Source organism: Citrobacter sp. LUTT5, assembly GCF_009905315.1.
Classification (GTDB): Bacteria; Pseudomonadota; Gammaproteobacteria; order Enterobacterales; family Enterobacteriaceae; genus Citrobacter; species Citrobacter freundii.
This window is the reverse complement of sequence record NZ_CP047606.1, coordinates 4,534,182-4,591,852: the sequence shown is the minus strand read 5'-3', so window position 1 is coordinate 4,591,852 and position 57,671 is coordinate 4,534,182. Positions and strand designations below refer to the sequence as shown.

Annotated in this window: 47 protein-coding genes, 1 tRNA gene and 3 rRNA genes (1 of these 51 only partly in view); 18 read left to right on the top strand and 33 right to left on the bottom strand. The window is 51.3% G+C overall.

Annotated features, from left to right (window positions below):
- The 9 genes from GUC46_RS21895 to GUC46_RS21855 form a co-directional block, all read right to left on the bottom strand.
- Positions 1-171 carry the 5' end (the start) of a carbon-phosphorus lyase complex subunit PhnI gene (locus GUC46_RS21895; protein ID WP_130715347.1) on the bottom strand. The gene continues 897 nt to the left of window position 1, outside the view, so 171 of the gene's 1,068 nt are visible here — the first part of the coding sequence; the start codon lies at positions 169-171; its stop codon lies off the left edge, out of view.
- Complete coding sequence (phnH, locus tag GUC46_RS21890; RefSeq protein WP_032938144.1) at positions 171-755, bottom strand: phosphonate C-P lyase system protein PhnH; 585 nt, start codon at positions 753-755, stop codon at positions 171-173. The genes GUC46_RS21895 and phnH overlap by 1 nt, the downstream gene beginning before the upstream one ends.
- Entirely contained in the window at positions 752-1,204 is a 453-nt protein-coding gene (phnG, locus tag GUC46_RS21885) for a phosphonate C-P lyase system protein PhnG (RefSeq protein WP_048241771.1), read from the bottom strand. Before phnG ends, phnH begins: the two co-directional genes overlap by 4 nt.
- A complete protein-coding gene (gene phnF, locus GUC46_RS21880) occupies positions 1,205-1,930 on the bottom strand; it encodes a phosphonate metabolism transcriptional regulator PhnF (RefSeq protein WP_003031826.1) in 726 nt (241 codons plus the stop codon).
- A gap of 20 nt (positions 1,931-1,950) precedes the next feature.
- Positions 1,951-2,730, bottom strand: coding sequence for a phosphonate ABC transporter, permease protein PhnE (phnE, locus tag GUC46_RS21875; protein ID WP_003841119.1), 780 nt, complete (start codon positions 2,728-2,730; stop codon positions 1,951-1,953).
- Between the two features lie 104 nt (positions 2,731-2,834).
- The gene (phnD, locus tag GUC46_RS21870; protein WP_130715345.1) at positions 2,835-3,851 is read right to left on the bottom strand and encodes a phosphonate ABC transporter substrate-binding protein; all 1,017 of its coding nucleotides are present in this window, start codon (positions 3,849-3,851) and stop codon (positions 2,835-2,837) included.
- Between the two features lie 155 nt (positions 3,852-4,006).
- Positions 4,007-4,795 (bottom strand): phosphonate ABC transporter ATP-binding protein, encoded by a 789-nt coding sequence (gene phnC, locus GUC46_RS21865; RefSeq protein WP_130715344.1) that lies wholly within the window; start codon positions 4,793-4,795, stop codon positions 4,007-4,009.
- A gap of 132 nt (positions 4,796-4,927) precedes the next feature.
- Complete coding sequence (gene yjdN / locus GUC46_RS21860; protein WP_130715343.1) at positions 4,928-5,377, bottom strand: VOC family metalloprotein YjdN; 450 nt, start codon at positions 5,375-5,377, stop codon at positions 4,928-4,930.
- A gap of 139 nt (positions 5,378-5,516) precedes the next feature.
- Positions 5,517-5,852: a zinc ribbon domain-containing protein YjdM gene (locus GUC46_RS21855; protein ID WP_003031835.1), complete on the bottom strand. Its 336-nt coding sequence runs from the start codon at positions 5,850-5,852 to the stop codon at positions 5,517-5,519.
- A 539-nt stretch (positions 5,853-6,391) separates the two neighbouring features.
- Between GUC46_RS21855 and crfC the strand changes: the two genes are divergently transcribed.
- Together crfC and GUC46_RS21845 are read left to right on the top strand one after the other, a co-directional pair.
- Entirely contained in the window at positions 6,392-8,749 is a 2,358-nt protein-coding gene (gene crfC, locus GUC46_RS21850; protein ID WP_130715342.1) for a clamp-binding protein CrfC, read from the top strand.
- Positions 8,746-9,639, top strand: a complete 894-nt coding sequence (locus GUC46_RS21845) for a diguanylate cyclase regulator RdcB family protein (protein WP_016149425.1) — start codon at positions 8,746-8,748, stop codon at positions 9,637-9,639. The genes crfC and GUC46_RS21845 overlap by 4 nt, the downstream gene beginning before the upstream one ends.
- A 30-nt stretch (positions 9,640-9,669) precedes the next feature.
- Here the strand turns inward: GUC46_RS21845 and kdgT are convergent, their stop codons facing one another.
- Complete coding sequence (kdgT, locus tag GUC46_RS21840; protein ID WP_003841132.1) at positions 9,670-10,668, bottom strand: 2-keto-3-deoxygluconate transporter; 999 nt, start codon at positions 10,666-10,668, stop codon at positions 9,670-9,672.
- Positions 10,669-11,367: 699 nt separating this feature from the next.
- On the opposite strand from kdgT, the gene proP reads away from it, so the two are divergent.
- Both proP and pmrR read left to right on the top strand, forming a co-directional pair.
- Complete coding sequence (gene proP / locus GUC46_RS21835) at positions 11,368-12,870, top strand: glycine betaine/L-proline transporter ProP (protein ID WP_003841133.1); 1,503 nt, start codon at positions 11,368-11,370, stop codon at positions 12,868-12,870.
- Positions 12,871-13,027: 157 nt separating this feature from the next.
- Positions 13,028-13,117, top strand: coding sequence for an LpxT activity modulator PmrR (gene pmrR, locus GUC46_RS21830; protein ID WP_008321468.1), 90 nt, complete (start codon positions 13,028-13,030; stop codon positions 13,115-13,117).
- Here the strand turns inward: pmrR and pmrB are convergent.
- The 7 genes from pmrB to melR form a co-directional block, all read right to left on the bottom strand.
- Positions 13,111-14,142 (bottom strand): two-component system sensor histidine kinase PmrB, encoded by a 1,032-nt coding sequence (gene pmrB / locus GUC46_RS21825; RefSeq protein ID WP_247752780.1) that lies wholly within the window; start codon positions 14,140-14,142, stop codon positions 13,111-13,113. The genes pmrR and pmrB overlap by 7 nt on opposite strands.
- Before the next feature lie 51 nt (positions 14,143-14,193).
- Positions 14,194-14,862: a two-component system response regulator PmrA gene (gene pmrA, locus GUC46_RS21820; RefSeq protein WP_003031849.1), complete on the bottom strand. Its 669-nt coding sequence runs from the start codon at positions 14,860-14,862 to the stop codon at positions 14,194-14,196.
- Positions 14,863-14,866: 4 nt separating this feature from the next.
- Positions 14,867-16,504 (bottom strand): phosphoethanolamine transferase EptA, encoded by a 1,638-nt coding sequence (gene eptA, locus GUC46_RS21815; protein ID WP_044702150.1) that lies wholly within the window; start codon positions 16,502-16,504, stop codon positions 14,867-14,869.
- Between the two features lie 146 nt (positions 16,505-16,650).
- Positions 16,651-17,988 carry an arginine/agmatine antiporter gene (gene adiC / locus GUC46_RS21810; protein WP_003031853.1) on the bottom strand — a complete coding sequence of 446 codons (1,338 nt, stop codon included), beginning with the start codon at positions 17,986-17,988 and terminating at the stop codon, positions 16,651-16,653.
- Positions 17,989-18,115: 127 nt separating this feature from the next.
- The gene (locus GUC46_RS21805) at positions 18,116-18,877 is read right to left on the bottom strand and encodes an AraC family transcriptional regulator (RefSeq protein ID WP_044702149.1); all 762 of its coding nucleotides are present in this window, start codon (positions 18,875-18,877) and stop codon (positions 18,116-18,118) included.
- A gap of 311 nt (positions 18,878-19,188) precedes the next feature.
- Positions 19,189-21,456: an arginine decarboxylase gene (gene adiA, locus GUC46_RS21800; RefSeq protein WP_008321469.1), complete on the bottom strand. Its 2,268-nt coding sequence runs from the start codon at positions 21,454-21,456 to the stop codon at positions 19,189-19,191.
- Between the two features lie 237 nt (positions 21,457-21,693).
- Positions 21,694-22,626, bottom strand: a complete 933-nt coding sequence (gene melR, locus GUC46_RS21795; protein ID WP_003841146.1) for a transcriptional regulator MelR — start codon at positions 22,624-22,626, stop codon at positions 21,694-21,696.
- A 269-nt stretch (positions 22,627-22,895) separates the two neighbouring features.
- On the opposite strand from melR, the gene melA reads away from it, so the two are divergent.
- The 3 genes from melA to GUC46_RS21780 all read left to right on the top strand — a co-directional run bounded on the left by melA (position 22,896) and on the right by GUC46_RS21780 (position 26,031).
- Positions 22,896-24,251: an alpha-galactosidase gene (gene melA, locus GUC46_RS21790; RefSeq protein WP_003031864.1), complete on the top strand. Its 1,356-nt coding sequence runs from the start codon at positions 22,896-22,898 to the stop codon at positions 24,249-24,251.
- Positions 24,252-24,343: 92 nt separating this feature from the next.
- Complete coding sequence (gene melB, locus GUC46_RS21785; RefSeq protein ID WP_032948355.1) at positions 24,344-25,774, top strand: melibiose:sodium transporter MelB; 1,431 nt, start codon at positions 24,344-24,346, stop codon at positions 25,772-25,774.
- Between the two features lie 2 nt (positions 25,775-25,776).
- The gene (locus tag GUC46_RS21780; RefSeq protein ID WP_003031867.1) at positions 25,777-26,031 is read left to right on the top strand and encodes a SemiSWEET transporter; all 255 of its coding nucleotides are present in this window, start codon (positions 25,777-25,779) and stop codon (positions 26,029-26,031) included.
- Between the two features lie 20 nt (positions 26,032-26,051).
- Here GUC46_RS21780 and GUC46_RS21775 read toward each other — a convergent pair whose 3' ends face one another.
- From GUC46_RS21775 to GUC46_RS21755, 5 genes are all read right to left on the bottom strand, one after another.
- Positions 26,052-26,675, bottom strand: coding sequence for a DUF2238 domain-containing protein (locus tag GUC46_RS21775; protein ID WP_003031870.1), 624 nt, complete (start codon positions 26,673-26,675; stop codon positions 26,052-26,054).
- A gap of 147 nt (positions 26,676-26,822) precedes the next feature.
- Positions 26,823-28,469 (bottom strand): class I fumarate hydratase FumA, encoded by a 1,647-nt coding sequence (gene fumA, locus GUC46_RS21770; protein WP_003031871.1) that lies wholly within the window; start codon positions 28,467-28,469, stop codon positions 26,823-26,825.
- Between the two features lie 96 nt (positions 28,470-28,565).
- Entirely contained in the window at positions 28,566-29,906 is a 1,341-nt protein-coding gene (gene dcuB, locus GUC46_RS21765) for an anaerobic C4-dicarboxylate transporter DcuB (RefSeq protein WP_003031873.1), read from the bottom strand.
- A gap of 716 nt (positions 29,907-30,622) precedes the next feature.
- Positions 30,623-31,342 (bottom strand): two-component system response regulator DcuR, encoded by a 720-nt coding sequence (gene dcuR, locus GUC46_RS21760; protein WP_003031875.1) that lies wholly within the window; start codon positions 31,340-31,342, stop codon positions 30,623-30,625.
- Positions 31,339-32,970, bottom strand: a complete 1,632-nt coding sequence (locus tag GUC46_RS21755; RefSeq protein WP_003031877.1) for a sensor histidine kinase — start codon at positions 32,968-32,970, stop codon at positions 31,339-31,341. Before GUC46_RS21755 ends, dcuR begins: the two co-directional genes overlap by 4 nt.
- A gap of 597 nt (positions 32,971-33,567) precedes the next feature.
- Here GUC46_RS21755 and GUC46_RS21750 point away from each other — a divergent pair.
- From GUC46_RS21750 to GUC46_RS21735, 4 genes are all read left to right on the top strand, one after another.
- Positions 33,568-35,109 (top strand): 16S ribosomal RNA (locus GUC46_RS21750).
- A gap of 235 nt (positions 35,110-35,344) precedes the next feature.
- Positions 35,345-38,251, top strand: a 23S ribosomal RNA gene (locus tag GUC46_RS21745).
- 90 nt (positions 38,252-38,341) lie between these two features.
- Positions 38,342-38,457, top strand: a 5S ribosomal RNA gene (gene rrf / locus GUC46_RS21740).
- The 16S, 23S and 5S rRNA genes sit together here, the layout of an rRNA operon.
- Positions 38,458-38,754: 297 nt before the next feature.
- Positions 38,755-40,476 carry a SulP family inorganic anion transporter gene (locus GUC46_RS21735; protein WP_160180722.1) on the top strand — a complete coding sequence of 574 codons (1,722 nt, stop codon included), beginning with the start codon at positions 38,755-38,757 and terminating at the stop codon, positions 40,474-40,476.
- Between the two features lie 218 nt (positions 40,477-40,694).
- On the opposite strand, the gene GUC46_RS21730 is transcribed toward GUC46_RS21735, so the two are convergent.
- The 7 genes from GUC46_RS21730 to aspA all read right to left on the bottom strand — a co-directional run bounded on the left by GUC46_RS21730 (position 40,695) and on the right by aspA (position 48,650).
- Positions 40,695-42,356, bottom strand: coding sequence for a fatty acid--CoA ligase (locus GUC46_RS21730; RefSeq protein ID WP_160180720.1), 1,662 nt, complete (start codon positions 42,354-42,356; stop codon positions 40,695-40,697).
- A 439-nt stretch (positions 42,357-42,795) separates the two neighbouring features.
- A tRNA-Phe gene (locus tag GUC46_RS21725) sits at positions 42,796-42,871 on the bottom strand.
- Positions 42,872-43,023: 152 nt separating this feature from the next.
- Positions 43,024-43,599, bottom strand: coding sequence for a transcriptional regulator (locus tag GUC46_RS21720; protein ID WP_003844992.1), 576 nt, complete (start codon positions 43,597-43,599; stop codon positions 43,024-43,026).
- Positions 43,600-43,635: 36 nt separating this feature from the next.
- Complete coding sequence (locus GUC46_RS21715) at positions 43,636-45,345, bottom strand: protein-disulfide reductase DsbD (protein WP_160180718.1); 1,710 nt, start codon at positions 45,343-45,345, stop codon at positions 43,636-43,638.
- On the bottom strand, positions 45,321-45,668 hold the full coding sequence (gene cutA, locus GUC46_RS21710) for a divalent cation tolerance protein CutA (protein WP_003025447.1): 348 nt from the start codon (positions 45,666-45,668) through the stop codon (positions 45,321-45,323). The genes GUC46_RS21715 and cutA overlap by 25 nt, the downstream gene beginning before the upstream one ends.
- 128 nt (positions 45,669-45,796) lie before the next feature.
- Entirely contained in the window at positions 45,797-47,098 is a 1,302-nt protein-coding gene (gene dcuA / locus GUC46_RS21705; protein WP_003025449.1) for an anaerobic C4-dicarboxylate transporter DcuA, read from the bottom strand.
- Between the two features lie 115 nt (positions 47,099-47,213).
- Positions 47,214-48,650, bottom strand: coding sequence for an aspartate ammonia-lyase (aspA, locus tag GUC46_RS21700; protein ID WP_003025452.1), 1,437 nt, complete (start codon positions 48,648-48,650; stop codon positions 47,214-47,216).
- A 338-nt stretch (positions 48,651-48,988) separates the two neighbouring features.
- Between aspA and GUC46_RS21695 the strand changes: the two genes are divergently transcribed.
- Entirely contained in the window at positions 48,989-49,465 is a 477-nt protein-coding gene (locus tag GUC46_RS21695) for an FxsA family protein (RefSeq protein WP_003025457.1), read from the top strand.
- A gap of 49 nt (positions 49,466-49,514) precedes the next feature.
- Here the strand turns inward: GUC46_RS21695 and yjeH are convergent, their stop codons facing one another.
- Positions 49,515-50,780 (bottom strand): L-methionine/branched-chain amino acid transporter, encoded by a 1,266-nt coding sequence (yjeH, locus tag GUC46_RS21690; RefSeq protein ID WP_044699201.1) that lies wholly within the window; start codon positions 50,778-50,780, stop codon positions 49,515-49,517.
- Positions 50,781-51,055: 275 nt separating this feature from the next.
- Here yjeH and GUC46_RS21685 point away from each other — a divergent pair, with 275 nt between their 5' ends.
- The 3 genes from GUC46_RS21685 (at position 51,056) to GUC46_RS21675 (ending at position 53,527) form a co-directional block, all read left to right on the top strand.
- Complete coding sequence (locus GUC46_RS21685) at positions 51,056-51,349, top strand: co-chaperone GroES (RefSeq protein ID WP_000027827.1); 294 nt, start codon at positions 51,056-51,058, stop codon at positions 51,347-51,349.
- A 43-nt stretch (positions 51,350-51,392) separates the two neighbouring features.
- Positions 51,393-53,039: a chaperonin GroEL gene (gene groL / locus GUC46_RS21680; RefSeq protein ID WP_003025464.1), complete on the top strand. Its 1,647-nt coding sequence runs from the start codon at positions 51,393-51,395 to the stop codon at positions 53,037-53,039.
- Between the two features lie 134 nt (positions 53,040-53,173).
- Positions 53,174-53,527 carry a DUF4156 domain-containing protein gene (locus GUC46_RS21675; protein WP_003025468.1) on the top strand — a complete coding sequence of 118 codons (354 nt, stop codon included), beginning with the start codon at positions 53,174-53,176 and terminating at the stop codon, positions 53,525-53,527.
- A gap of 179 nt (positions 53,528-53,706) precedes the next feature.
- On the opposite strand, the gene yjeJ is transcribed toward GUC46_RS21675, so the two are convergent.
- Together yjeJ and epmB are read right to left on the bottom strand one after the other, a co-directional pair.
- Positions 53,707-54,570: a YjeJ family protein gene (yjeJ, locus tag GUC46_RS21670; RefSeq protein ID WP_048234120.1), complete on the bottom strand. Its 864-nt coding sequence runs from the start codon at positions 54,568-54,570 to the stop codon at positions 53,707-53,709.
- 184 nt (positions 54,571-54,754) lie between these two features.
- Positions 54,755-55,783: an EF-P beta-lysylation protein EpmB gene (gene epmB / locus GUC46_RS21665; RefSeq protein WP_003839459.1), complete on the bottom strand. Its 1,029-nt coding sequence runs from the start codon at positions 55,781-55,783 to the stop codon at positions 54,755-54,757.
- Between the two features lie 41 nt (positions 55,784-55,824).
- Between epmB and efp the strand changes: the two genes are divergently transcribed.
- From efp to ecnB, 3 genes are all read left to right on the top strand, one after another.
- The gene (gene efp, locus GUC46_RS21660; RefSeq protein ID WP_003025478.1) at positions 55,825-56,391 is read left to right on the top strand and encodes an elongation factor P; all 567 of its coding nucleotides are present in this window, start codon (positions 55,825-55,827) and stop codon (positions 56,389-56,391) included.
- A 57-nt stretch (positions 56,392-56,448) separates the two neighbouring features.
- Positions 56,449-56,583 carry a lipoprotein antitoxin entericidin A gene (gene ecnA, locus GUC46_RS21655; protein ID WP_003830568.1) on the top strand — a complete coding sequence of 45 codons (135 nt, stop codon included), beginning with the start codon at positions 56,449-56,451 and terminating at the stop codon, positions 56,581-56,583.
- A gap of 107 nt (positions 56,584-56,690) precedes the next feature.
- Positions 56,691-56,837 carry a lipoprotein toxin entericidin B gene (gene ecnB / locus GUC46_RS21650; protein ID WP_003025482.1) on the top strand — a complete coding sequence of 49 codons (147 nt, stop codon included), beginning with the start codon at positions 56,691-56,693 and terminating at the stop codon, positions 56,835-56,837.
- Between the two features lie 30 nt (positions 56,838-56,867).
- On the opposite strand, the gene GUC46_RS21645 is transcribed toward ecnB, so the two are convergent.
- Positions 56,868-57,467, bottom strand: a complete 600-nt coding sequence (locus tag GUC46_RS21645; RefSeq protein ID WP_003025485.1) for a helix-turn-helix transcriptional regulator — start codon at positions 57,465-57,467, stop codon at positions 56,868-56,870.
- Between the last annotated feature and the right edge of the window lie 204 nt (positions 57,468-57,671).

The window sequence follows — 57,671 nt, the reverse complement described above, 5'->3', positions numbered from 1 at the left end:
GCGGTCAGCGATGCCACCTTCGGTCATCACCCGATCAACGGCCAGGCTCATCTGCTGTTCGATTTGCGCCACGCTCAGTTCAGCAATGGTCTCATCGCCCCGGCGTCGGTTTTCCTGCAGGGCGTGGGCGTTGGCTATCGCCTTTTCGCCCCCTTTGACGGCGACGTACATCAGCACACCTCCACATGGGTGGTTCGCGGAATAGCCAGCAGGCGTTCGCCACAGGTGAGGATCAGATCCACCCCCAGTGGGAACGGGTGCGGGCGTTCGGTGAGTTCGTGAATCAGGCATTCCGGCAGCTGTGGCGCGATCATGCGCTCTTCGGCGATGCCCGCGCCGGTCAGACGCAGCATGCGTCCGCCGCTTAAGCCAGAGACCTGCACAATCAGCGTGGCGCTGGTTTCTGGTGCGGCGGCTGAACCGGCGGAGAGGGCGTTAAGCTGTTCGCTGCTGATACGTTCGTCGGCGACGGCAAAGGCCGCCAACTGTGGTTGATCCACCAGCGGCGCGTTGGTGTGAAAACGCAGGTTCTGCCGGGCGATATCGTTATCCATCGACGGCGCCAGCCAGACCGGCGTGTCGCCATCGACCAGGGTCAGCAGCACGCTGGTGGTCGCCAGACCCAGCGGCTGCCAGCCGTGTTTCAGCTGATGCAGGGCGACGATTACGCCCGGTTCGCTCATGGCTTTCAGCAGGCGACGAAAGCTCTGCTGAGCATCCTGAACGGGTAAATTAAATGCGGTCTGTAAGGTCATGCGTTATCTCCGCGTACCAGCGTGAAGAAGTCGACCCGGCTGGCGTTAACTTCGGCACAGCGTGCGTTAATCAGCGCATCGCGTTCCGCTTCCAGCGGGGCAATTAAGGTTTCCATTAGGTTCTGGAAATGCGTTTGTTCCTGCAGTAGCGCGTCAATCACCGCGCACTGCTCGGCATGTTGTTTGTTGCGTCCCAGCAGGTAGCTGTAACCCAGCGTGCCGCTCTTCAGGCGTACCACTGCGCGGGTAAGCGTGGTGTCACCGGCAAAGAAGCGGTTACCGGTACCGCCCATACGGGCCTGGATCTGCATCAGTCCGCTTTCCGGTGCGCGGATAAGTTCATAGTCCGGCGTCAGTTTGAGCTCGTTGATGCGGGCGTTCAGGGCATCGGCATTGCTGTAAGCCAGGGCGCGCATCCAGCGCTGGCGGGTGGCGGTATCGAAATGCATTCAGTGCTCCATAGTGAATTCGATCATGTCGGCGCGGGTCAGGCTGACGGAGTATTCCGCCGCGTGTTCTTCGCCTTCACGGTGGTTCAGGGTGCGCACGCACAGCAGCGGCGCCATATTGGGGATTTCCAGCACCTTGCTCTCTTTGGCCTGCGCGCGGCGGGCGCTGATGCGCGTTTGCGTGCGCAGCAGCGTCAGACCGGATTGTTGACGCAGATAGTCGTGCAGTGAACCGCTGTTGAAGCCTTGCAGCAGCGGCCACAGCGTGAGGTCGGAAAAATAGTGGTCGATCTGGCACAGTGCGATCCCGTTAACCCGGCGCAGGGTGCGCAGGTGAATCACGTTATCGCCCTCGTTTATGCTGAGCGCATCGGCAATGTGGCTGGAGGCCGGACGCAGCACCGCCAGCAGTTTTTCGCTGGTGGGGTGGCTGCCCTGGTCCAGCAGGTTCTGACTAAAGCGTGCCTGGGCATTAAGCGGGTAATCGAACGGGCGCATCAGCACCAGTACGCCGACTCCCTGGCGACGCTGAACCCAACCGCGTTCAACCAACTGGTCAATGGCGCGGCGCAGGGTGTGGCGGTTTACCTCGAAGCGCGCGGCAAGCTGATGCTCGGCGGGCAGATAGTCACCGCAGCGATAATGTTGACGTAGCTCCTGCTCAAGTCTCGCAGCAATTTCCTGATAACGCGTTGGATAACTGGTCGGATGTGTAGACAAGTGCATAGCAATCAATGCCTCGCTAATCAGATAAAGTGCTTACGCAAACGCTGGGAAAGGAAATCCAACAGGCTGACGGTGACGATGATTAACACCATCAGGGCGCAGGTTTGCTGGAACTGGAAGCCGCGAATCGCTTCCCATAAGGTCACGCCAATACCACCTGCGCCCACCATGCCGACTACCGTGGCTGAGCGAACATTGGATTCAAAGCGATACAGCGAGTAGGAGATAAGCAGCGGCATGACCTGTGGCAGAACGCCGTACAGAATCTCTTCAATTTTGTTGGCTCCGGTGGCGCGAATACCTTCTACCGGACCCGGCTCAATGGCTTCTACCGCTTCGGAAAGCAGCTTGGAGAGTACCCCGGTAGTGTGGATAAACAGTGCCATCACCCCGGCGAATGGCCCTAACCCGACGGCGACCACGAATAGCATCGCGAAGACCATTTCATTGATGGCGCGGCAGGCGTCCATCAGGCGGCGCATCGGCTGGTAAATCCACCACGGCACCAGGTTATCGGCGCACATCAGGCCGAAGGGAATCGATAGCACCACGGCGAGGGCAGTTCCCCAGACGGCAATTTGCAGGGTGACGGCCATTTCACCGAGATAGTCCTGCCACTGGCTGAAGTCCGGTGGGAAGAAGTCGGCGGCGAAGGTTGCCATATTGCCGGAATCTTCGATCAGCGTGAGCGGAGCCATTTCGGCACCTTTCCACGAGACCACCAGTACGGCGAGCAGAATGGCCCAGCTCAGCAGCGAGAACCAGCTACGTTTGGGCGGGGCGACGGTGATGGTTTGCATGTTTAGCTCCGTGCATAGGTTATTGCCGGATGGCGGCGCAGGGGCCTTATCCGGCCTACAAAACATCGTAGGCCCGGTAAGCGAAGCGCCACCGGGCACCAGGGTTACTGCACCGCTTTGGTGACGCTGGTCATAGCGCCCAGTGCGGCGGTCAGACGGTCAAGGTCATCGAGCTGCGCTTTCAACGCCGAGGTTTTGCTGGTTTTCTCTTCCTCGTTCAGCCCTTTGTTGTCCTTCACACCCTGCATCTCTTTAAACAGTGCCAGCTGGCGAATCGGCACCAGTTGCAGATCGCTGGAGGCGCGGAACGGTGCCCATCCAAGGCGTTCCAGTACGGTTTTCTGTTCCGGCGTTTTGCCGTAATTCATAAAGAAGTCGTACACCTTGTCCTTGGTGGTTTCGGAGAGGTTTTTACGCCAGACGATCGGATCGCCCGGGATCAGCGGTGACTTCCAGATCACCTTCAGCTCTTTCAGCTTTTCCGGCGCGGAAGTTTTCAGCTTGTCGAGGTTTTCGGTGTTGTTGGTGGCGACATCGACCTGCTTGTTGGCGACTGCCAGGGCGTTGGTTTCGTGTCCGGCGTTAACGGTGCGTTTGAAATCGCTCGCGGAGATGTTGTTTTTGGCAAAGACGTAGTAGCCGGGAACAAGGAAGCCTGACGTTGAGTTGGGATCGCCGTTGCCGAAGGTCAGATCCTTACGTTTGGCGATCAGATCGTTCAGGTTATTGATCGGACTGTCTTTGTTAACGATCAACACACTCCAGTAACCCGGGGATCCGTCGGCGGCGACGGTCTGGGCAAACACTTGCCCGTTAGCGCGATCCACCGCTTCCATTGCCGAGAGGTTGCCGTACCAGGCGATATCCACTTTGTTAAAGCGCATGCCCTGGATGATCCCGGCGTAGTCCGGGGCGAAGAAGGCGTTCACTTTCACGCCCAGTGATTTTTCCATGTCCTTCAGGAACGGTTCCCACTGCGGCTTCAGGTTTTGCTGTGACTCGGTCGAAATAATGCCAAAGTTCAGCGCTTTTTCTTGCTCTTCGGCATGCGCCGGGCTTAACAAGGTACTGACGCTAAACATGCTGGTGAAAGCCAGCGCGGTAACTGTCTTATAGCTCATGTCGTTTCCTTAATTAGTCATTGTTCCAGGCTATTTCACTTGCCAGCCTGAATCCGGGCAGTGCTCAAAATCCTCACGTACTGCGTGTACGCTCCGGTTTTTCCGCGCTGGCCGTCTCCAGCCTGGCTGCGCCAATAACGCCTGGTTTTTTAGAACTATGCAGCCTGCGCGTTCTGTTCGACGCGGTTCATGCTGCGGTAAAGATGGTCAAAACGATCGTTATCAAAATGCTGGCTGCTGCCATCAAAGAAGACGTTGCCCTGGCGCAGCGCGACGATGCGTTCGCAGTAGCGCAGGGCGTAATCCACCTGATGCAGCGTGACGACTACGGTGATGCCGTCGGTCTGGTTGATGTCGCGTAGGGTGTCCATCACGATGCGTGCGGATTCCGGGTCCAGTGAGGCAATCGGCTCATCGGCAAGGATCACTTTGGCCTGCTGCATCAGCGCGCGGGCGATTGCGACGCGCTGTTGTTGTCCGCCCGAAAGCGTGGAAACACGCTGGTATGCAAAGTGCGCCATGCCAACGCGGGTTAACGCTTGTAATGCACGCTGTTTCTGCTCAGCGGTAAACCAGCTAAAACAGGTGCGCCAGAACGGTGTACTGCCGAGCGCGCCAATCAGGACGTTCTCCAGCACTGTCAGGCGGTTCACCAGATTGAACTGCTGGAAGATGTAGCCGGTGTGGGCGCGGCTTTTGCGGATATCGCGCGCCAGGCGGCCTTCATGTTGAACGGTGCGACCCAGCAGCTCGACGCGGCTACCGGGTGATTTATCACCGACGATCAAACCGCTTAAATGACGTAAAAGGGTGGATTTGCCGGAGCCGGACGGCCCAAGCAGAGCCACCATCTCACCGGAACAGATGTTCAGATCAACCGCATTGAGCGCCTGATGTTGTTTGAAGGACTTGGAGAGTTTTTCGACGCGAATAATCGTTTGCATGCTGCGGCCTCCCTAAAAAAGTGGCCCCATCGTGGCGGATCAATGTGACGTTTTCGTTAAGGGATAGTTACTCGATGATGAAGAGTTGAGCGCTATTTGATGACAGTACGGGAGGGCTGGCCTCCCGTTGGATTACTCTGTAGGGGGTTGCTGTTGTTTGATGACGTTGATCATCCACGGCACGCCATACTGGTCGCTCACTTTACCGAAACCGTGGGCCCAGAAGGTTTCCTGCCAGTCCATTTCGATTTTTCCGTTTGCTGCCAGGTTATCAAACCAGCGTTTGCCTTCATCGACGTTTTGCGTGTCGAGCACTAGCGTAAAGCCAGAGTAGTGAGCATTTCCGTCCGGGGCGCTATCGCTCATCATGATGTCGCTGCCCGCAACGCGCAGGTTGGCGTGGGCAATGGCGGTATCGGGGAATTTCATGCCTGAAGGGCAACCATCTTCACTATCCTGCGCCGATTTGGGCATTTCACCGAAGTTGATTTTGTAGAGCAGTTCAGCGCCTAACGTTTTTTGATAGTAGGCGATAGCGTCAGCGCAGTTGCCTGCAAAGGAGATATAGGGACTTAACGGCATAATCTTTACCTCAGGTAAAAGAAACCAGTTAAGTGTAGTTATCGTCTGCATAAATAAACCAGGCGGGAAGTATGAGCTTCCCGCCTGGCAGATGAGCTGGTGTAGACCTGATGAGCGTAGTGCCATCAGGCAATTTGCATCAGTTCTTTTTCACAAACTCAGATTTCAGCTTCATTGGGCCAAAGCCATCGATTTTGCAATCGATGTTGTGGTCACCTTCAACCAGGCGAATGTTTTTCACTTTGGTACCGATCTTCAGCATGGAAGAGCTACCTTTTACCTTCAGGTCTTTCACGACGGTAACGCTGTCGCCGTCGGCCAGCAGGTTGCCGTTGGCATCTTTAACGATCAGTTCGTCGCTGTCCTGTGCCGGTTCAGCATCGTTCCATTCGTGCGCGCATTCCGGGCAGATGAACATGCCGTTATCTTCGTAAGTGTATTCGGAGTTGCATTGTGGGCAGTGTGGTAATGACATGTGGATTTCCTCAAAAGTCAGCAGGGGCAAATGCGCCCAAAAAATGGCAGATTGCCGAAAAAGGCCGCAATTATACATAAAATCCCTGCTTTTGTCGGGACTACTGCGTGATTACGCAAATGATCTGCTGTAAAGACCCTTTGCTTTTACCTCAATGAAAGTATGGGGTAATATTTTTTAAGGGAAATTGCTACGTCAGGTTATTTAAGATAAGGTGAGGCGAAATATCTGATATTCATAGGTAACATCGCCTGCGGATGTCTAAGTCATTGTGATTGAATATCTCAATCCCCCTTAATTTTAGTAGGGGGATTAAGCTGGCATTTTTTAAAACTGAACTACGCTGTTTATCTTTCTTACTTATTACATAAGTGAGAGGTTTCAGGCCAGCGGTTGTACGCCAAACTTATTTTAATAATATCAATTGGTTGTTTTGATTTTAATTATTTCCACACGTAATTATAAAAGCCAAAAAATCTATAAATAAAACGATTGGGCTAAATAAAAGCAATGCTATTTGCGTTAAGGAAAGATTTTCCATGCACACACAGACAATATATGAATTAAGTCAGGAAGCGGAACGCTTGCTGATGCTCTCGCTTGAACATCTCAGGCAATTGCAAAAATTGCCCATGACGTCGTTGGATGATGTCGCGCTAAAACAAGGAGAGCATAGCAGTCAGGTTGTTCAGCCTCTGCACTTCAGCGCGCGTGGCATGGATGTCCAGCAAGCAACGCTCAATAATGAGTTGCGCAAGATTACGCGTCTGGAAATGGTGCTGGCGATTGTTGGCACGATGAAAGCGGGAAAATCGACGACGATTAACGCGATTGTAGGGACAGAAGTTTTACCTAATCGTAATCGCCCCATGACGGCGTTACCAACGCTAATTCGTCATACGCCGGGGCAGAAAGAGCCAGTCCTGCATTTTTCACATGTCGCGCCGATTGATGCCTTAATGAAGGTTTTACAGCAGCGTGTGCGCGAGTGCGATCGCCTGCGTCTTACGCAGACCCTGGAAATTGACAAGGATATGAATGTCCTGCTGCAGCATATTGAAACCGGCGTGGCATTTGAACGGTATTATCTTGGCGCACAGCCTATTTTCCATTGCCTTAAAAGTCTGAACGACCTGGTGCGCCTGTCAAAAGCATTGGATGTTGATTTTCCTTTTGCTGCCTATGCCGCGATTGAGCATATTCCGGTTATTGAGGTTGAGTTTGTCCATTTGGCCGGACAAGCAAGCTACCCAGGGCAATTAACGTTGCTGGATACGCCGGGGCCGAACGAGGCGGGACAACCGCACTTACAAAAAATGCTTAATGAACAGCTGGTACGGGCCTCTGCGGTGCTGGCAGTGTTGGATTACACCCAATTGAAATCTATTTCTGATGAGGAAGTGCGTCAGGCGATTATGGCGGTTGGCAAGTCAGTACCGCTGTATGCGCTGGTGAACAAGTTCGATCAGAAAGACCGCAACAGTGACGATGAAGAGCAGGTGCGGGCGTTGATTTCTGGCACGTTGATGCAAGGTGGCATTGCCCCTGAAAGAATCTATCCGGTTTCCTCAATGTGGGGCTATCTGGCAAACAGGGCGCGTCATGAGCTGACGGCCCGTGGGCGACTGCCGGATCATCAGGTGCAACGTTGGGTGCAGGATTTTGCCGAAGCGGCGCTTGGCAGACGCTGGCGCACCACCGATCTTGAAGATACGGAGCATATCCGTCATGCCGCCGACCTGTTGTGGGAAGACTCGCTGTTTGAACAGCCTATCCAGAAAGTGATTCACGCCGCTTACGCCAATGCATCGCTGTATGCGCTACGCTCAGCGTCACATAAGTTATTGAACTATGCGCAAAGCGTGCACGAATATCTGGAGTTTCGTGCCCACGGGTTAACGGTCGCCTATGACGAACTGCGGCTGAACATCACGCATATTGAAGAGGATATGCAGCAGTTAGAAGTGAGCCAGGGGCGGGTGAGCGATGAAGTCAGCCATGAAGTAGAACTGGCGCTGGAAGCTGCTGCAGCCTATCTCAGAGAGCAACAAACCGAGATTCTTTGCGGTATCAACACGTTCTTTGTCAAAGAAAACGTCCTGATGATGTCACAACATAGTCTGGGAACTGGCGTCTCCTCGGCAGAAATGGCCGGAGAAATGCTGGTGCTGCACGATGAAGGCCAGGCGAAAATTGTGTTAGATAAAATTCGCTCGTCCTGTGAGGGGGTATTGCTGGCGGCGCAGGAAAGCATCAGCCGTGACTTAGCCCTGCGTTTTGAACAGCTTGAGTCGACACTCTCCCGGGCGCTAAATGACGCGATGCGGCCAATTGAGCAAAGGGTGAAAGAGGAGCTAAACCACGCCGGTTTTCGTGCGCGGATCCGTTTTCCAGCGTTCCATACAGCGATGTTTAATTTCAATACCCGCCAATTGTTTAACGAGGCCATTGAGCAGGATATTCCGGCAGAAAATGCGCCGTCTACTGGTGGTGCGGTGCGTGACACTTTCTCTCGTTGGCTAAATCAACCCAACTGGGGATGGAATGATTACGTCGAAACAAAAACGCGTTATCTCATTGATATGGGCGCTTTGCATAAGAACCTTGTGCAGTATGTCTCCCAGTTTTGCCAACAAATTCGTAAAGCTTTAGTTGCTCAGGTCGATATTTCCGTTACGGCAGGCATGGCCACGTTTTTTGCAGATTTTTCACTGTGTCTGGCGCAATTACAGGCGAGCCTGAGTGAGAGTCTGACGCTACGCCAACAAAATGAATCCGCGGTGAATGCAATGAATGAGCAATTGCAGCAGCGCATTACGATTGCGGCATGGCTTTATGAAGATTCCCGTTTGCTGCGTGACGATATCAATACCCTTTTTGCAACCGAGCACACATGACTAACGTTTTACTGGAAGGCCCCGGGAGGACGCTGGAGTGTGTCTACCCGAAGTTTATGGTCGATCTGGTTCAGGGAGATGAAACCAAACGTTCCGGCGGTTTTCTGCAACAGCAGCAGCGGCTTCGCGCGCGTCTGACGCAGGAGGTGTTATCCCAGACACAACTACGGGCGTGGGTGATGGCGGGAGTATCCAGCGAGCATCTGGTGATGCGTCTTAAGCTGGTAGAGAAATTGGCGGGCATGATCGACCCAGGCCATCTGGCGCTGGTGCGTATTGCCGAAGGGCTGAGGTTTTTACAACAAACCGAACACCCGCGTGGGCTTTCAACCCCCGGTCTTTTACAACAAATAAATTCACTGACTGACTGGTTTACCCAACGCGCTGCGTATAAAGAGAAGGCGCTGACCCAGCGTGGCCTGACGGTTCAGGCGGGCGAACACAGCGAACAAATTTTTACCCGCTGGCGGGCTGGCGCATATGACGGTTGGTCGTTACCTGGACGCTGTTTTGTTGCGCTGGAGGAGTTGCGCTGGGGAGCCTTCGGTGACGCCTGCCGGTTAGCGAATGCCGATGTGGTGTTAATGCTAAAAGACAACCTGCGAACCATGGCCGCTCAGGCGTTGGCGGACAGCGTGAATGCGGCGCCTGCTACGCGTCATTACTATCATCATTGGCTCAGCACGCCAGTTGTCGGCGGATCGGGCGAGTATAACGATATGCTGAGCTGGTTAGGCGACTGGTGCGATGCGCAGCGTCATCCGGTGAGCTGGTCGGTGACGCAGCGTTGGCAAAATGTGGCGTTAGGAATGCCGCGATTGTGTTCGGCGAAACGACTGGCTGATGCGATGGTTGAGGAGATTTTTGCACCGTCCCTACTCATCAATTGAGCAGGGACGGTCAGTGGGGCTAAGACAGAGTTAGTGGTGCAGAGAGTCTGCCGGGGTGGCCACCGTCTCGTTGGCGACCAGGTTTTTATTAAAACGTTTGGCGTACAGCGCGGTGATAATCGGCACCAGAATGGCGGTGACAATTACGCTGGCGGCAACCAGCGCCGTAGCGGATGCGGCAACCGGTTCGAACGCCGGGTTAATCTGGGCGATAATCACCGGGTTTGCCACCGCAGCGCCTGCTGCTGAAGAGGCTGCCACGCCTGCCGTACCGTTCCCGCCACCAATAACACGGTCTGCAATAATCAGCGGGATACCGGTGATGACGATAACCGCGACACCCAGCAAGATACCCAGCAGACCGGTATCAACGATTACGCTCAGGTTAATGGTGTTACCCAATGCGAAGCCGAAGAACGGGATCAGCACCGGTGTGGCTTTGCTGAAGAAAGAACGCAGGTCATGATCCAGGTTGCCTAATGTAAAGCCAATCAGGAACGGTAATACCGCGCCGATGAAATGGTGTGGCTCGAAGGAGGCCAGACCCGCGGAGCCGAGGATCACCATGGTCATTAACGGGCCGGATTCCAGAGACATCAACACAAATGCGCCGGACTCTTCTTTGGTGCCGTACTGGTTCATCAGGCTGGCGTACAAACCACCGTTGGTCATGTCCATTGCGGAGACAATTGCCAAAACTGAGAGGCCTGCAAAGAACCCGGTTTGAATACCGGTATCAGGAATGAATGAAGCCGCAATCATTGCCACTACCCACGCCACGGCTATTTTGGTTATTACCAGCGTACCGGACTTGCGTAATACCGTGCCGGTTGCCCGTAAATCAATAGATGCGCCGATACAAAAAAACCACACTGCCAGAATCGGTACCGTTCCGCTGATCATTCCTTTGGTAAACGAACCGAAATACGCACCGGTATCCGGAGCTAACGTATTTAACACTGCGCCTAATAACAGAGGAATCAACATCATTCCGCCGGGGATGCGTTCAATCGTGGCTTTAATTTTCATAAACGTCCTCATGTCTTGTCGCCGCTAATACTAGCGCAAGAGGGTAAAAATTAATAAATTCAAATGGTTACTGGTTTCTCTTAACAAAGAAAATCGCTATCTCTTTGTTTTATAAAATCTAACGCGGCATACGTTGAGCGTGTTGCTGCTCCCAGGGATATTGCGTCTGGAATTAGTTTGCATTCATGGGAACGTTGATTCAATCAAAATAAAACGATGTTTTAGTTATCTTCATCACATATTCCGAGCAAAAGTTCCCGGTCGCTCTGATTATTAAAAAAGCTGTGATCTTTTTGTGAAGGGATTAGGTGTTTTTTTTGCTAGCAGAATAATAATGACCGCTGTGATTGTTGGTGCAATAAAGCGATTTATTCTTGTATTTAATTGTCAGTAAATCACAAGCGTTACATGTAAAAAAGATGACTAAGAATGACCTAATTTACGCATGTTGACGAAATGAAAAACTATATGTGAAGTTGATCACAAATTTAAACGCTGTTAGGGTAAAGAGGTCATTAACCGCCCAATCAGGCGTCAACAGGTTCGGTTGTACTGTGCGTTTCTCGTCAGTGTAAGTAAACCTGCTACGCTTGTTACAGGGAATGCGCCTGTGCGTTCCCCGCTCGGTGATGACCTTGACGCATGGGCGTTGGGGGATTCGAACTGGAGCGTGACAGGGCTAAGTCTATGAGGACGAGTATGCTAAAAAGGAAAAAAATAAAACCGATAACGCTACGTGACGTTACCATCATTGATGACGGTAAATTGCGAAAAGCCATTACCGCAGCGTCGTTAGGTAATGCGATGGAATGGTTCGATTTTGGTGTTTATGGATTTGTTGCTTACGCATTAGGTAAAGTGTTCTTCCCGGGGGCTGACCCCAGCGTGCAGATGGTTGCTGCACTCGCCACCTTCTCTGTTCCCTTTCTGATTCGACCGCTTGGCGGATTGTTCTTCGGTATGCTCGGCGATAAATACGGTCGTCAGAAGATACTGGCTATCACCATTGTGATTATGTCGATAAGTACCTTCTGTATCGGTCTTATTCCCTCGTATGCCTCAATTGGTATTTGGGCGCCGATTCTTCTGCTGCTGTGTAAGATGGCACAGGGATTCTCGGTCGGCGGAGAGTACACCGGGGCGTCGATTTTTGTCGCGGAATATTCGCCGGACCGTAAGCGTGGATTTATGGGCAGTTGGCTGGACTTCGGCTCGATTGCCGGGTTTGTGCTGGGTGCGGGCGTGGTGGTTCTGATTTCAACCGTCGTCGGCGAGGAAAATTTCCTTGAGTGGGGCTGGCGTATTCCGTTCTTCCTGGCGCTACCATTAGGGCTGATTGGTCTGTACCTGCGTCATGCGCTGGAAGAGACGCCGGCGTTCCAGCAGCACGTGGATAAACTGGAGCAGGGCGATCGTCAGGGTCTACAGGAAGGTCCGAAGGTTTCGTTTAAAGAGATTGCGACTAAGCACTGGCGCAGCTTGTTGGCATGTGTTGGTCTGGTGATTGCTACCAACGTCACCTACTACATGCTGCTCACCTATATGCCGAGCTACCTGTCGCATAACCTGCATTACTCCGAAGACCACGGTGTGTTGATTATTATCGCCATCATGATTGGTATGCTGTTTGTGCAGCCGATTATGGGGTTGCTCAGCGACCGCTTCGGGCGTCGTCCGTTTGTGATCATGGGCAGTATTGCGCTGTTTGTGCTGGCGATTCCGGCATTTATCCTGATTAACAGTAATGTTATCGGTCTGATTTTCGCCGGGTTGCTGATGTTGGCGGTGATCCTCAACTGCTTTACCGGGGTGATGGCGTCCACGTTACCGGCAATGTTCCCGACGCATATTCGCTACAGTGCACTGGCCGCCGCGTTTAATATCTCGGTATTGATTGCTGGTCTGACTCCGACATTGGCCGCATGGCTGGTGGAAAGCTCGCAGAATCTGATGATGCCTGCTTATTATCTGATGGTGATTGCGGTGGTTGGTTTAATTACCGGCGTGACCATGAAAGAGACCGCCAATCAGCCGCTGAAAGGGGCCACGCCTGCCGCTTCGGATATTCAGGAAGCGAAAGAGATCCTCGGCGAACACTACGATAACATTGAACAGAAAATCGAAGATATCGATCAGGAAATTGCTGAACTACAGGTTAAGCGCACGCGTCTGGTGCAGCAGCATCCGCGTATTGATGAGTAATCGTGTCATTGCCTGATGGCACGCAGCTTTTAGGCCTACGGGTAGCATTGTACTTTGTAGGCCGGATAAGGCGTCAGCCGCCATCCGGCGCGTGGCCTTAAGGTTGGCTTAATATCCTTCAGGCAAACTCTCCTCCATGGTTTCGGAGGAGAGTGTCATGAAAACCCGTATTTATGAAAGTTTGACCACCGTGTGCAGTTTGCTGATCGTCAGCAGCTTTTTGTATGTATGGGTGAGCTCTTACTGAATTTTCGCCAATTCCACCCATGCGCGAGTGCCGTTGGCTCCCTGGCGATTTTGCAAATAGAAATGCCCTTGATGTAACTGGGTGATGCGACTGACAATGCTCAGCCCCAGTCCAATTCCGCCAAAGCGGCTGTCCATACGCACAAACGCTTTACTCAACTCCCCGCATTTACTTTCATCAATGCCCGGCCCTTCATCTTCAACGGCAAGGACGGCATCATGCTCTGTGTTCAGGCTAATCGTAATATGGGTGCCTTCCGGGCTGTAACGATGCGCGTTTTCCACCAGATTTCGTAGTAGCATCCGCAACAGCGTAACATCACCAGGCACGACAACGTCCGCCGCGCTTTGTGGCAGGAGCAGCGTCTGTTTACGTTGGTCCAGCATGGTGCTGAGTTCATCGTAGGAGGGCAGAATAACATCCTCCAGCAGCTTGACATGCTGGTAGCTCCCGGCCGAAAACGACTGTCCGACGCGGGCGAGTTGCAGCAGTTGCGATACGCTGTCCATCATTTGATCTAGCCGGGCAATTAGCGGCGAAACGTCGACCTTATGGGTTTTGGATAATAATTCCAGATGCAGGCGCACGCCTGACAGCGGTGTGCGCAGTTCGTGAGCGACATCGGCGGTAAATAAGCGTTCGTTTTCAATCGTGCTGGTTAGCCGCGTTACCAGGTCGTTGAGCGCGGAGACAACCGCCTGGATCTCAATGGTTGAGTTGTGAATTTCAATCGGGGTCAGGTTATCGGCTGCCCGCGCCTCCAGCTCTTTTTGCAGATCTGCCAGCGGACGAGTAATACGTCGCACTGCCTGGTAGCAAATCAGCAGCGCCAGGCTGACCATAAAGATGCCGGGGACGATCAGACTGGCGATGGCCTCGCGGATCTCATGCATGATGTGGCGATCGTTGTTGCGATTTTCGCGCAATGCCTGTTCGAATAACTGTATTTGCTCGGTACTTTCATGCCACAACCAGAAAGTGCTAATCAGCTGAAAGACCAGCAGAATAAGACCAATCGTCAGCATCAGGCGATGACGAAGCGGGAGCGGTTGTTTTAGATATTGCAGCAGCTTCACTTAGCTTTCCTCAGTGGCAACCAGCATATAGCCAAATCCCCTGACCGTGCGGATGCGAGATTTTCCGACTTTGTCGCGCAGGTTGTGAATGTGCACTTCCAGCGTATTGGTCGACGGTTCGTTATCCCAGCTGTAGATGTCGTTATACAAAATTTCCCGGTGTACCGGGCTGCCCGCTTTGAGCATCAGGCGCGACAGGAGTGCGTATTCTTTCGGCGTTAAGATAACCTCTTGCCCGTCCATCCACACCTGGCGACGACCGATATTCAGCGTCAGATTGCTGACAATGAGTTCACTTTCACCCTGATTGTTGTGACGACGCAGCAGTGCCCGGATGCGGGCGTGCAGTTCTTCCAGTGCGAACGGTTTGACCAGGTAGTCATCTGCCCCCACGTCCAGCCCACTGACCCGGTCCTTCACCGTATCGCGGGCGGTGAGGATAAGTACCGGCACGGTGTATTTTTTCTGTCTGATTCTGTTCAGAAAGTGCAGGCCGTCTTCATCCGGTAAGCCCAGGTCGAGGACCACCAGACTGTAATGTCCGCTCTCCAGACACTGCTCCGCTGCGCGGGCCGTTGATACGCCGTCGCAGGCATAGCCTTCTGTTTGCGCGGCGAGTATCAGTCCCTGTAATAACAACGTATCATCTTCAACAATCAGGATTTTCATTCGTTTAGCCTCCCCGGCAGGGTTGCAGAATATCATCCGCCGCCTGATATTTCTGTGTTTGTACGCCCGTTAATCCCAGCAGGGTTGAGAAGAGATTATCCTGTGAGAAATCTTCTGAGCTTGCCCGTTTTTGCAAACATGTCTGAGAGACCTGATAGCGTTGCTGATAATCCTCGGAGAGCCACAGCAGCATCGGCACATGTTTTTGCGTATCAGGTGCAATCGAATACGGCAGGCCGTGCAAATAGACGCCATTTTCCCCTAAGGATTCGCCGTGATCGGAAAGATAGACCAGGCTGGTGGTGAAATTATCCTGGTGCTCTTTCAGTATATTGATTGCTTTATCAACAATATAGTCAACGTAAAGAATAGTGTTGTCGTAAGTATTGACCAACTGTTGCTGTGAACAGGTCTGGATTTCGTTGGTATCGCAGGTTGGCGTAAATTTCTTAAACTGCGCAGGATAGCGGTTGTAATAGGTCGGACCGTGGCTGCCGATGGTATGCAACACAATCACGCCGTCGCCTTTCAGGTTATTAATGTACTCTTCCAGCCCGTGGAACAGGACTTCATCGTAGCATTCACCGTCAATACACTGCCCCGGCAGGTTCAGCTTAGTCATATTCTGGTGTGGAACCCGGTCACAAGCCCCTTTGCAGCCGCCGTCGTTATCGTTCCACAGAACGTTAATTCCCGCCCGTTGAATAATGTCGAGCACGCCTTCCTGATGCTGCGCCAGTTCTTCGTCGTAGTGCGCGCGTGGCATATCCGAGAACATGCAGGGTACTGATACTGCCGTTGCCGTTCCGCAGGACGTTGTGCGGGGGAAATAGACCACATTATCTTTTTCCAGCAGCGGGTTGGTCTGGCGCGAATAGCCTGACAGCGAGAAGTTATCGCCACGTGAAGTCTCGCCGAGAACCACAATCGTCAGGTTCTTACGCTTTTCTTTCACCATCAACGGATTGCGGTGTGCATCTTCGCCAATGCGTACCAGCGGCAGGTGGGCCAGCCTCTGGTGTGAATACCAGGATGACGTCGCCACAATGCTGTTGGATGGACTGAGGGATTTCACCAGTTCTTTGTTGTTGCGAAACAGTGAAGCGTAATCTTTATAGAAGAACGCAGCGACCAGCACGATCAGCAGTGCGGAGATCAGAATGTTCGCGCCACGAAACAGTATGCTGCGCATGACAGACGTGATCGGTTTGATTTTTACCCAGCAGGCAATAAGTGCGGTCAGAATGCCGCTCACCCCGAGCGTGATGAGCAGTTGTGGCGTCAGCAAAGCAAAGGTTTCGGCGGGGGTGGTGTCCATCATATTGGCGATCATTGAGCGGTCGATGATGATGCCGTAGGTCATGATGAAATATTGGGCCGATGCGCCAACCAGAATGAAAATGCACGCCACCAGGCGATTAAGCCACAGGAATGAGGCCAGTGTCAGCACAATGTTCATGACGCTGAACGCGACCACCGGCATTGATAAAAACACCAGCACGTTACGCACAGAGTCCAGAGGCAGGTCTTGCAGCACTTGTTTATAGAACGCAATGTTCAGGAAGGTCGCAAGATAAAATGAAATCAGCAGAAGCCAGCTGATTAGCCCGAGAGTGGGCCTTTTAAACAAGAGCTTTAACATTAAGGGGGTTCCATCGACTATGTGGCGCAAATCCTCTCAAAGTAAAATTAAGCCAACCTTAAGTTCTTAATGTTGATTTTTCGAAGAGCGGTGGGAGAACGTTGGCCCGATGAACTTACGCCATCGGGCCACGACGATTGTTGGTGTTAGTTATTGTTTACCGGGGCATCCAGTGGATACGGGTTTTTATGGATCCGGTTGTAGTTCAGTGCGTACAGCGCGGTGATGATCATCAACGTGACGAACGACCACATCACTTCTTTGGCTCCGGAACCGACAACCGCCCAGATGCAGTAGACAAAGGCGATAAAGGTCACCAGTAAGTACATCGGGCGTGCTTTACCAAAGTGACCATGGCCGAGCAGCAGCAGCGCGGCGCAGGTGTACAGATACGGCACCAGGGTGAAGATAACGGAGACCGAAGAGACCAGACCAAACTCTTTCGCTGCGTTCGGCGACATGCTGCTGAACTGGAAGATGGTCATCAGAATGCCGACGATAATTAACCCGGCCACTGGCGTACCGGCTTTGTTCACGCGGGCAAAAATCGGTGGGAACAGGCCGTCATCGGCTGCGGCTTTGGCGGTTTGCCCGGCAAGCAGCGTCCAGCCGCCCAGAGAACCAAGACACCCGGCCGCAGCACAGAAGGAGACAATTGCCCCTGCGGTGTCACCCAGCGCCATGCGTGCGGCATCACCGAACGGAGAGGCTGAAACACGTAGCGCCGCGTTAGGGATCATACCCATGATCGCGGTGGTGGAGAGCACGTAGCAAACAGCGGCAATCAGCACGCCGCCCATGGTGGCGATAGGTACGTTACGTTTGGGGTTTTTAACCACGCCAGCCGCGACGGAGGCGCTTTCTACCCCGATAAATGACCATAAGGTAACATTCAGAGTGCTTTGAATCGCGCCGAAGGTGTTCATGCCGCTGACGTTCCAGGCCGCCATATAGGTTTCACCGCGGAACCAGAACCAGCCGAAGACGGCAATCCCGACAATTGGTACCAGCGCCAGTACCGTTGCGACGGCCTGCACGCGGGTGATCATTTTCGGTCCGACAATGTTCAGTAATACGAAGATCCACAGCACGACGACACAGGTCAGCGTCAGGACCAGCGGATCTTTTAAGATGGGGAAGAAGTAGCTCAGGTAACCGACGCCAATGACCACCATGGCGATGTTACCAATCCAGCAGGCCAGCCAGTACAGTACGTTGGTCTGGTAGCCCAAAAAAGGACCGAAGCAGCGGCGGGCGTAAGCATAAGAACCACCGGGACTGGAGTCTAAGGACGACATTTTGGCGTACACCATCGACAGTGCCAGAGCACCGATAATCGTGACCAACCATCCGTAGATTGCAATCCCGCCAGTTGACGCAAGGTTTGCGGGTAGCAGGAATACACCGGAACCCATAATATTCCCCGACACCATAAGGGTGACGGGGATTAAGCCCACTTTGTGAGCATCAGCATCCGTCGACATATTTTCTAACTCCTGATAAGGATAAATGACGCCTTATCATACCTCGTCAAAAGTCTGTTTAATGATGACGGAGCTGGGGTATCGCTAATGCTGATATTATTATGGCTTATCGCTAACTGATTAAAAATCAGGCGGCGGATGGCTCCCTATGTTGACTAACATAATGCAGAGGTGTCATCCCATAGAACTCTTTGAATACGGAGATAAAGTATGAGGTACTGTTATATCCACACAGTTGAGAGACCTGGGAAATGTTTTTGCCGTCCATCAGTAATTGATTGACGGCATATCGCATGCGACAGGTGGTAATTATTTGGCTGTAACTTGTATTTTCACTTTTGAGCTTTTTCTTTAACAAACTAGGACTCAGGCATAAGCAACTGGCAACCATGCTTAAATTCCAGTCTTTATGTATATCGCTCTCAATTATGTGATAAACGCTGTCGCTGATACAGTTGCGCAGCATATACATGAGCAAAGAGATAAACTTTTTGCTGTCGAGAAAGCGTGATAACACCGTGAACAGTAGCGAGCGCGTACGCTCTCTTTCAGCTTCGTTCACTGTGTCCATTACGCTATGTTGGGCAGCCACCCTGAAGACATCCGGCGTCAGACACGCTGAGGTCATCACTGGGCTGGCACTGCGTTGCCAGAGTGGGATCTGTGAAAGGTCTTTATTTAAAAAGCGCAGATAGTCTTTAATGATATCGCGGCTAATATGTACAACCAATGCGTTATTAAGTGATGAAAAATCGATAATATTATTATCGCATGCCACCAGTGCCATATGATTAGCTTTTAAACTGATGGCGTCTTTACCGTTAATCCTTAACCAAACATCCTTCTCCGTTAATACAACAACACAAGCTTCTTTGCTGCAAAGCTTCATACCCAACTCCAGGAATATGAAAAAACACCGTAGCTCAACATCAGATGAGCCAAATCGGCTAAATTGAAATTGTATGATGAAACCAGGACCGCAATAAAATAACGTGTCTGAAATTAATTACAATGTTTGGTGGGATTTTTCTTATGTACACATTTTTTTACGCAAGTGGAAAGATGCTATTTGCGTATAAAAAAAGCGCGGGGTGGTCCCGCGCAAAAAGGTATGACAGTGTTATTGTTTTGCAGCAATACTCAGGAATTACTCAAGAATGACATGTCTACCTTAAATATCGGACTATCTAAAAAGAGACCTTATGCTTTCACGCACATAACGTGATAAACACCGTCAATAATTTCCGTTCCTTCGGTTTCATGTTCAAATCCAGGGAAGTGGTGGTCCCAGGACTGCAACGAACGCAGGTACCCAATTTGCGGGCTGTTGGCATCGCCAAAGTTTTCACCGGACAGCAGCATCGGAATTCCCGGTGGGTAAGGGATCACGGAGTTTGCCGCAATACGTCCCGCCAGATTTTCAATCGCCACCATCTCAACGTTGTCACTGACTATCGCGTTGTAAGCGTCACGCGGAGTAATATCCGCATCCGGCAGACCGGAGTAGGCTGCATTGAGACGGCTGCCTGGGTTGTTCTCTTTCAGCCAGGCGAACATGGTGTCGCCCAGATCGTGAATACCCATGTTGGCATAAGTGTCAGGATGTTCCTCAACCAGTTCTGGCATCACCTGTGCCAGCGGGGTATTGGCATCGTAATGGTGTTTGAAAGAGCACAGCGTGTTGATCAGTGTGCCCCATTTCCCGCGGGTAATCCCCATTGAGAACAGGAACATAATCTGGAAATCGGTGGTTCGGGTCGGCACGATGCCGTGGCGGCCAAGCCAGGCGGTAACCAGTGCAGCCGGTACGCCGTTCTCTTCCAGTTCGCCATCGTCGCCCATCCCCGGTGCCAGAATGCTGACTTTGATCGGGTCCAGCATGCTCCAGTTATCCGGCAGGTCTTTAAAGCCGTGCCAGGATTCGCCCGGACGCATCACCCAGCAGTTCTGATCGGTTGCCAGCAATGTGGCTGGCGCGTCGGCAAAGTCATAGGTTTTACCGGTCTGCGGATCGGTTACCACTTCTTTGTTCCACGGTTTGAAGAACCAGTCGCCTTCGGCGGTGAACTCTTTGTACAACCGTGCCATGGCCTGACGGAAATCGACTGCTTCGTCGATCACTTCCTGAGTGAGCGACAGGCCGCTGTTACCGTCCATCATGGAGACCGCCACGTCGTTTGAGGCGCAGATAGCATACAGCGGAGAGGTGGTGGCGTGCATCATGTACGCCTGGTTAAAGCGGGAGAAGTTCACAGCCCCACGACCTTCACGAACGTGAATGTAAGATGCCTGAGAGAGCGCATTCAGCAGTTTGTGGGTCGAGTGGGTGGCAAAAACGGTAGGACCGTTATGATCGCCCGGCGCGCCACGCATGGCGTAGTGATCGGCATAAATTGGGTTGAAGCGAGCATAGCCGTACCAGGCTTCATCGAAGTGGATGCGATCGCTGGTTTGTGCGAGCAGATCCTGTGCCTCTTTGGCGTTGTAGCAAACACCGTCGTAGGTACAGTTGGTCACAACGCTGTAAGACGGTTTTTGCCCAGCTTTGCCTTTGGTCAGTGGGCTTTCGCTGATTTTTTTCTGTAAAGTTTCAGGCTGCATTTCCTGCGGGTAGATAGGCCCGATAATGCCGTACCGGTTGCGGCTTGGCACCATGTACACCGGTTTTGCCCCGGTGAGGATCAGCCCCTGTTCGATGGATTTATGGCAGTTACGATCCAGCACCACGACGTCGTTGTCGGTCATACAGGCCTGCATGATGGTGCGGTTAGAGCCGGAAGTGCCGACCACTACGGACCAGGAACGGTCGGCACCGAACACGCGGGCAGCATTTTTTTCACTTTCCCCAAATGCGCCTGTATGGTCGAGTAAAGAACCGAGATTGGTACGTTCAATCCCCATGTCGGTACGGAAGAGATTCTCACCGTAGTAGTCATGGTACAGTCGACCGGCAGGTGTTTTGGTGAAACCGACACCGCCCTGGTGACCCGGTGCAGCCCAGGAATACTCATGGACATTGCTGTATTTCATTAGGGCGTTGAACAGCGGTGGTAACAACTGTTGACGATAGCGAGTCATCGCTGCGATGGCACGGCCAGCGATAAAGTCAGCGCTGTCCTCCAGAATCCAGGCGAATTCATCGACAAGCTCCAGCAGGTCGCGATCCAGCGATGCGGTGGCTTTTTCGCGATCGCCCAGCAGGAATACGGGAACGTTTTGCTGGCGCTCGTGGAGCTTGCCGATCAATTGCCTGACGTTCAGGTGTTCATCTTGTTGTTCCATTTGATAGCTGAACATCAGGCAATCAATGGCTTCATTGGCGGCGAGGATTGCGTAGCCATCGTCGAATGAGGTGGACTTAATGACGGTAACATTTTGGCGGCTTAATGCGTCAGCCAGACGTTCGACAGCGCTACCGACCCAGGTGTCCTGATGCAGAAACTCACTTTCAACAATTAATACTTTCATCATCTTTTACCCGGTTGTGGAAAGGTTGCAATCTATGAATTGCAGACACACCGTATGAATGTGACGCAGGCAAGTATTATCCTGTCAAAACGGGCTGTAAAGCGGGTGAAAAATAGTCTGATTTATGTTTAATTTGTTTTTAAACATATGGTTACGTTTGCTTGTTGGCGGTTTTTCACCACCGTTTATCGACAGGGGGAATATTTTTTTGGCTGATACTGATATGGCCGAATGATATCAACCAGCCATTGTTTGCCGATGCTGCTGGCTTAGTTTGCGGTACTGCTGCGGCGACATGCCGACAAACTTGCTGAAGGTGTCATAAAAACGGCTGCTGGAACGGAATCCGGCGGTCAACGCAACGTCGAGAATGGTTTTATCGGTATCGCTAAGCAATGCGCGGACGTGATTGATCCGCATTGCCGTGATGTACTGCTTCAGGGTGAGTTGCATCACGCGTTGGAAAATCCCCATCGCGTAGTTGGCGTTGAGCTTCACGTGTTCCGCGACGTCGTTGATGGTGAGCGCCTGATCGTAGTTATCGGCAATAAAGCTCAGCATTTGGCTGACGTAAAACTGGGCGTGCCGAGACACGCTGTTTTTGTGGGTCCGCGAGGTTTTATTGACGAGTATAGGCTGCCAGCCGGAAAGGCTAAACCGCTTGAGCATCAGACCAATTTCATCAATGGCGAGCTGGCGAATTTGTTCGTTCGGGTTGTTCAGTTCCTGTTGCCAGCGCTGAACTTCAAAGGTGCTCAACTGCTGCGACGCCAGCGATTTGATGACCATTCCATGGGTAACATGGTTGATCAACTCGCGATCCAGCGGCCAGGAGAGGAAAAGGTGCATCGGTAAATTGAAGATAGCCATACTTTGGCAACTGCCCGGACGCGTGAGTTGATGCGGCGTGCAGGCCCAGAATAGCGTGATGTGTCCCTGTTTTATCTGTACGACTTCGTTGTTGATCAGATACTCGACGTCACCATCAAACGGCACATTGATCTCCACCTGCCCATGCCAATGGCTGGCTGGCATAGCATGCGGTGAGCGCAACTCGATATCCATCCGTTGATATTCTGAGTACAGCGATAGCGGGCTGCGGGTTTGTTCTTCATCGCTACTGCACATGTGCGGATCGGGAGGAAGAGGCGATGTCGGTAATGTGCTCATGGTTGCTCCATTTCCTGAATTATCAGAATCATGTCATTTAACACGTATTAAGGCTGAGAATCAGGACACAAATTGGACCGTTACCATTGAGCATAGCGACATTTTGCGGCCACATACTCTGCTTTTTGGGTAATTTTGTCCCATAAACTCAGATCCAATAGGGTGCAGAGTGATGATCTGAGTTTATGGGAATGCTCAGCAGAGAAGTCGGAAGTTTTCAGCTATACGCTGTGCCACCATGACTGTGTTCACTAATGTTCTGGAGAGTCATGATGTCTGCACCCAAAATTACCTTTATCGGCGCCGGTTCCACGATTTTCGTCAAAAATATTCTTGGGGACGTCTTTCACCGCGATGCGCTTAAATCTGCGCATATCGCCTTGATGGATCTCGATCCTACGCGTCTGGAAGAGTCACACGTTGTTGTGCGCAAGTTGATGGATTCTGCGGGCGCGTCTGGACGAATCACCTGCTATACCGATCAAAAAGCAGCATTACAGGATGCTGATTTTGTGGTGGTCGCTTTCCAGATCGGCGGCTATGAACCCTGTACCGTCACCGATTTTACGGTGTGTAAACGCCATGGTCTGGAGCAGACGATTGCCGACACGCTGGGGCCGGGCGGCATTATGCGCGCGCTGCGCACCATTCCGCATTTATGGCAGATTTGTGAGGATATGACCGAAGTCTGTCCGCAGGCCACAATGCTTAACTACGTTAACCCGATGGCGATGAACACCTGGGCAATGTATGCGCGCTATCCGCATATTAAGCAGGTTGGGCTGTGTCATTCGGTGCAGGGGACGGCGGAGGAGTTGGCCCGCGATCTGAACATTGACCCTGCCTCTTTGCGCTATCGCAGTGCCGGGATCAACCATATGGCATTTTATCTGGAGCTGGAGCGCAAAACGGCGGACGGCGCCTATGTGAATCTCTACCCGGAGCTGCTGGCGGCCTATGAATCCGGTCAGGCGCCGAAACCGAATATTCACGGAAATACCCGTTGCCAGAACATTGTGCGCTATGAAATGTTCAAAAAACTGGGGTACTTCGTCACCGAATCGTCGGAGCACTTCGCCGAATATACGCCGTGGTTTATCAAACCGGGGCGTGAAGATCTGATTGAGCGCTATAAGGTGCCATTGGATGAATATCCGAAACGTTGTGTGGAACAGTTGGCGAACTGGAAAAAAGAGCTGGAAGAGTACAAAACGGCTGAGCGGATCGACATTAAACCGTCGCGCGAATATGCCAGCACTATCATGAACGCTATCTGGACCGGTGAACCAAGCGTCGTCTATGGCAACGTTCGCAATGACAATCTGATCGATAACCTGCCGCAAGGTTGCTGTGTTGAAGTCGCTTGTCTGGTTGATGCGAATGGTATTCAGCCAACGAAAGTCGGTGCTCTCCCGTCACATTTGGCGGCGATGATGCAAACCAATATCAATGTTCAGACTCTGCTAACGGAAGCCATCCTGACGGAGAACCGCGATCGTGTTTATCACGCGGCGATGATGGATCCGCATACCGCCGCGGTACTGGGGATTGAAGAGATTTATGCGCTGGTGGACGACCTGATCGCGTCTCACGGCGACTGGCTGCCGGCCTGGCTGCACCGTTAATACACAATCACGCCGGGCAGAGCATCCGGCGTTTAACCTCTGACGTTTCCTCTTACAGAAGGCGGGCGCTGGTAACAGCGACCCGATACCCTATGAGCATCTCTCTGACAACAAAACTCAGTTACGGATTTGGAGCGTTCGGTAAGGATTTCGCCATCGGTATTGTGTACATGTACCTGATGTATTACTACACCGACGTGGTGGGATTATCGGTGGGCGTCGTCGGAACCTTGTTCCTGGTGGCAAAAATATGGAACGCGTTTAACGATCCGGTGATGGGGTGGATAGTGAATGCCACCCGGTCGCGTTGGGGTAAATTTAAACCCTGGATCTTACTCGGTACGCTGGCGAACTCGTTGGTGCTGTTTTTGCTCTTTAGCGCACATCTGTTTGAGGGTACTGCGCAGGTCGTATTTGTTTGCGTGACGTACATATTGTGGGGGATGACCTACACCATTATGGATATTCCATTCTGGTCGCTGGTCCCCACGATTACGCTGGATAAACGCGAACGTGAACAACTGGTGCCGTTCCCTCGTTTTTTCGCCAGCCTTGCAGGGTTTGTCACCGCGGGCGTGACGCTACCCTTTGTAAACTATGTTGGCGGCGCGGATCGCGGGTTCGGTTTTCAGATGTTTACGCTGGTGCTGATCGCATTTTTTATTGTTTCTACCCTCGTAACCTTGCGCAATGTGCATGAAGTGTATTCCTCTGACAGCGAAGCTACCGCAGACAGCACCCGGCTGACGCTGAAATCAATCCTTGCGCTTATCTACAAAAACGATCAGCTTTCCTGCCTGCTGGGGATGGCGCTGGCTTACAACGTGGCGTCCAATATCATTACAGGTTTTGCGATTTACTACTTCACCTACGTGGTGGGTGATGCTGACCTTTTCCCATACTACCTCTCCTATGCCGGAGCAGCTAACTTGCTGACATTGATTCTCTTTCCCCGTCTGTCAAAGGCGCTTTCTCGCCGGGTACTGTGGGCTGGCGCTTCGGTTATGCCAGTTCTCAGCGCAGGCGTATTGCTGATTATGGCTCTGGGGGCATTCCACAATACTTTCCTGATTGTTACCGCAGGGATCCTTCTGAACATTGGTACGGCGCTGTTCTGGGTACTGCAGGTGATTATGGTGGCGGACACCGTAGATTACGGTGAATACAAGTTTAACGTCCGCTGCGAGAGTATTGCCTATGCCGTGCAGACAATGGTGGTCAAAGGTGGCTCGGCGTTTTCCGCTTTCTTTATTGCGGTGGTGCTGGGATTGATTGGTTATGTTCCGAATGCGACGCAATCTGCTGAGACCATCCTCGGCATGCAGTTCATCATGATCGCGCTGCCCACGCTTTTTTTCGTTGTGACACTGGTGCTCTATTTCCGTTACTACCGGTTGAATGGCGATATGCTGCGTAAGATTCAGATCCACCTGCTGGATAAGTACCGAAAAGTGCCGTCGCCCGTCAAACAGTCGAATACTCCGGAGATTCCGGTGGTAGTGGCCAGCGATGTGAAGGCCTAGCTATGGAGTGGCATTCCTGGATTGGCTATCTGGCGGCAACGCTGACGACGCTCTCTTTTTTGCCGCAGGCGATTAAGGTTATTACCACCCGCAACACCCAGGGTATCTCCGGTTTAATGTATGTGATGTTTGTGTGCGGGCTGGTGTTGTGGCTGGCTTATGGGTTATTGATTGAAGATACCGCTGTCAGCATGGCGAACTTTCTGACACTGTTGTTCGCCTTGCCGATTCTGGTTATCAAGTATCGCAGTAGGTAGCGCAGATTGCCGGAGAAGCGTTAGCGCTCTCCGGCCGTTTTCAACTGCCGATTGTGCCAGCCCGCCAACGCGAGGATCGTTGTTAACGCACCGAGCAGGGCGCAGAACATGTCCGACTGGGTATCCCACGGGTCACCCTGCGTGCCAAGGAAGTCTTCCGCACCTTGTCCCATTGCCAGCGCTGCCCACCACTCGATCAGTTCATACATTGCGCTAATCGCCAGTGCTACGCAGCAGACCAAAAATGCCAGCATTTTACGACCACGGACAATATTGCCGCGCACTAAAATCTCTCTTGCTGTCAGGGCTGGTACCAGCCCCTGGAAGAAGTGACCCAACTTGTCATAGGGGTTACGACTGAGATCCAGCCATTCCTGAACCTGAAAACCGACGGGAACTTTGGCGTAGGTATACATCCCGCCTACCATCAGAATGATGGCGTGCAAGAAAATCAACGTATAAAGCAGCGGCGTCAATGGGTACTGCTTCATGGTAGCCAGCAACAGCGGGACGACAATAATGACCGGCGTGACTTCCATCAGCCAGGTGATTTTCTCCGAGGCAGAGATACCGGTGTAGATAAGGATCAGCGCCAGGAACACTGCGCCAGTGTGCAAGATTGTGGGGTTCAGAGTGCGGAGCATTGTGAATTCACACGTAATGGAAAAGGTCACTATTCCCTGTGAACGGCAAAAATTCAATACCAGTAAATGGGGGGATAAAGTTGGCCCGGGGGGATCGCTGGACTGACGCCAAAAATTTAGTGCCAGTCCAGTGCCGGGCCGAATGGGTTACTTCGCGCAGTTAGCGCATTGTTTGCTGACGATTTGCTGGAAGAAATCGTTGCCTTTGTCATCGACCAGGATGAAAGCAGGGAAATCTTCTACTTCGATTTTCCAGATAGCTTCCATTCCCAGCTCCGGGTATTCCACGCATTCCAGATGCTTAATGCTCTGCTGCGCCAGTACCGCTGCCGGACCACCGATGCTGCCTAAGTAGAAGCCGCCGTGTTTGTGGCAGGCGTCAGTCACTTGCTGACTGCGGTTACCTTTCGCCAACATGATCATGCTGCCGCCGTGAGACTGCAACAGGTCAACGTAGGAGTCCATACGACCCGCGGTGGTTGGGCCTAAAGAACCGGACGGATAGCCTGCAGGCGTTTTGGCCGGACCCGCGTAGTAGATCGGATGATCTTTCACGTACTGCGGTAAACCTTCGCCGGACTCAATACGTTCTTTTAACTTCGCGTGGGCAATGTCACGACCGACAATGATAGTACCGCTCAGTGACAGACGAGTAGAAACCGGGTACTGAGAGAGCTGAGCGAGGATCTCTTTCATCGGGCGGTTAAGGTCAACTTTAACCACTTCACCTTCACCCGCCTGGCGCAGAGATTCCGGAATGTACTGACCTGGGTTATGTTCCAGTTTTTCAATCCAGATCCCTTCGCGGTTAATCTTGGCTTTAATATTACGGTCTGCGGAGCAAGAAACGCCCATACCAACCGGGCAGGATGCGCCGTGGCGAGGCAGGCGGATCACGCGGATATCATGTGCGAAGTATTTCCCGCCAAACTGAGCGCCAAGGCCGAGTTTCTGTGCCTCGATCAGCAGTTCCTGTTCTAGTTGCAGATCGCGGAACGCCTGGCCGTGAGCATTACCTTCAGTCGGCAGCGCGTCATAGTAGTGTGTGCTGGCCAATTTCACCGTTTTAAGGGTACTTTCCGCTGACGTCCCGCCAATGACGAATGCGATGTGATACGGCGGGCAAGCTGCAGTACCCAGCGTGCGCATTTTCTCAACCAGGAAGTTTTTCAGTTTGCCGGGAGTCAGCAGCGCTTTGGTTTCCTGATACAGATAGGTTTTGTTGGCTGAGCCGCCGCCTTTGGCCACGCACAGGAATTTGTATTCGTCACCGTCCACGCTGTACAGATCGATTTGTGCGGGCAGGTTGGTGCCGGTATTCACTTCTTTGTACATATCCAGCGCCGCGTTTTGCGAGTAGCGCAGGTTATCTTCAATATAGGTATTAAATACGCCTTTGGAGAGGGCCGCTTCATCGCCGCCGCCGGTCCAAACGCGCTGACCTTTTTTACCCATGATAATTGCCGTACCGGTGTCCTGGCAGGTTGGCAACACGCCTTTGGCGGCGATTTCGGAGTTTCTCAGGAACTGCAGCGCTACGTACTTATCGTTTTCGCTGGCTTCGGGATCATGGAGAATTGAGGCGACTTGCTGTTGGTGTTCTGGGCGGAGCATGAAGGAGGCATCGTGGAAGGCTTGTTGGGCCAGTAGCGTAAGTGCTTCAGGAGCTACTTTCAGGATTGTTTCGCCTTCAAACTCGCCGACACTGACGTGATCGGATGTCAGCAGGTAGTACTCAGTTTTGTCTTCCCCCAGTGGGAAAGCCGCCTGGTAAGTGAATTCAACTTTTGACATTTGCTTCCAGCCTTTTCATTTTTCTCAGGAATTTTAAAATTCTCTGTGTCTTAATGGTGGCGTGCCGTACCAACGCGGACGGCACGCGAACTGTGATTACAGGAAACCGTACATTGCGGCGAAGATCCAACCAAAGACACAGGATACGCTTACGCCGATCAAACCAGGCAGAATGAAGCTGTGGTTGATAACGAAGCGGCCGATGTGGGTGGTGCCAGAGCGGTCAAACTGAATAGCCGCCAGGTCGCTCGGGTAGGTCGGCAGAATGTAGTAACCGTAACATGCCGGAGCGGAAGCCACGATGTACGCTGGATCAACCCCGATTGCCAGTGCGACCGGAACAATCGCAGCCAGCGCTGCTGCCTGGGAGTTTACAAATTTGGATACCAGCAGCAGAACAATTGCATAGGCCCACGGATACTCTTTCACCATATTGCCCAGCACACCTTCGATTTCTGTCATGTGCGCGCCGAACATTGTTTCGGCCATCCAGGCAATACCGTACACCGCCACAATCGCGATCATACCGGAACGGAAGACTTCGTTTTTAGATATTGAAGCGGGATTGGTCTTCGTCAGGATAATAATCAGCGCACCGGTCAGCAGCATGAACATCTGGATAACCAGCACCATTGACAGTGGTTTGCCGCTAAAGGTAGGGCGCAGCTCAGAGAACGCGCCGAGTACGGCAACAACGGCGATAGCGGCAAGGAAGATCCACATGGCCAGCCAGTTGCTTTTCGGCAGCTTTTTGTCTAACAGCGTGGCGGTATCGCCATACACATAGTTGTGGTTTTCAGGTACAGAAATGAACTTCTGGAACTCTTCATCTTTATCCAGATCTTTACCACGGAACCAACTGAAGATACCGATCGCCAGGATACCCAACAGGGTAGACGGGATGGTGATGCTGAGCAGGTCGAGGAATTCGAGATGCTTGCCTTCAAACGTTACGTTACCCAGCATTGCCACCAGTGACACAACGGCTACAGAAACCGGGCTGGCGATAATACCCATCTGCGCACCGATGGAACTCGCCGCCATCGGACGTTCCGGGCGAATATTGTTTTTAATGGCAACGTCATAAATGATTGGCAGGATGGTGTATACCACGTGCCCTGTACCGCAGAGAATCGTCAGGGTGCAGGTAACGAAAGGTGCGACGATGGAAACATATTTTGGGTTACGGCGCAGCAGCTTTTCAGCGATTTGCAGCATAACGTCAAGACCGCCGGAGGCTTGTAAGGTTGCCGATGCGGCCACCACGGCAATAATAACCAGCATGACATCTACAGGTGGTTTACCCGGCTGGAGATGGAAAACGAAAACCAGAATGACCAGGCCGATACCGCCTAATAAACCCAGCGCGATACCGCCCTTTCTGGCACCATAAAACAAACATATTAATATTATGAGAAGTTGTATACTAAATAACATTTTATTTACCCTCGCGAAAAACCCAGTCAATTTTTTGAAAAATGGATCTGTGCCACATTCTTTTTTGCCAGAATAAGCATCAAAAAATGGTCAGTATTCGATATGTCCGTATTTGCGATTAATGTTCAAATGTCTTGCTAGAATTTTTTTTTAAAGTTATGGCGATATTTGGTTTTTTCTGTGGCTTTGATCAGAGGAGAGAATCCTCAGGCGATGGGAAGCAGAGCTGAACATGGAGAGCCGCGGTTGACGCTGTAATTTATCTATTTTGCGTTTTCCGCTATTACATGAACCACCGACAGAATGAGTGAGTGGGTTATTTATGTGATCACGGTCACGCCATTTCATGATGTGATGAAGTCGGCGTGCGGATACTTTTATTTGCTCACAAAAATGTACGGTGTCCATGGTACGTAGCATGGTCTCCATTGCTACCAGTCTAGATTTTGTATGTCTGGTTAATTTCAGACTAATCCTTTATGGGTAAAAATACACACTCTGCGAGTTAGATAATACTTAATTAACTTTTGTTAGCGATTTTGAAATTAAAAACAGTGTGATGTTTGTCAATATTAAAATAATACATTTAACATGCTGGATACAAATATATTTGATCTAACGCAAATTTATAATTTTGCAGTGTCAGCTGGTGAAATAGGGATTTTTCATTATTTTAATAATTGTTACTTTCAAATAACAAATAATCCCAAGTGTATTTATTGGCAATATTGTTTAAGCAATGAGTAGTGTTCAGCCTGCACGCGATAACGATAAACAGGTCTGCCGGTCACGCCATAATGGATGCTGGTAAATAAGATGTGACAATTGACGAGCCAGATAAGGTATTTACGGCAAGAGACGCGCGAGATATTGACCTCGTTAGCCAGCTCATCCGTGGAGAACTCCTGATCCTGGTGCTCATCAATCCACTGGCACAACGTGCGCAACGTTTGTGGCGTTAATCCTTTGGGTAAGCGCCGCGTTTCTTGTTCATTGGAGGAGCTGCCGTGAATCAACTGGTCAAGCTCAGACTGTTCATAGTACTGATGCTTTTCCATCTCAGTTTTTTTCTGTAGCCAGCCGGTGAGCGCCTCTTCAAACCGGGACGCCTGGAAAGGTTTGATCAAGTAGTCAACGACGCCGTAGTGAAGTGAATCTTTAATGGTGGTGGCATCGGCTGCAGAAGAGATGACGATGACATCGCACTTGCAACCTTCACTATGCAGAACCGGTAGCAGGTCCAGACCGTTTTCTTTTTGCATATAAATATCTAGCAAAATCAGATCGATATGATGACCGCTATGAAAGATTATCTCTTTTGCTTTCTCCAGCGTGGAGGCTGTGCCGCAGCAGTGAAAACCGGAGAGTTGCGCGACATAACGGCGGTTTAATTCCGCTACCATTGCATCGTCATCGACAATTAAGACATTGATCATCTGCTGGCCCTCTCACCATTCCACGGTAACTGTACAAAAAATTGGGTGAAGATCCCAGGTTCAGACTCGACGGATATATTGCCGCCAACGTTTTCAACCTGTTGTTTAACAAGCGCTAAACCTACGCCCCGTTCGGTTCCTTTTGACGAAACGCCCTTCTCAAAGATGTGCTCAATGTTTTCGGGGGCGATCCCCGGACCATCGTCATTCACTTCGCAATGCAACCAGCCGTGTCGATAATGCAAGGATACGCTGATCTCACCACCAGGTTCTTGACCTAGCGCTTCCAGGGCGTTTTCAATCAGATTCCCCAGAACGGTAATCAGTACCGCCACCTGATCTTCGTTGTTATTCTCCGGTAGCTGGCTTTCATTGCTGATGACCAGGCTATGGCCTAAATCAGATGTGCGATTAATCTTACTGAGTAAAAATCCTGCGATCACCGGAGATTTTATTTTTCCTAACAGTGAGCCAATTTCTTCCTGATAATTGTTCGCGGTCTTTAGGATGTAATTTTCAAGCTGCTTATAACTTTTCAGATGCAATAATCCTAGAATCACGTGCAATTTATTCATGAATTCGTGGGATCGTTCACGAAGTGCATCGGCATAGTTGACCATACCGTCCAGGCGTTGCATTAACTTTCGGACTTCAGTCTTATCTCTGAAGGTTGAAATGGCGCCGATGATTTTACCGTTGCTGAGTACCGGGACCGTGTTAATTAAGAGCAGCCGATCCTTCACCATGATCTCTTCATCGCGGCGCGGCGTTCCGTCATGTAGTACCTGTGAAAAATCGACCACTTGTGACCACGCATGGCTAAGCGTGGAGAGCTGGGCATCATCTTGTGATTTGTGATAATCCAGCAGCTCCTGCGCAGCTTGGTTAATCAACGTCACTTCACCGCACTCGTCAACGGCAATGACTCCTTCCTTTATAGAGTGCAGCATCGCCTGGCGTTGTTCGAACAGATTGGAGATTTCATAAGGTTCCAGACCAAACAGAATGCGCTTGAGGACCTTAACGAATATCCATGTACCGAGCAGCCCAACCAGCACGCCAAATAAGATTGACCAGATGATGCTGCCGCGGCTGTTATTGATCTGTTCAGCAACTCTGCTTAGCTCAAGACCGATCGCCACCACGCCAATTTGCTGGTGATGTTCGTCGTATATAGGGGTGAATACCCGCAGGGCTTTAGCCAGAAACCCGCGATTAATGGCGACATTCTCTTTACCTTGCAGGGCCAGCAAAATGTCATCGCCTTTAAATGGCTGGCCGATTCGCTGTGCTTCGGGATGGGAGTAACGAATGCTTTGCATATCGGTGACGACGATGAACAAAAAATCGTTGCTCTTATTCACCGCCTGGGCAATCGCTTGAATACCGCTTTCCTCGGGCTTTTTCATTAGTCCCTGGCGGATCTCCGGAGAGTTGGCCAACGTTCGCGCGACGGCAAGCGCTTTACTCGCTAACGCATCGCGCGTCATGTTGCTAATTTGCGAGAAATAAATCAGATGAACGACAAGCAGCACGGAGAAGAGAACAGCACTAACCATGAGGATCACGGTGGTGCCAAGCTTCATCGGGCGTTTGCGTATAGCAGTACGTTGCAGTGAGTGTCTCATCACGGTCCTGGAATCACGGTTTGTGCGGGTATTATCGCCTGATGGAGGGCGTAATTCAAAGGTGGTAGGGATTATGGAGCTTAAGTTGTCAGCCCTTCTTCTTTATATAGCGTAGAGTGAATTTCTTTCTATATAGAGGTTTTCATATCGGTTCTCTCCCTTTTCAGGGACGCTGACAGATAATTTGCTTACGATTGTGGATAACTCTGTGTGTAAATGGGTATAAGGCGGGGTTTTGCTGTGGAATGCAGCAGTCAGTCATTTTTCTGCAATTTAAGAGTTGCGGGCCACAGGAAACTCCCTATAATGCGCCTCCATCGACACGGCGGATGTGAATCACTTCACACAAACAGCCGGTTCGGTTGAAGAGAAAAACCTGAAAATGAGGGTTGACTCTGAAAGAGGAAAGCGTAATATACGCCACCTCGCGACAGAGCGCTAAAGCGCGTCGCAACTGCTCTTTAACAATTTATCAGACAATCTGTGTGGGCACTCGAAGATACGGATTCTTAACGTCGCAAGACGAAAAATGAATACCAAGTCTCTGAGTGAACATACGTAATTCATTACGAAGTTTAATTCACGAGCATCAAACTTAAATTGAAGAGTTTGATCATGGCTCAGATTGAACGCTGGCGGCAGGCCTAACACATGCAAGTCGAACGGTAGCACAGAGGAGCTTGCTCCTTGGGTGACGAGTGGCGGACGGGTGAGTAATGTCTGGGAAACTGCCCGATGGAGGGGGATAACTACTGGAAACGGTAGCTAATACCGCATAACGTCGCAAGACCAAAGAGGGGGACCTTCGGGCCTCTTGCCATCGGATGTGCCCAGATGGGATTAGCTAGTAGGTGGGGTAACGGCTCACCTAGGCGACGATCCCTAGCTGGTCTGAGAGGATGACCAGCCACACTGGAACTGAGACACGGTCCAGACTCCTACGGGAGGCAGCAGTGGGGAATATTGCACAATGGGCGCAAGCCTGATGCAGCCATGCCGCGTGTATGAAGAAGGCCTTCGGGTTGTAAAGTACTTTCAGCGAGGAGGAAGGCGTTGTGGTTAATAACCGCAACGATTGACGTTACTCGCAGAAGAAGCACCGGCTAACTCCGTGCCAGCAGCCGCGGTAATACGGAGGGTGCAAGCGTTAATCGGAATTACTGGGCGTAAAGCGCACGCAGGCGGTCTGTCAAGTCGGATGTGAAATCCCCGGGCTCAACCTGGGAACTGCATCCGAAACTGGCAGGCTAGAGTCTTGTAGAGGGGGGTAGAATTCCAGGTGTAGCGGTGAAATGCGTAGAGATCTGGAGGAATACCGGTGGCGAAGGCGGCCCCCTGGACAAAGACTGACGCTCAGGTGCGAAAGCGTGGGGAGCAAACAGGATTAGATACCCTGGTAGTCCACGCCGTAAACGATGTCGACTTGGAGGTTGTGCCCTTGAGGCGTGGCTTCCGGAGCTAACGCGTTAAGTCGACCGCCTGGGGAGTACGGCCGCAAGGTTAAAACTCAAATGAATTGACGGGGGCCCGCACAAGCGGTGGAGCATGTGGTTTAATTCGATGCAACGCGAAGAACCTTACCTACTCTTGACATCCAGAGAACTTAGCAGAGATGCTTTGGTGCCTTCGGGAACTCTGAGACAGGTGCTGCATGGCTGTCGTCAGCTCGTGTTGTGAAATGTTGGGTTAAGTCCCGCAACGAGCGCAACCCTTATCCTTTGTTGCCAGCGATTCGGTCGGGAACTCAAAGGAGACTGCCAGTGATAAACTGGAGGAAGGTGGGGATGACGTCAAGTCATCATGGCCCTTACGAGTAGGGCTACACACGTGCTACAATGGCATATACAAAGAGAAGCGACCTCGCGAGAGCAAGCGGACCTCATAAAGTATGTCGTAGTCCGGATTGGAGTCTGCAACTCGACTCCATGAAGTCGGAATCGCTAGTAATCGTGGATCAGAATGCCACGGTGAATACGTTCCCGGGCCTTGTACACACCGCCCGTCACACCATGGGAGTGGGTTGCAAAAGAAGTAGGTAGCTTAACCTTCGGGAGGGCGCTTACCACTTTGTGATTCATGACTGGGGTGAAGTCGTAACAAGGTAACCGTAGGGGAACCTGCGGTTGGATCACCTCCTTACCTTAAAGAAACGTTCTTTGTAGTGCTCACACAGATTGTCTGATGAATGATGAACTTCTGAATGTACTTTCGAGTGCATTAAGAAGTTTTGCTCTTTAAAAATCTGGATCAAGCTGAAAATTGAAACGACACACTGTTTCATTTCTCCGTAATAAGAAATGAAAAGCGGTGTGTTCGAGTCTCTCAAATTTTTGCAAGTCGATGATGAATCGAAAGAAACATCTTCGGGTTGTGAGGTTAAGCGACTAAGCGTACACGGTGGATGCCCTGGCAGTCAGAGGCGATGAAGGACGTGCTAATCTGCGATAAGCGTCGGTAAGGTGATATGAACCGTTATAACCGGCGATTTCCGAATGGGGAAACCCAGTGTGTTTCGACACACTATCATTGCGTGAATACATAGCGTAATGAAGCGAACCGGGGGAACTGAAACATCTAAGTACCCCGAGGAAAAGAAATCAACCGAGATTCCCCCAGTAGCGGCGAGCGAACGGGGAGCAGCCCAGAGTCTGAATCAGCTTGTGTGTTAGTGGAACGGTCTGGAAAGTCCGACGGTACAGGGTGATAGTCCCGTACACCAAAATGCACAGGTTGTGAACTCGAAGAGTAGGGCGGGACACGTGGTATCCTGTCTGAATATGGGGGGACCATCCTCCAAGGCTAAATACTCCTGACTGACCGATAGTGAACCAGTACCGTGAGGGAAAGGCGAAAAGAACCCCGGCGAGGGGAGTGAAAAAGAACCTGAAACCGTGTACGTACAAGCAGTGGGAGCCTCTTTATGGGGTGACTGCGTACCTTTTGTATAATGGGTCAGCGACTTATATTCTGTAGCAAGGTTAACCGTATAGGGGAGCCGAAGGGAAACCGAGTCTTAACTGGGCGTTAAGTTGCAGGGTATAGACCCGAAACCCGGTGATCTAGCCATGGGCAGGTTGAAGGTTGGGTAACACTAACTGGAGGACCGAACCGACTAATGTTGAAAAATTAGCGGATGACTTGTGGCTGGGGGTGAAAGGCCAATCAAACCGGGAGATAGCTGGTTCTCCCCGAAAGCTATTTAGGTAGCGCCTCGTGAATTCATCTTCGGGGGTAGAGCACTGTTTCGGCTAGGGGGTCATCCCGACTTACCAACCCGATGCAAACTGCGAATACCGAAGAATGTTATCACGGGAGACACACGGCGGGTGCTAACGTCCGTCGTGAAGAGGGAAACAACCCAGACCGCCAGCTAAGGTCCCAAAGTCATGGTTAAGTGGGAAACGATGTGGGAAGGCACAGACAGCCAGGATGTTGGCTTAGAAGCAGCCATCATTTAAAGAAAGCGTAATAGCTCACTGGTCGAGTCGGCCTGCGCGGAAGATGTAACGGGGCTAAACCATGCACCGAAGCTGCGGCAGCGACACTATGTGTTGTTGGGTAGGGGAGCGTTCTGTAAGCCGTTGAAGGTGTGCTGTGAGGCATGCTGGAGGTATCAGAAGTGCGAATGCTGACATAAGTAACGATAATGCGGGTGAAAAACCCGCACGCCGGAAGACCAAGGGTTCCTGTCCAACGTTAATCGGGGCAGGGTGAGTCGACCCCTAAGGCGAGGCCGAAAGGCGTAGTCGATGGGAAACAGGTTAATATTCCTGTACTTGGTGTTACTGCGAAGGGGGGACGGAGAAGGCTATGTTAGCCGGGCGACGGTTGTCCCGGTTTAAGCATGTAGGCGGAGGTTCCAGGTAAATCCGGTACCTTTTTAACGCTGAGGTGTGATGACGAGGCACTACGGTGCTGAAGTAACAAATGCCCTGCTTCCAGGAAAAGCCTCTAAGCATCAGGTAACACGAAATCGTACCCCAAACCGACACAGGTGGTCAGGTAGAGAATACCAAGGCGCTTGAGAGAACTCGGGTGAAGGAACTAGGCAAAATGGTGCCGTAACTTCGGGAGAAGGCACGCTGATATGTAGGTGAAGCGGTTTACCCGTGGAGCTGAAATCAGTCGAAGATACCAGCTGGCTGCAACTGTTTATTAAAAACACAGCACTGTGCAAACACGAAAGTGGACGTATACGGTGTGACGCCTGCCCGGTGCCGGAAGGTTAATTGATGGGGTTATCCGTAAGGAGAAGCTCTTGATCGAAGCCCCGGTAAACGGCGGCCGTAACTATAACGGTCCTAAGGTAGCGAAATTCCTTGTCGGGTAAGTTCCGACCTGCACGAATGGCGTAATGATGGCCAGGCTGTCTCCACCCGAGACTCAGTGAAATTGAACTCGCTGTGAAGATGCAGTGTACCCGCGGCAAGACGGAAAGACCCCGTGAACCTTTACTATAGCTTGACACTGAACACTGGTCCTTGATGTGTAGGATAGGTGGGAGGCTTTGAAGTGTGGACGCCAGTCTGCATGGAGCCATCCTTGAAATACCACCCTTTAATGGCTGGTGTTCTAACGTGGACCCGTGATCCGGGTTGCGGACAGTGTCTGGTGGGTAGTTTGACTGGGGCGGTCTCCTCCTAAAGAGTAACGGAGGAGCACGAAGGTTAGCTAATCCTGGTCGGACATCAGGAGGTTAGTGCAAAGGCATAAGCTAGCTTGACTGCGAGAGTGACGGCTCGAGCAGGTGCGAAAGCAGGTCTTAGTGATCCGGTGGTTCTGAATGGAAGGGCCATCGCTCAACGGATAAAAGGTACTCCGGGGATAACAGGCTGATACCGCCCAAGAGTTCATATCGACGGCGGTGTTTGGCACCTCGATGTCGGCTCATCACATCCTGGGGCTGAAGTAGGTCCCAAGGGTATGGCTGTTCGCCATTTAAAGTGGTACGCGAGCTGGGTTTAGAACGTCGTGAGACAGTTCGGTCCCTATCTGCCGTGGGCGCTGGAGAATTGAGGGGGGCTGCTCCTAGTACGAGAGGACCGGAGTGGACGCATCACTGGTGTTCGGGTTGTCATGCCAATGGCATTGCCCGGTAGCTAAATGCGGAAGAGATAAGTGCTGAAAGCATCTAAGCACGAAACTTGCCCCGAGATGAGTTCTCCCTGAGACTATAAGTCTCCTGAAGGAACGTTAAAGACGATGACGTTGATAGGTCGGGTGTGTAAGTGTAGCGATACATTGAGCTAACCGATACTAATGAACCGTGAGGCTTAACCTTACAACGCCGAAGATGTTTTGGCGAAGAGACGAGATTCAGCTTGATACAGATTACATTAACCGGCGAAAAGCGGGTTAATAACAGAATTTGCCTGGCGGCTGTAGCGCGGTGGTCCCACCTGACCCCATGCCGAACTCAGAAGTGAAACGCCGTAGCGCCGATGGTAGTGTGGGGTCTCCCCATGCGAGAGTAGGGAACTGCCAGGCATCAAATAAAGTGAAGAAGCCCATCCTGACGGATGGGCTTTTTTGCGTGTGTGCGGGGTAAAAACCGCCGGGCTGAACGTATTGTGCAGGCCTGATAAGCGCAGCGCATCACGCACATCGCAGCACCATCGGGTGCAAAGCAATAATATCCTGAGCCTGCATAACACAAGCCATTCTGCGGCATACGCGATAAACACCCAATCTGAATTATCTGTATTACCTCCCGAAAATATCAGGATCTCCTGCGGCAGTTACGTGTACCTTTATCTATTAGTAAGGGTCAATCCGGAGAATAAAGTGTTCGGAAAAATGGTATTAAACTACATGCCGGGTCTAAAAAATTTATTAGCGTACGATAAAAGCTGGCTAAAACATGATGTTAAAGCCGGGTTATCCGTTGCTGCCGTAGCACTACCGGTTGCGATTGCTTACGCTGAGTTGGCGGGAGTCGGGGCTATCGTCGGGTTATATTCCTGCGTTTTGCCAATGCTAGCTTATGCACTGTTTGGTTCTTCCCGCCAATTGATTGTTGGCCCTGATGCCACGACCTGCGCGGTAATTGCGGCAGTTGTGGTTCCTCTTTCTGCCGGAAATCCAGAACTCCACTGGCAGTTAACAATCGTCATGACCGTGATGATGGGAGGATGGTGTCTACTTGCCAGTAAGTTTCGCCTGGGTGCGCTTGCTGATCTGCTTTCTCATCCCATTCTAACGGGGCTGCTTAACGGCGTTGCCGTGACGATTATTGTCGGGCAACTCGGTAAGGTGCTGGGGATTACGCTTGATGAAGAGCAAGTGATTGAAAAGATTATTGCCCTGCCAGGCCGACTCTCAGAAATTCATTTATTAACCTTAGGGATCTCCATCCTAACGTTAGCGATTTTAATAGCTATCAAAACGTTTCGTAGCCAATGGCCAGCACCGTTAATTGCAATTGTGATAACAACGGCGCTGGTATGGGTCACATCTGCACAGCAGTATGGTATTGCCACTATTGGGGGATCGGGCTTCCAGTCTGGTTTGCCTGTTGTTCACTGGGGCTCATTTCAGCCTGGTCTGGCGCGTGATTTATTGATCCCTGCGCTGAACCTGGCATTAGTCAGTTTTGTTAGCCTGATGCTAACCGCTCGCAGTTTTGCCGCGAAAAATGGATACGAAATAAATGCTGATGCTGAGTTCAGGGCTTTGGGTGTTGCGAATTTGATGTCTGGCTTATCTCAGGGGTTTGCGATTAGCGGAGCCGATTCCCGGACTGCGGTAAATGACTCCACCGGAGGGAAAAGTCAGCTGGTTTCCGTTGTTGCAGCCTTAATCATCGGAATTGTCGTGGTATTTTTCACGCAGCCATTACAATTTATTCCGGTATCTGCATTAGGCATTGTTCTAATTTATGCATCGTGGTCATTGATTGATTTACGCGGACTCTGGAATCTGAGGCGAAGAAATAAACCCGCATTTCGCCTGGCGTTCTTCACTTTTGGCTGTGTTCTGATTATTGGTGTTATTCAGGGGATCGGCCTTGCGGTATTGCTGGGTCTGTTGCAGTTCCTGCGCACAGTTTTTCGTCCTACTGAACACTTATTGGGAATTGACGAAAATGGGATGATTCACTCATTAGGGAATTCAACTGATGTGAAAATGATCCCTGGCGTGTTGATGTACCGATTTAACTCACCGCTGACCTATTTTAATGTGGCCTATTTTAAGCGCCGCGTTTTGAATTTAGTCGATGGTGCAGTACTACAACCTAAATGGGTGGTCATTGACGCCGTTTCTTGCTTTACCTATTCAGATATCAGCGTCCTGGCAACCATTAATGAGTTAAAGCGGGACCTGAAGGGGCGGCAGATTAAGTTAATTCTTGCGGGCCGGAAAACGGAGTTAACACGCTGGTTTAAAGAGAGTCGACCGACAATGAAGGACGACGACATGATTCTGGCACCAGACCTTTATTTGGCGCTGCGGTTTATTCAAAGCAAAGAAAGCATGAGTGAGGGTGAATCTGGCGTTGTTGAATAAAGCAGATTTAGGTAAATGATCAGGCTGAATGGAAGGCGCTGAGGACGGGTTTTCGTCCAGCAGGACCTGACATCGACCAGAACCCCATGTTGCTAAAGGGGGATCAGCATCCGCCCGGGGACGGTGAGTTCCCCGGCAGAGCATTGATATCGGCAAGCTACCTGAAATATAAGCAGTGTGACTGTTGTTAACCTTACGCTGTGAATGCGACAGATCGCTTAAATGATATCCTTCCCATTGCTGGCTTCGAGCTCCCGAATCAGGCGCTTGTTGATCTTGCCAACGCTGGTTTTGGGAATATCCGGGACTATCCTTATCTGTCGTGGGATCGCCCATTTAGTGATGTGGCCGCGGTCGACGAATCCTTGTAGATGTGTCGCTATGGCCTGTGGCTCCAGGTCCTCCCCTTCCTTGCAAACCACCAGAGCCAGGGGGCGTTCGCCCCACTGCTCATCAGGTATCCCGACGACGGCTACCGACCTGACCGCCGCGTGTGAGCTGATGAGGTTCTCCAGCTCCAGCGTGCTTATCCACTCACCGCCCGTCTTGATTACGTCTTTGATGCGATCCTTGATTTCCACTATCCCATGGGGATCGATAGAGGCTATGTCGCCGGTGTGCAGCCAACTGCCATTCCATAGCTCAGCTCCTTTCTCGGGTTCCTTCAGGTAGCCCTGAGTCAACCAAGGGGCTCGTACCACTATTTCGCCCAGGGCTTCTCCGTCGTGCACCACCTCCCGACCTTCGCCATCGACGATACGTAGATCCACCAACGGGACAGGCAGGCCGGTCCGAATCCGCGGGGGTAACTGTTCATCCATGGGAAGGGCCAGCTCGGCATCGCTTAAGTGGGTCATACAGAGCAGGGGACAGGTCTCAGACATGCCATAGCCGGCGTGAATGCGTATGCCCCTATGGTGGGCCTGTGTCGCCAGTCCAAGGGACAGTGAACTGCCACCGAGTAACATCTTCCATCCTGACAGATCAGTCTGCGTGGCTTCTTCGCACTCAAGGATCATCTGCAAAATGGTTGGCACACAATGCGAGAAGGTCACACCCTCATCGTGATAAAACCGCACCAGTTTGTTGGGTTCGTAACGACCGGGGTATACCTGCTTCACACCCAGCATTGTTGCGACATAAGGAGCGCCCCAGGCATGCACGTGGAACATAGGGGTGATCGGCATGTAGACATCGTTCGATCGTAGCAGCGACTGTCCCTCGTGGGCAGCCAGGAGACCCAGCTCATTGAGCGTGTGCAGGACCAGCTGGCGATGGCTGAAGTAGACTCCCTTGGGATTGCCCGTGGTTCCAGTGGTATAGAACAAGGTAGCTATCGAGTTTTCATCGAAGTCGGGGAAGTCAAAGAGTTCTCCCGCTGCGGCGAGCAGGGTCTCATATTCCCCTAGTACCGGCAGGCTGGTCGCCTTCGATTCTTCGTCGCTAAGCTGGATGTATCCCCGGACAGTGGTCAGCGTCTCAGCCAGTGACTCGACAACCGGCAAGAAGTCGTCGTGCACCAGTACCAGGTTGTCCTCGGCATGATTCATGGTGTAAGCGATTTGGTCCGCCGAGAAGCGGACGTTCACCGTGTGCAGCACGGCCCCAATCATGGGTACCGCGAAGAAGCACTCGAGGGCGCGATGGCTGTCCCAATCTAGCAGGGCGACGGTGTCTCCAGGCATGACACCGGCCGCTGTCAGCATGTTTGCCAGGCGATGAATGCGCTGTTTGAGGGTACGATAGTCGTAACGGAGCTTATCGGCGTAGACGATTTCTCGCTCGGGATGAGAACGCCCACCCGACAGCAGTAGGCTCTTGATCAGCAACGGATAGGCATGAGCCCCCTGCGCTGGCTGTATGATTTTTGTTTTCACCATCCAGATTCCTCGTTGACTCACTATTTGCTCGGTATGATGGCAATTGTAGATTAAGGTTGGCCTTTACTCCCTGGCGTTTGCTTCAGATATCGAGGCGGCGACCAGTTCCAGCCCCTGGGGATGAATGTGCGTACCTTGCAACGCGATCGGGTTATTCGCTACCTGCAGAATCCTGGCTACTCTATGCCCAGTTCCTTCACCCACTGGTTTAGTGCCCAAGGCTGTTCAGATAAATCACTCAAATCTGGCCTACGGTTAAGCACGCCAGAAAAAGAGGTGTGCCTGATACCGCTATATTTTTTGCAGTACCATCGTGGTCTCACTGGAAGGTTTAACTGGCGTGATGAGGTAGGGTAGGAGTCGCAGTGGACAGAACGATCAGAAATCTAGCAGAACCCTGAAAGCAAAAAACCCGCCATAGGCGGGTTCTTCTGAATAGTGGTGCCCGGACTCGGAATCGAACCAAGGACACGGGGATTTTCAATCCCCTGCTCTACCGACTGAGCTATCCGGGCAACGGGGCGCATTAAACCGTATTCACGTCTGTCAGTCAATCAAATTTCTGGAAACATTGTTCAACCGCTTAATATTGCGGCAATCTGCATGGTTATGCCTGAAGTTTGCACAAATCTTCCCGACAGATGCGGCTAAAACAGATAATGCTCGCTTAGGTCAGCGCACCGCCCATTCGGCACTGGGCAAAGCGTAAGATATCTTCAGCCAGGTGGTGTGCCGTTTCGACATCAGCATGACTACGATTAACCAGCATGCGGCTCAGGCAGCCTTCCAGCACCAGTTCCATCTGTTTGGCGACCATTGCCGGGTCGTCAACTTCCAGCGTCGTGAGCAGTTCATGGGTGAAGTCATGTGCTGCCTTTTTTTGCTGATCGGCTAACTGATGGATCGGATGCCCGGGATCAGGGTAAAACGTACAGGCGGCGATGAACAGACAGCCGGGATAGCGATTATTGCTCACGCATTCGGACAGTGCGGTGTAGCGCGCCAGCAATTTCTGCTCAGCGCTCAGGGTGTCATCCAGCAAAAGCTGACGCCGCCAGACATCCACCCGCTGGCTGAGGTAACGTAGCGCATCGTACAGAATGGCCTCTTTATCGGGCCAAAAGCGCTGCAGTTCATCCAGAGGATAATCGATACGTTCGGCCACCATTTCCAGCGTGGTATTGGCTATCCCTTGCACCTCAAGTAATTTCAGGGCTTCTCCCAGGACATCTTCACGTTGCACGGTATTCTCCTCCGTATTTCCTGTTGCAAGTGTCGCTCACGGTTGGCGATCGCGCAAATGTGCGCTGAAGGTAGCGGCATCCATAAAACCCGTTACCCGGGCCTCCGGATGCTCTTTTCCCTCGGCATCAAAGAACAAGATAGTCGGCAAACCTAAAACCTGTAGATGTTTCAGCAGAGCGACATCCTGGGCATTGTTTGCTGTCACATCCGCTTGCAACAGCACCGTGTTGCCTAGCGCTTGCTGAACCTGCGGATTACTGAACGTGTACTTTTCAAATTCCTTACAGGCTACACACCAGTCGGCATACAGATCCAGCATGACTGGCCTGCCTTTAGCTTGCTCCAGCGCTTGATTTAACGCATCTACCGATGCCACCGGCGTGAAGTTAAGGTGTGCCTGGGTTTGAGTATGCGGCGCGCCGAACGCCCAGTCTTGCAGTGGACGCACGCATACCAGTGCTGCGGCTAACAGGACAATCTGCAAGATACGCATCCAGGTGTGCTTTGCCTGCAGGCTGGTAATGAACGCCCAGCCAAAGAACGCGACGCCTAACAGTGACCATAAGCGAACGCCCCACTCGTCGCCAACGATACGTTCGAGTAAGAAGACGGGAAGCGCCAGAATGACAAAGCCAAAAGCGGTTTTGACATGTTCCATCCATGGGCCACTTTTAGGCAGCAGGCGGTTGCCAAATACGGTAATCAGCATCAGAGGTAATCCCATCCCCAACGCATACAGATACAGCGTGCCGCCTCCCAGCCACATGTTCCCGCTCTGAGCGATATACAGCAAAATCGCGCTTAGCGGGGCCGTTGTGCAAGGAGAACAGATGAGGCCAGCAATCGCCCCCATCGCAAAGACGCTGCCGGGAGCTCCGCCTTGCTGGCGGTTACTCATTAGCGTGAGGCGCGTTTGCAGCGATGAAGGCAGTTGCAGTGTGAACAGGCCAAACATCGACAGAGCCAGCAGCGTAAAGATGACGGCAAGGCCAATCAGGACGTAGGGATGCTGAAGCGCAGCTTGGAACTGTAAACCGGCGGCAGCAACAACCAGACCCAGGGCGGTATAGGTGAGCGCCATCCCCTGGACATAGATAAACGTCAGCAGCAGTGCCCGTCCGGTTGATAAGCGTTGCTTGCCACCCAGTACGATTCCGGAAATCAGCGGATACATCGGCAGTACGCAAGGCGTAAACGCGATACCAATTCCAATCAGCAATGCCCACAGTGCGGAAAAGGGAAGTTGGGCCGTGGGCTGCGGTTTCTCTTGCGGATCTGTAGTGGCTGGGGCTGGCGCAGGGGAGGCCGCGGCACCGGCAGACACTTCACTTAATGGCACCGTTTTTGTTTCTGGTGGATAGCAAAATCCGGCGTCGGCGCAGCCCTGGTATGTGATCGTTAATGTTGCGCCAGACTTAGCCTGATTGACCGTGATCGGGATAGTCAGCTGTTTACGGTAAATCTCACTTTTGCCGTAAAACTCATCTTCATGCCAGACGCCTGGCGGCAGTTTTATCTCGGCAATATCGGCCTGAGATGGCGTAATGCTTATCTGTTTGCGATACAGATAATAGCCATCTTTAACCTGCCATGTGAGGTTCAGATCGTGTTGGTTTTGCTGAAAATCAAAAACAAACGCCCGATCGGCAGGTACAAACTGCGAGCGGCCAGGCGCGTCAAATAATCCAGCAAAGGTAGATGTGCTGCACAGCAGCAGGATCAGCGTAAGGATGCGTTGAGCCATGAGCGGTAATCAAAGTCTCCGTGAGTGACGGGTAAAACCAGAAGTTCAGGCGTTTGATACGGATGATGTGACTTCAGGCAATCGAGAAGGGCTTGCTGGTGTGTGACGGTGGTTTTTAAAATCATCTGCACTTCATATTCCTGTTCCAGTTTGCCTTCCCAATAGTAGAGGGAGGTCGCACCGGGTAGCAGGGTCACGCAGGCAGCCAGCTTTTCCGCCAGCACTTTGGCGGCGAGATCCTGGGCGGTTGCTTCATCCGGGGCGGTACAGAGCACCACAACGGTATCGGGGATGGAAATATCCTGACTCTTTACATCAAGCATAAACACCTCGAAAGAACAGAGTAACCAGCAAAAGAATGGTCACTATACAACGGACGAGGGAAGGATGTTAGCTAAAGCGGGGTGGGGAGGAGGAACTGCAGGGCGCGAAGGCACCCTGCAGTAAAGTCTTACAGCATGAAGCTGCCCAGCAAGAAGCCGAAGCAGACAGCCAGAACCACACCCAGAGTACCTGGGATGAAGAACGGATGGTTAAAGACGAATTTACCGATGCGAGTTGTACCGGTGTCATCCATCTGAACCGCCGCAACCAGAGTTGGGTAGGTTGGCAGAATGAACAGACCAGAAACAGCGGCGAAAGATGCAACAGCCGTCAGTGGGGAAACGTTCAGAGCCAGAGCCATCGGCATCAGTGCTTTAGCGGTTGCAGCCTGAGAGTACAGCAGCGCGGAAGCAAAGAAGAAGATGACCGCCAGCAGCCACGGATGACCCTGAATTACGCTACCTGCAGTATCTTTGATCCAGTCAATGTTGTGAGATACGAAGGTATCACCCAGCCATGCAACACCAAGGATACAAATACAGGCGCTCATACCGGCTTTGAAGGTGCTGGAGTTCAGGATGGAGTCAGTTTCAACGCGGCAGACGATCGTGGTCAGCGTCGCGACGCTCAGCATGATGATCAGGATTGCGTTGGTGGTGTTCATCAGCGGTTTAGCGACCAGGCCAAGGCTTGGGCTGTTGATGATGGCGTATACAACTACGCAAACCACGCCCAGCAGGAACAGCCAAACGGAGGTTTTCGCGCCAGCTTTGATTTCAACTTGTCTTTCACCGCGCAGTTCAACCAGGCCTTCTTCCAGACGCTTACGATAAATCGGGTCGTCAGACAGTTTGGAGTTGAACAGTGCGGTGATCAGGAAGGACATCACCAGAACGGCCAGCAGGGTGGACGGAATGACCACGGACAGCAGGTGAATGTAGCTGATGCCATGACCTTCCATGACGGAAGACATGTAAACCACGGCTGCGGAGATTGGAGAAGCCGTAATCGCAATCTGTGCAGAAACCACTGCGGTAGAGAGCGGACGGCAAGGCTTGATACCTTGTTCCTTCGCAACTTCAGCGATAACCGGCAGCGTTGCCAGAGAGATGTTGCCAGTACCGGCAAAGATAGTCAGGAAATAGGTCACGATAGGTGCAAGGATCGTGATGTATTTCGGGTTCTTACGCAGCAGTTTTTCAGTTTGATGAACCAGATAGTCCAGACCACCTGCAATCTGCATAGCTGAAATGGCAGCGATAACCGCCATGATGATGGAAATAACATCGAACGGGATATTACCGGGTTTTACGCCGATAGCGGCAAGAACCAGAACACCCAGCCCACCTGCAAATCCAATACCGATACCCCCAAGTCTGGCACCTAAAAAGATTGCCAGCAAAACGATGATAAGTTCTAAAACTATCATATTAGCCTTCCTTGTTGTTTAACAAGTTGATATTAAATTGTTGTTTTTAAGTAACTTCGAGTAAGAAAAAAGGCACGTCATCATGACGTGCCTTCTCCGGTACTACCCTACACGATTACTGTTCGCTTTCATCAGTATAACGTTTTGCTTTATAAGCAGGGTGCATCAGGTTCTGTGCAGAGAAGATATCGTCCAGTTCAGACTCGGTCAACAGACCGCGTTCCAGGACAACTTCACGTACGCTCTTACCAGTTTCGGCACAAATTTTACCGACGATGTCGCCGTTGTGGTGACCGATGAACGGGTTGAGGTAAGTAACGATGCCGATGGAGTTGAATACAAACGCTTCACAGACTTCTTTGTTAGCAGTGATACCACTAACGCATTTTTCCAGCAGGTTGTAGCAAGCGTTGCTCAGAATGTGAATGGATTCAAACATTGCCTGACCAATGACCGGCTCCATTACGTTCAGCTGCAGCTGACCAGCTTCAGATGCCATGGTGACAGTGATATCGTTACCGATGACTTTGAAGCACACCTGGTTTACGACTTCCGGAACAACCGGGTTCACTTTAGCTGGCATGATAGAAGACCCAGCCTGCAGTTCCGGCAGGTTGATCTCGTTCAGACCCGCACGCGGACCAGAGGAGAGCAAACGCAGGTCGTTACAGATTTTGGACATCTTCACAGCCAGACGTTTCAGTGCGCCGTGCACCATAACGTATGCGCCACAGTCAGAAGTTGCTTCAATCAGGTCTTCTGCCGGAACACAGGCGAAGCCAGTGACTTCAGCCAGTTTCTGTACTGCCAGCGGAGAGTACTCTTTCGGCGTGTTCAGACCAGTACCGATTGCTGTCGCGCCGAGGTTAACTTCCAGCAGCAGCTCAGCGGTACGCCCAATGTTTTTCACTTCTTCTTTCAGCAGTACGCTGAAAGCACGGAATTCCTGACCGAGAGTCATCGGTACAGCATCCTGCAGCTGGGTACGACCCATTTTCAGGATGTCCTGGAATTCATCGGCTTTTTTCTCAAAGCCTTCACGCAGCTGGTTCAGTGCATCAATCAGTTTGATGATGGATGCGTATACAGCGATACGGAAGCCAGTTGGGTATGCATCGTTGGTAGACTGACATTTGTTAACGTGGTCGTTCGGGTTCAGGTACTGATATTCACCTTTCTGGTGACCCATCAGTTCCAGACCGATATTGGCCAGAACTTCGTTGGTGTTCATGTTGACGGAGGTACCCGCACCACCCTGGTAAACGTCTACCGGGAACTGATCCATGCATTTTCCGTTATTCAGGACTTCATCACACGCCGCGATGATGGCATTTGCCACACTCTTAGGAATGGTTTGCAGCTCTTTGTTGGCCATTGCCGCTGCCTTTTTAACCATTACCATACCGCGAACAAATTCAGGAATATCGCTGATTTTGCTGTTGCTAATGTAGAAGTTTTCAATCGCTCTCAGAGTGTGGACACCGTAGTAGGCGTCCGCTGGAACTTCCCTGGTACCCAACAAGTCTTCTTCGATACGAATGTTGTTTAACATGTGAACCTTCTTTTTCAAGCTGCCAATGATTTGACTAAACACACAGGATATATGTGATTTCGATTGTTTCTCGACCGACGATTATCCCCTGCATCGGTCTGATACCCGAGATCATATGCTGGTTAAGGATTTCTACCGTAATCTGGATCACTTAAAGCGTGGAATTTACCCCTTATTTATTATTCTGTGAAATGGATCACCCCTTTGTGATTAACCCTAAATATTAGTGTACAAGCCACTTGAAATTTTGCTAACCACCACAATATCAAATCGATGCGATTAACATAATTTTTCGAACAGAAGTTGAACAAAACGGCTGTTATTAACAGGAGATCCCTTTGCGCTGGATACCATTACTTGCCATTTTTCTCTATGTTTACATAGAGATATCTATTTTTATTCAGGTTGCCCATGTGATGGGCGTCCTGATGACGCTGATTTTGGTTATTTTTACGTCGGTTATCGGTATGTCTCTGGTTCGTAATCAGGGATTTAAGAACTTTTTACTGATGCAACAAAAAATGGCGGCTGGTGAAAGTCCGGCTGCAGAAATGATCAAAAGTGTATCGCTGATTATCGCCGGTCTGCTGTTGGTACTGCCTGGTTTTTTCACCGATTTCCTCGGTCTTCTTCTTTTATTACCCCCGGTGCAAAAACATCTGACGATGAAACTGCTGCCACATTTACGTTTTTCGCGTATGCCTGGCGGTGGTTTTAGCGCCGGAACCGGTGGCGGTGAGACTTTTGATGGTGAATTTCAGCGCAAGGATGACAAGCGCGACAGCATCGAACATAAAGACGATCGTCGGGATTAAGGCTCAGTATGTAGGCCGGATAAGCGTTAGCGCCATCCGGCAAAAGTGTTTATAGGCCGGATGATGGCGTCAACGTTGCCTTATCCGGCCTGCGGGGTAAAAACAGCCACAGCCCTGCCAGCATAATCAACGCGTACAAACTCTTCCAGCCGACCATTGCCAGTAGTAGTAGGCACAGCAGACCACCAATGACCGCCAGTGCGCGGTAATGCCCTTTCAGTAATCGACAACCCGCCAACATGCACAGCAAATAAATCATAATAAAGATGCCGTTGGCGTAGACGATTAACGCATCGAGATTGATTTGCAGCATATAGATGCACAGAGTACTGACTACGCAGCAGCCCAATACGGCGTTTAGCGCATTGCGCGGAAGGTGGCGGGGGGACAGACGAGCCAGATAACTCTCAGGCTTATACTGCGCTTGCGACCAGACCAGTCGAGCGAAACTTTGAATATAAATGTTGAGGCTGGCAAAACAGGCCAAATAACCAATGATGCAGGCGACCCACAGTGCCTGTACACCAAACAGTTGCACGACGATTTCTGGCAGCGATGCTGCGGCGGCCATTTGCTCGCCGTAGGCACCAAAATGGAGAACGACGACGGTGCATGCCCAATAAACAGACCCAGCCAGCAGCAGGCCGATCATCAGCGCGCGTGGGAAGTCTCGTTCCGGATTTTTGAATTCAGATGCCAGGTGAGCAAACGCTTCGAGGCCAACAAAACACCAGAACATCACCGACAGCGCGGCGAACAGACCGGGGAGTTCAATATCGCTAATTGCAGGGAAGGGGATTTCGACTGGTTTCAGATCGCCCGCCCACCAGATAGCAACAATGAGGGCAACAATCAGTCCGGCAATGACCGTTTGCAGATTAGCGCTTGAGCTTGCGCCGCGGGAGCCGATGTACCAAACCAATGCCAGCGTACCCAGCTCAGCCAGCAGAAGCTGCTCGTCATGCCAGCCAAACATCGCCTGACCAAATCCGGCGGCGATGTGCAACGCAGCAGGCAAACCGACGGGAATCACCGACAAAAACAGCCACCCGGTGACGCGCTCCAGGCGTGAGCCAAAGGCCATGCCGACAAAATGCGCCACGCCGCCCGCACTGGGAAAATGACGTCCCAGAACGGCGAAGACAATCGCCACGGGAAAGACTAAAACAATCAGCACCGGCCAGGCCCACAGACTGTTATTGCCAGCCACCAGCGCAGCCAGCGCGGGGACGGCAAAAACGCCTGTACCTAACAATGATGTCGACAACAGGCCAACGCCCTGAGCCAGTCCCAGCTCTTGTTTCAGTCCACTCATAAGTTGTTATCCGTTTATGCCCGTTGACCGGGCTATAGCGCAGATTTTTGATGGTATCACAATCAGATTTGCTTATGACGACGTGACTGAAATCGTTATGAAATGTGAGGTGTGTCGGCGTTTTGACGGGATTTTCTGCTGATAAAAAATTTTTTTCGCTTGCCCCCTTGAAGGCACAAAACCCCATCCCCATCTCTCTGGTCACTAGCCGGGAAACCGTTTACGGGCCGGCGTCACCCATAACTGATAAAGACTTTCTCAAAGGAGAGCTATCAATGAGTATTCGTCCGTTACATGATCGTGTGATCGTCAAACGTAAAGAAGTTGAATCCAAATCTGCTGGCGGCATCGTACTGACTGGTTCTGCAGCAGGTAAATCAACTCGTGGCGAAATCATCGCTGTCGGTAAGGGTCGCATCCTGGACAACGGTACCGTACAGCCGCTGGACGTGAAAGTCGGCGATATCGTTATTTTCAACGATGGCTACGGTGTTAAATCTGAGAAGATCGACAATGAAGAAGTGTTGATCATGTCTGAAAGCGACATCCTGGCAATTGTTGAAGCCTAATCCGCGAACGACACTGAACATACGAATTTAAGGGAAAGAGAAAATGGCAGCTAAAGACGTAAAATTCGGTAACGACGCTCGTGTGAAAATGCTGCGCGGCGTAAACGTACTGGCAGATGCAGTGAAAGTTACCCTCGGCCCAAAAGGCCGTAACGTAGTTCTGGATAAATCTTTCGGTGCACCGACCATCACTAAAGATGGTGTTTCCGTAGCACGTGAAATCGAACTGGAAGACAAGTTCGAAAACATGGGTGCGCAGATGGTGAAAGAAGTTGCCTCTAAAGCGAACGACGCTGCAGGTGACGGTACCACCACCGCAACCGTACTGGCTCAGTCCATCATCACTGAAGGTCTGAAAGCCGTTGCTGCGGGCATGAACCCGATGGATCTGAAACGTGGTATCGACAAAGCTGTCGCTGCTGCTGTTGAAGAACTGAAAGCACTGTCCGTACCGTGCTCCGACTCTAAAGCTATTGCTCAGGTTGGTACCATCTCCGCTAACTCCGACGAAACCGTAGGTAAACTGATCGCTGAAGCGATGGACAAAGTCGGTAAAGAAGGCGTGATCACCGTTGAAGACGGTACCGGTCTGCAGGACGAACTGGACGTGGTTGAAGGTATGCAGTTCGACCGTGGCTATCTGTCTCCTTACTTCATCAACAAGCCGGAAACTGGCGCAGTAGAACTGGAAAGCCCGTTCATCCTGCTGGCTGACAAGAAAATCTCCAACATCCGCGAAATGCTGCCGGTTCTGGAAGCTGTAGCGAAAGCAGGCAAACCGCTGCTGATCATCGCTGAAGATGTTGAAGGTGAAGCGCTGGCAACTCTGGTTGTTAACACCATGCGCGGTATCGTGAAAGTCGCTGCGGTTAAAGCACCTGGCTTCGGCGATCGTCGTAAAGCAATGCTGCAGGATATCGCTACCCTGACCGGTGGTACCGTTATCTCTGAAGAGATCGGTATGGAGCTGGAAAAAGCAACTCTGGAAGATCTGGGCCAGGCGAAACGCGTTGTTATCAACAAAGATACCACCACCATCATCGATGGCGTGGGCGACGAAGCTGCAATCCAGGGTCGCGTGACTCAGATTCGTCAGCAGATCGAAGAAGCAACTTCCGACTATGACCGTGAAAAACTGCAGGAGCGCGTAGCGAAACTGGCAGGCGGCGTTGCGGTTATCAAAGTTGGTGCTGCGACTGAAGTTGAAATGAAAGAGAAGAAAGCCCGCGTTGAAGATGCCCTGCACGCTACCCGTGCTGCGGTAGAAGAAGGCGTGGTTGCTGGTGGTGGCGTTGCGCTGATTCGCGTAGCATCTAAAATTGCCGGCCTGAAAGGTCAGAACGAAGACCAGAACGTAGGTATTAAAGTTGCGCTGCGCGCAATGGAATCCCCACTGCGTCAAATCGTACTGAACTGCGGCGAAGAGCCGTCTGTAGTGGCTAACACCGTGAAAGCCGGTGACGGTAACTACGGTTACAACGCTGCAACTGAAGAATACGGCAACATGATCGACATGGGTATCCTGGATCCAACCAAAGTAACTCGTTCTGCTCTGCAGTACGCGGCTTCTGTTGCGGGTCTGATGATCACCACCGAGTGCATGGTTACCGACCTGCCGAAAGGCGATGCACCTGACTTAGGTGCTGCTGGTGGTATGGGCGGCATGGGTGGAATGGGCGGCATGATGTAATCATGTTGTTCTGAACCTCTCAGAATTGAGAAACCCCTGGGCAGAAATGTCCGGGGGTTTTTCTTTTGGTCATCTTTTTAGTATATGATTCAGCTACGGACATAACGTCCAACTAATTGATCATGGGGAATGACATGCACGTGAAATATTTAGCAGGGATCGTTGGTGCCGCGCTACTGATGGCGGGTTGTAGCTCCAGCAACGAACTGAGTTCAGCCGGGCAAAGCGTACGCTTTGTCGAAGACAAGCCTGGCGCAGAGTGCCAACTGATAGGCACGGCAACCGGTAAGCAAAGCAACTGGCTTTCTGGCCAGCACGGCGAAGAGGGCGGCTCAATGCGTGGCGCAGCAAACGATCTGCGTAACCAGGCTGCGGCAATGGGCGGTAACGTGATTTATGGTGTCAGCAGCCCATCGCAGGGAATGCTGTCCAGCTTTGTTCCTACCGCCAGTGAGATGATTGGACAGGTTTATAAGTGCCCTAACTGATTACACTTCATCCTTCAACCAGCCTCTTTGTTGGCTGCGCTGTGAAACCCCAGTCACATAGTTATCTATGCTCCTGGGGATTTTCTTCGTTTGCCGCCGCGATGCAGATTGAATGATTTTGTGTAATAAAGTGGCCTGGACAGACTCATGCAATCGTAGGCCTGATAAGCGCAGCGCCATCAGGCATTCTGAGTCTTATGTGCAGACTGAACGCGTAAATGATGCAGCGCGCGCAGGCACTGATCCTGATTGAGCTTTTGCGTCTTATCACCCGTCAACGTTCTGATAAATACCTGGCACGGTACACCGGCAAGTTTTTTCAGCCGTGGGCTGAAATCGAGCAGGCGGCGAGTAATGGCTTCGGCCTCTTTGCTGCCGGAAGCGGCGCGAGTTTTTACTACCGAACCACAGAAATGGGCTTTTCCTTTATCATCCGTATAGCGGTAAATAATCGCCAGATAATGATTAAACAGGTTATGTTTCCATTCGGGTTGTGTATAAGAGTCGTATTCCAGATTGTCGTTTTGCTGGCAATCCACATCGTACAGCGGCAGGAAATCCAGCAGCGATGTAATTCGTAGCGCTAAATCCCGCATGCCAGCATTATTTATTGCATGAATAATTGCATGCGCCAACACCTGAATCTGTAATTCATTAACCAGTAATTCATCTGTTTTCCCGTCATGCAGCGTCAGAGAAAATGCTAAGTTTTCCCCTTTATCATCCACTAACGTCAGTGAATCTATGCGACGGTTAATATCCGCATTTTTTAGCTCATCTTCCTGAATTAACGGAATGTTTTCGTGCATCTTTTTGCTGGCTTTCTCGCATTCTTTCTCATACTGCACACGCTTGTCTTCGCTTAGTTGATGTTTGGTGGATAGCCTGCTTTCCAGAGCAATAAGCAAGTCTCTTAGCCCAAGCGGAGAAAGAAAAAACAACGACTCCTTATTTCTTGGCTCTTTTATCTTTAATGCCAAAGCAACAAATTCATTCTTTTGACGAATAACGCCGGTATTAACGCCCTTAATACTTATAGCCATAAAAGGTTCTCCCTAACCATATATTTATAAATGCTCTGCATTTGAAACTATTGATAAAATTTACGAATGAATGATTTTACAGCGCTAATTAAAATAGCACATATTAAAAGTGCGGCTCCACCTGCAGGGATATTAAATAATCGTGATCGATAGCGAGTGTCCGAAATCGGACACTCAATAATGGTTATTGTTGGCGTAACTGCAGGTCCAACGGCGTTTTACTTGGCTCTCCACCAATTTCACGCGCCAGTTTGGGGACCATGTAACCGGAAACCAGTGTCAGCAGTTCACGCATAATGTGACGCGCTTTATCATCGCTGACCATAAAGTGGGCGGCACCCTGTACTTTATCCAGCACGTGCAGGTAATAGGGCATCACACCGGCATCAAATAGTGCGTTGCTAAGGTTAGCCAGGGTTTGTGCGTTATCGTTCACGCCACGCAGCAATACGCTTTGGTTGAGTAGCGTAACGCCCGCGGCGCGCAGACTACTCATCGCCTGGCGAAACGTCTCATCAACTTCATTGGCATGGTTAATGTGATTGACCAGCAGAATCTGCAGAGAGGAGCGCGCAAAACGTTCGACCAGTCCTTCGGTAATGCGCGCAGGGATCACTATCGGCAAACGGCTGTGAATACGCAGGCGTTTAATGTGCGGAATGGCTTCCAGTTGCGTGAGCAACCAGTCCAGTTCGTGGTCTTTGGCCATTAACGGATCGCCACCAGAGAAGATGATTTCATCCAGCTCAGGATGCGCGGTAATGTAGTCGAGAGCGACCTGCCAGTTGCGTTTATTGCCTTGGTTTTCGGCATATGGGAAGTGTCGACGGAAGCAATAGCGACAATTCACCGCACAACCGCCTTTGACCAGCAACAGTGCCCGATTGCGATATTTATGCAGCAGACCGGGAACCACACTGTGCTGTTCTTCCAGCGGATCGGTTGAGTAGCCTGGCGCGGCAACAAACTCTTCCTGGGAGGTAAGTACCTGACGCAAAAGCGGATCGTCCGGGTTACCTTTCTCCATGCGGGCAATAAACGCGCGCGGCACGCGCAGGGCGAAAAGCCGTCTCGCATCGCGTCCGGCCAATAGTTTTTCATCTGCGTCTATATTCAAAAGATGCAGAAGTTCATCGGGATCGGTCACAACATCGGCAAGTTGCGATAACCAATCTTCTCTGGATGGGGTATTTAGGGTTACAATATGCGCCATTTTGTGGCTTAGCTACCAGTTAACAATTTTCAGAGGGCCTTATGGCAACGTACTATAGCAACGATTTTCGTGCTGGTCTTAAAATCATGTTGGACGGCGAACCTTATGCGGTTGAAGCCAGCGAATTCGTTAAACCAGGTAAAGGCCAGGCGTTTGCGCGCGTTAAGCTGCGTCGCCTGCTGACCGGTACTCGCGTAGAGAAAACCTTCAAGTCTACTGACTCCGCTGAAGGCGCAGACGTAGCCGACATGAACCTGACTTTCCTGTATAGCGACGGTGAGTTCTGGCACTTTATGAATAACACCACTTTCGAACAGCTGGCTGCTGACGAGAAAGCGGTAGGCGATAACGCTAAATGGCTGCTGGACCAGGCTGAATGCATCGTGACCCTGTGGAACGGTCAGCCGATCTCTGTAACTCCGCCGAACTTCGTTGAGCTGGAAGTTGTTGAAACCGACCCAGGTCTGAAAGGCGATACCGCTGGTACTGGCGGCAAACCGGCTACCCTGTCTACCGGCGCAGTCGTTAAAGTTCCGCTGTTCGTACAGATCGGCGAAGTGATCAAAGTGGATACCCGCTCCGGCGAATACGTTTCTCGCGTAAAATAAGTCTTCCATTTGATCTTATGGCGCAGGTTGCTGCGCCATACTTTTTCCAGGGCAGGAATGATGAAACGTCTTCTCGGTCTTGTAATGCTACTCCTTTTCACCAGCACCCTCCTGACGGGATGCAATACCGCGCGCGGCTTCGGTGAAGACATCAAACATCTTGGCAATTCAATCTCTCACGCTGCCAGCTAATCATTTCATATAGTCTTAAAAACGGTTGTTTATCCATCACACTCCCAGATCTTGTCTATTATTAAGTAGCTATACACAAACAATATTGGCTAGAAAAGGAAGACGTTATGGTTAAGAAGACAATTGCTGCGATCTTTTCTGTGTTGGTACTTTCTTCCGTTTTAACCGCGTGTAATACCACACGAGGCGTAGGACAGGATATTTCTGAAGGCGGTAGCGCCATTTCTGGTGCAGCGACAAAAGCTCAGCAATAATGAAGAACGGTACGACGTCGTGTCGTACCGTTAATCTCCCTTCCCTGGGAGTGACAGAAACGGCGAGAAGCGGTTCCCCAGGTGCAGTTTCATACGGATATTCCTCTTATAGGTGTAGACCGTTTTGCCATGTATGCTGAGTGCGGCGGCAATGGCATTGTTACTCACACCATCCATCCACATTGATAATACTTTCTCCTCCTGCGGCGTAAGCAAAGGCGTGGCGTTTTTGGGTATTTCTAATGCGGGGCGAACCTGAAGTGCTTCCTGAATTGTGTGGGAGAGTGTGTTCAGCGTGGTGTGCTTGGTCAAGACCGAATGGGCGACGGATTGAGAGGGTGCGATGGGGGCATGCTGTCTATCTGCTGATTGCAGTAAAATCAATGGGATGACGCCACAACTCATAAAAAAAGGGTTAATTGGCGGACTGGAGTGCGTCTCGCTAATAAAACTGTATAAATCCGCGATCACCAGATGCGGTTTCCATTGCAAAATATGCTCTTTTGCTAACAGGAGATTATTGATTCCTGATACCAGAAATGAAGAGCTGAACCTGCCAGAATGATTAAGCAAGGCCTCTATCCCTGTGCGGGTAAAGTGGCACCGGTCAATCACTAAAATTTTAAGCATAAACGTTTCGCATTCAGAAGAGGGGCAATCGACTTTCCGGTTTCAGAAAGCCCTTCATCATAGAGAACTCCGATGAGTGCCAAATGCGGGAACTACGCCGCTAATTATGCTTAATTCTTGCTTTTAGCTGGCAGTGAATAAAAAGGTTGAAATTCATTTTCTTCCGGGCAAAAATGCCATTTCACACATCAGCTTTGTAGGACG

What these genes read in the sequence shown, in the direction of transcription:
- phnG (WP_048241771.1), bottom strand. Translation starts at nt 1,204, where the DNA reads ATGCATTTCGATACCGCCACCCGCCAGCGCTGGATGCGCGCCCTGGCT.
- GUC46_RS21775 (WP_003031870.1), bottom strand. Translation starts at nt 26,675, where the DNA reads ATGCTCCGCACTCTGAACCCCACAATCTTGCACACTGGCGCAGTGTTC.
- epmB (WP_003839459.1), bottom strand. Translation starts at nt 55,783, where the DNA reads ATGGCGCATATTGTAACCCTAAATACCCCATCCAGAGAAGATTGGTTA.
- adiC (WP_003031853.1), bottom strand. Translation starts at nt 17,988, where the DNA reads ATGTCGACGGATGCTGATGCTCACAAAGTGGGCTTAATCCCCGTCACC.
- GUC46_RS21645 (WP_003025485.1), bottom strand. Translation starts at nt 57,467, where the DNA reads ATGCTTAAAATTTTAGTGATTGACCGGTGCCACTTTACCCGCACAGGG.
- ecnA (WP_003830568.1), top strand. Translation starts at nt 56,449, where the DNA reads ATGATGAAACGTCTTCTCGGTCTTGTAATGCTACTCCTTTTCACCAGC.
- GUC46_RS21855 (WP_003031835.1), bottom strand. Translation starts at nt 5,852, where the DNA reads ATGTCATTACCACACTGCCCACAATGCAACTCCGAATACACTTACGAA.
- eptA (WP_044702150.1), bottom strand. Translation starts at nt 16,504, where the DNA reads ATGTTAAAGCTCTTGTTTAAAAGGCCCACTCTCGGGCTAATCAGCTGG.
- pmrB (WP_247752780.1), bottom strand. Translation starts at nt 14,142, where the DNA reads ATGCTGACGATTGGTCTTATTCTGCTGGTCTTTCAGCTGATTAGCACT.
- phnC (WP_130715344.1), bottom strand. Translation starts at nt 4,795, where the DNA reads ATGCAAACGATTATTCGCGTCGAAAAACTCTCCAAGTCCTTCAAACAA.
- dcuB (WP_003031873.1), bottom strand. Translation starts at nt 29,906, where the DNA reads ATGTTATTTAGTATACAACTTCTCATAATATTAATATGTTTGTTTTAT.
- adiA (WP_008321469.1), bottom strand. Translation starts at nt 21,456, where the DNA reads ATGAAAGTATTAATTGTTGAAAGTGAGTTTCTGCATCAGGACACCTGG.
- melA (WP_003031864.1), top strand. Translation starts at nt 22,896, where the DNA reads ATGATGTCTGCACCCAAAATTACCTTTATCGGCGCCGGTTCCACGATT.
- pmrR (WP_008321468.1), top strand. Translation starts at nt 13,028, where the DNA reads ATGAAAACCCGTATTTATGAAAGTTTGACCACCGTGTGCAGTTTGCTG.
- GUC46_RS21780 (WP_003031867.1), top strand. Translation starts at nt 25,777, where the DNA reads ATGGAGTGGCATTCCTGGATTGGCTATCTGGCGGCAACGCTGACGACG.
- kdgT (WP_003841132.1), bottom strand. Translation starts at nt 10,668, where the DNA reads ATGAAAATTAAAGCCACGATTGAACGCATCCCCGGCGGAATGATGTTG.
- yjdN (WP_130715343.1), bottom strand. Translation starts at nt 5,377, where the DNA reads ATGCCGTTAAGTCCCTATATCTCCTTTGCAGGCAACTGCGCTGACGCT.
- crfC (WP_130715342.1), top strand. Translation starts at nt 6,392, where the DNA reads ATGCACACACAGACAATATATGAATTAAGTCAGGAAGCGGAACGCTTG.
- proP (WP_003841133.1), top strand. Translation starts at nt 11,368, where the DNA reads ATGCTAAAAAGGAAAAAAATAAAACCGATAACGCTACGTGACGTTACC.
- cutA (WP_003025447.1), bottom strand. Translation starts at nt 45,668, where the DNA reads ATGCTTGATGTAAAGAGTCAGGATATTTCCATCCCCGATACCGTTGTG.
- GUC46_RS21730 (WP_160180720.1), bottom strand. Translation starts at nt 42,356, where the DNA reads ATGGTGAAAACAAAAATCATACAGCCAGCGCAGGGGGCTCATGCCTAT.
- GUC46_RS21845 (WP_016149425.1), top strand. Translation starts at nt 8,746, where the DNA reads ATGACTAACGTTTTACTGGAAGGCCCCGGGAGGACGCTGGAGTGTGTC.
- pmrA (WP_003031849.1), bottom strand. Translation starts at nt 14,862, where the DNA reads ATGAAAATCCTGATTGTTGAAGATGATACGTTGTTATTACAGGGACTG.
- ecnB (WP_003025482.1), top strand. Translation starts at nt 56,691, where the DNA reads ATGGTTAAGAAGACAATTGCTGCGATCTTTTCTGTGTTGGTACTTTCT.
- GUC46_RS21715 (WP_160180718.1), bottom strand. Translation starts at nt 45,345, where the DNA reads ATGGCTCAACGCATCCTTACGCTGATCCTGCTGCTGTGCAGCACATCT.
- phnE (WP_003841119.1), bottom strand. Translation starts at nt 2,730, where the DNA reads ATGCAAACCATCACCGTCGCCCCGCCCAAACGTAGCTGGTTCTCGCTG.
- melB (WP_032948355.1), top strand. Translation starts at nt 24,344, where the DNA reads ATGAGCATCTCTCTGACAACAAAACTCAGTTACGGATTTGGAGCGTTC.
- fumA (WP_003031871.1), bottom strand. Translation starts at nt 28,469, where the DNA reads ATGTCAAAAGTTGAATTCACTTACCAGGCGGCTTTCCCACTGGGGGAA.
- GUC46_RS21675 (WP_003025468.1), top strand. Translation starts at nt 53,174, where the DNA reads ATGCACGTGAAATATTTAGCAGGGATCGTTGGTGCCGCGCTACTGATG.
- phnD (WP_130715345.1), bottom strand. Translation starts at nt 3,851, where the DNA reads ATGAGCTATAAGACAGTTACCGCGCTGGCTTTCACCAGCATGTTTAGC.
- efp (WP_003025478.1), top strand. Translation starts at nt 55,825, where the DNA reads ATGGCAACGTACTATAGCAACGATTTTCGTGCTGGTCTTAAAATCATG.
- GUC46_RS21685 (WP_000027827.1), top strand. Translation starts at nt 51,056, where the DNA reads ATGAGTATTCGTCCGTTACATGATCGTGTGATCGTCAAACGTAAAGAA.
- yjeJ (WP_048234120.1), bottom strand. Translation starts at nt 54,570, where the DNA reads ATGGCTATAAGTATTAAGGGCGTTAATACCGGCGTTATTCGTCAAAAG.
- phnF (WP_003031826.1), bottom strand. Translation starts at nt 1,930, where the DNA reads ATGCACTTGTCTACACATCCGACCAGTTATCCAACGCGTTATCAGGAA.
- yjeH (WP_044699201.1), bottom strand. Translation starts at nt 50,780, where the DNA reads ATGAGTGGACTGAAACAAGAGCTGGGACTGGCTCAGGGCGTTGGCCTG.
- dcuR (WP_003031875.1), bottom strand. Translation starts at nt 31,342, where the DNA reads ATGATCAATGTCTTAATTGTCGATGACGATGCAATGGTAGCGGAATTA.
- GUC46_RS21755 (WP_003031877.1), bottom strand. Translation starts at nt 32,970, where the DNA reads ATGAGACACTCACTGCAACGTACTGCTATACGCAAACGCCCGATGAAG.
- GUC46_RS21805 (WP_044702149.1), bottom strand. Translation starts at nt 18,877, where the DNA reads ATGAAGCTTTGCAGCAAAGAAGCTTGTGTTGTTGTATTAACGGAGAAG.
- melR (WP_003841146.1), bottom strand. Translation starts at nt 22,626, where the DNA reads ATGAGCACATTACCGACATCGCCTCTTCCTCCCGATCCGCACATGTGC.
- aspA (WP_003025452.1), bottom strand. Translation starts at nt 48,650, where the DNA reads ATGTTAAACAACATTCGTATCGAAGAAGACTTGTTGGGTACCAGGGAA.
- groL (WP_003025464.1), top strand. Translation starts at nt 51,393, where the DNA reads ATGGCAGCTAAAGACGTAAAATTCGGTAACGACGCTCGTGTGAAAATG.
- dcuA (WP_003025449.1), bottom strand. Translation starts at nt 47,098, where the DNA reads ATGATAGTTTTAGAACTTATCATCGTTTTGCTGGCAATCTTTTTAGGT.
- phnH (WP_032938144.1), bottom strand. Translation starts at nt 755, where the DNA reads ATGACCTTACAGACCGCATTTAATTTACCCGTTCAGGATGCTCAGCAG.